Raw genomic sequence first — 56,722 nt, 5'->3', positions numbered from 1 at the left:
TGCTGACCGCCGTCCTCGTCGCCCTCGGTCTGGTGTTCTCCGGTTTCGCGGTCACCTCGGCGATGCGCGGCAACCTCATCTCGCGTACCGACGCCGGGCTGGACGACGCCGTCAACGGCTGGGCCCGGCCCCGCGATCTCTCCACCGACCACCGGACCGGCCCGCCCGGCCCCAAGCGCCCGCCGTCGCAGTACTACGTGTCCACGGAACTGCCGACCGGAATGACCCTGACGATCAGCGACTTCTCGTCGAGCCCGGACCTGAGTTCACTGCCCGACGGCGACGCGGCGCCGACGACCGTCGACTCCGCCGGCCCGGGGCCGCAGTGGAGGGTCATCAAGCGGCAGTCGGACTTCGGGTCCACGGTGGTGGCGATCCCGCTCACCGACGTCCAGGAGACGATGAACCGTCTCATCTGGCTGCAGGTGGGGATCGGCGCCGTCGTGGTGATCGTGATCGGCGTGCTCAGCTCGCTGCTCGTACGGTCGAGCCTGCGCCCGCTGCGCCGCGTGGAGGAGACCGCGCACGCGATCGCGGGAGGCGACCTGCACCGGCGAGTCGCCGAAGCCCCGGAGAACACCGAGGTGGGCAGTCTGGGCCGGTCGGTGAACGCCATGCTGACGCAGATCCAGGCGGCCTTCGCGGCGACTGCCCGATCCGAGCAGCAGGCCCGGCGGTCGGAGGAGAAGATGCGCCGGTTCGTCGCCGACGCATCGCATGAGCTGCGGACACCGCTCACGTCCATCAAGGGGTTCTCCGAGCTGCTCTCGATGGGCGCGGTGGACTCCGGCGACGCGGTCCGCCGGATCTCGTCGGAGGCCGACCGGATGAGCCTGCTCGTGGAGGACCTGCTGATCCTCGCGCGGCTCGACGCCCAGCGCCCGCTGAACCGCGGCGAGGTGGAGATCGTGCCGTTGGTGGCCGACGCCGTCGAGGGGGCGCGGGCCGGCGCGCCCGGATCGGACATCGCCTTCGACGTTCCGTCCGCCACCGGCGATCCGGTGGTGGTCGGCGACGTCGCCCGGCTGACACAGGTGGTGCGCAATCTGGTCGGGAACGCCGTCGCCCACGCGGGGCCGGACGCGCACATCCGGGTGGTCGTGGAATCGTCGCCGTCGGACGTGCGGGTCACGGTGGTCGACGACGGACCGGGAATGACATCCGAGGACGCCGAGCATGTCTTCGAGCGCTTCTACCGGGGCGATCACTCCCGCCACCGGGAGGTCCCGGGGGCCGGGAACGGACTCGGCCTCTCCATCGTGGCGGCGCTCGTCGACGCCCACGGCGGCCGGGTCGGGGTCGACACCGCACCGGGCGAGGGCGCGCGATTCTGGTTCATCCTGCCCCGGATCGACACCGCGGGATTCGCCGGCGCCGCCGGAACCGACGAGCCGGACCACCCGCCTGCGGAGGTCTGAGGCTCGTCCTACACTCGGGTCATGCCTTCGGTCTTCACGCACATCATCAACGGCGATCTGCCGGGCCGCTTCGTCTGGAAGGACGGCGTCTCGGTCGGCTTCATGACCATCGCGCCGGTCACTCCGGGACACGTGCTGGTGGTGCCGCGCAAGGAGATCGATCACTGGGAGCAGATCGACACGCCCACGTTCACGCATATGACCGACGTGTCGCAGAAGATCGGCCGAGCGGTCAAGGACGCCTTCGACGCCCCGCGGATGGGCATGCTGATCGCCGGTCTGGAAGTGCCGCACCTGCACATCCACGTGTTCCCGGCGCACTCGCTGGAGTCGTTCGATCTGACCAAGGCCGACCAGAATCCCTCGCCGGAGTCGCTCGACGACGCCGCCGAGCGGATTCGCGTCAGCCTGCGCGCGCTCGGCTACGGGGAGAACGTCCCGGACTGAGCCGTCGCGGCCGCGCCTCACGCGGTCTTGTGGACCACCAGCGGCAGGACGGCGGAGGCCCCGGACTCGCGCAGTGCCGCGGCGGCGAGGGTGACCGGCCAGCCGGACCCGGTCTCGTCGACCACCAGGAGCACCGCGCCCGACACAGCGGGCATGGGCCCGAGGTGGTCGCGCCAGTACGCGGCCTCGTCCGCGCCGGTGGCCTCTCGGCCGGGCCGCGGACCGGGCCGCACCGGGAGCGCGTCGCCGGTGCGGCGGCCCACCTCGCGCAGTCGTTGAGCGAGGGTAGCGGCCAGCGTGCCGCCCGTGAGGTCGAGCGAGTAGATCACGTCCGGCCGCACTCTCGACGACCGTCCCCACTGCGCGACCACGGTCACGGCGGCTTCGGCGAGCGCGCTCGACGCCTCCGAGTCGCCGGCCTTCGCGGCGTCGAGGACATCGCGCCACTGGGGTGCGTCGGCGAAGGCCAGCACCCGTCCCGGTTCGGCCATGGCGCCGGGCGGGATCCGGCCGCGGCTGCCGAAGGCGCCGCCCGGCCACATCTTGCGGGGTTCGAGGAGTTCGGCGTCGCGCCGCAGCACGGCTCCGACCTCGGCGACGATCCGGGTCTCCGGTGCCTCGGCGAGCCCGGGGGTGATCTCGCCCCGGCACACCGAGCAGCGCCCGCAGTCCTGGGAGCGAGGATCGTCGAGGGACTCGGTCAGCAGACGCATGAGGCACTTCTCGCCGCGGATGAACGAGCGCATGATGTCGGCCTCGCGACGCCGGACGGCGAGGACGCCCTCGTAGTGCTCGGCGTCGTACACCCAGGGCTTCCCGGTGACCGACCACCCCTCGCTCGATCGCTCGACCACTCCGTCGACCGCCAACTGTTTGCACATCAGTTCCACGCGGCCGCGGCGGATACCGGTCGCGGACTCCAGGCCCGGGACCGTCATCGGGCCGTCGGCGTCGCCCAGCGTCTGCAGCAGTCGTTCCATGCGCGCCGGGTCGGGGATCGTCGCGGTGGCGAAATGCTCCCAGATCGCGTCGTCGAGCCGGGAGGCGAGGAGCATCACCACCGCCTCGTCGAGCGCACGGCCGGCACGGCCCACCTGCTGGTAGTACGAGACCGGAGACGGCGGTGCTCCCACATGCACGACGAACCCCAGATCCGGTTTGTCGAAACCCATCCCGAGCGCCGACGTCGCGATGAGAGCTTTGACGCGGCCCGCGAGCAGATCGTCTTCGAGGCGATGCCTTTCCTCGGCGGGCAGTCCGCCGGTGTAGGCCGCGACCGCGAGTTCGTCCCCGTGGACGGCGCGGATCGCCCGGACAAGGCGATCGGCGTCCGCGACGGTGAGCACGTAGACGATTCCGGAACCGGGAAGCATCGGTAGTTCCTGTGCCACCCAGGCGTACCGCTGCAGTGGGTCGAGTCCATCGATCACGTTGAGATGCAATGACTTCCGTGCCAACGGGCCGCGCAGGACAAGCGTGGCGTCGCCGAGCTGCGCCGCGACGTCGTCGGTGACGCGGGCGTTGGCGGTGGCAGTGGTCGCCAGCACGGAGGTCTGCGGATTCAGCCGCTGAAGCACGTCCGACACGCGCCGGTAGTCGGGACGGAAGTCGTGTCCCCAGTCGGAGATGGCGTGGGCCTCGTCGATCACGACCAGGCCGAGCCGCCCGGCGAGAGCTTCGAGCACGCGGCGACCGAAACCCGGATTGGCGAGTCGTTCGGGCGACACGAGCAGTACGTCGAGCGAACCGTCGAGCAACGCGCCCTCGATGGCCGACCATTCGTCGATATTCGCCGAATTCACTGTGGCAGCACGCAGTCCGCCGCGCGTGGCCGCCGCCACCTGGTCGCGCATCAGCGACAGCAGTGGCGAGACGATGAGGGTCGGTCCGCCGCCGGCCGCACGGATGACGGCCGTGGCCGCCCAGTACACGGCGGACTTGCCCCAGCCGGTGGCCTGCACCACGAGCACGCGGGCGCCGGGCGCGGCCAGGGCTGCCACCGCAGTCTCCTGGTCCGCCCGCAGCCGGGCGTCGGGGCCGGCGAGCGAGGTGATGACCTGATCGGCGATCTCCCGCTGCGGGGGAGTGAGCTGCTGCGGTGGGGACGTGACCATGGCGCCCAATGTATCGCCGCTCCCGGACTGTAACGACTCCGTCATCCACAGGAATCTCCCAGCAGTGGCCCAGGGCCGCGGGAGCGAACCGCACGATTCTCGTAGCCATGACAGAAGTTCTGAGCCGGGCATCGACCGAGGGCGAGTCGGTGCCCGACCGACCGGTCCTCGATGTGGTGATGCCGGTCTACAACGAAGAAGACGATCTGGAGCAGTCGGTTCGCCGGCTGCACCGCCATCTGGCCGACAGCGTGCCGTATCCGGCGCGGATCACCGTGGCCGACAATGCGAGTACGGACTCGACCCTCGCGATCGCGCTGAGGCTGCAGGCGGAGATCCCGGGCGTTCGCGTGGTCCACCTCGACTTGAAGGGGCGGGGGCGGGCGCTCAACCACGTCTGGCGCGACAATGACGCTCAGATCGTCGCGTACTGCGACGTCGATCTCTCCACCGACCTCAATGCGCTGATGCCGCTCATCGCCCCCTTGATCTCGGGGCACTCCGACATCGCGATCGGCACTCGGCTGTCGCACTCGTCCCGGGTGATCCGGGGCGCCAAGCGGGAGTTCATCTCGCGCTCGTACAACCTGATCCTGCGCACCGCGATGGGCGCCCGCTTCTCCGACGCGCAGTGCGGCTTCAAGGCGATGCGCACCGATGTGGCCCGCGGACTGCTGCCGTACGTCGAGGACACCGGATGGTTCTTCGACACCGAACTGCTGGTTCTCGCCGAACGCGTCGGTCTGCGAATCGCGGAGGTTCCGGTGGATTGGATCGACGATCCCGACAGTTCAGTCGACATCGTCGCCACCGCGATCGCCGATCTGCGCGGGTGCGCACGCGTCGGCTGGGCGCTCGCCACCGGTCGGATCCCGGTGGCCGAACTGCGCAAGACACTCGGACGGGATCGATTGCCGGGGCCGGTGATCGACGGTGTGCCGCACGGAATGGTCGGTCAGCTGGCCCGGTTCTGCGCCGTCGGCCTGGTGTCGACGGTGGCGTTCGCGCTTCTGTATCTCCTGTTGCGGCCGGCCGGTGCACAGGCCGCCAACTTCCTGGCGCTGGCGATCACCGCGGTGCTGAACACCGCGGCCAACCGCCGCTTCACCTTCGGCGTCCGCGGGCGCCAGGACCGGGCGCGGCACCACCTGTTCGGGTGGGGTGTGTTCCTCTTCGGCTGGGCGGTGACGGCGGGTTCGCTCTTCGCGTTGCACCGCTGGAACCCGGATGCCGGCCGCGCACTGGAACTGGCCGTCCTGGTCGCCTCCAACCTCGTCGCCACCGCGACACGTTTCGTCGGGCTGCGGTGGGTGTTCCGCCGGCGCCCCTCCGTCGCGGCGCCGGCCGAGCAGACCTCTATCGAACGGAGTGCCGCATGACTGCGACCGTCCTCGATCGGCCGCAACCGGCCGAACCCCTGCCCGATGATCCCGACCGGACGCGCAGTGCGCTGTGGCGCCGGCTGTCGCTGGCGGCGCTGCTGGTGGGGACCACCGTCCTCTACCTGTGGAATCTCTCGATCAACGGTTGGGCGAACTCCTTCTACACGGCTGCGATCCAGGCGGGTTCGCAGTCGTGGAAGGCGTGGTTCTTCGGGTCGTCCGACATGGCGAACTCGATCACCGTCGACAAGCCGCCCGCATCCCTGTGGATCCCCGCGCTGTCGGTGCGAGTCTTCGGCCTCAACTCGTGGTCGGTGCTGGTCCCCGAGGTGCTGATGGGTGTCGGGTCGGTGGCGCTGCTGTACTTCATCACCCGCCGCTACTTCGGCCACTGGGCCGGCATCGGTGCGGGCGCCGTGTTGGCGCTGACCCCAGTGGCCGCGATGATGTTCAGGTTCGACAACCCCGAGGCCCTGCTTATCCTGCTCATGATCGCGGCGTGCGGCGCGGTGCTGCGCGCGATGGAGCCCGGCGCGAAGAGCGTGTGGTGGATGGTCGCGGCAGGCACGGCGGTCGGATTCGGTTTCCTCACCAAGCAGCTGGAGGTGATGCTGATCGTTCCGGCGATGGCCGTGACCTACCTGGCGTTCGGTCCCGGACGGTGGCTGCGTCGCATCGGGCATCTGTTCGCCTCACTGGGTGCGCTGATCGTGAGTGCCGGCTGGTGGGTCCTGGCCGTGGAGCTCTGGCCGGCGTCGAGCCGTCCGTACATCGGCGGTTCGCAGAACAACTCGATCCTCGAGCTGACGTTCGGCTACAACGGTCTCGGCCGGCTCGACGGGAACGAGAAGGGCAGCGTGGGCGGTGGCGGACGCGCTCGCGAGATGAGCGGCGCGGCAGCCGAGATGTTCGGCCAGGGCGGTCCGGGGGGTCCCGGCGCCGGCGGCCCGGGCGGCGGCATGTGGGGCTCCACCGGCTGGCTCCGGATGTTCGAGCCGGCGCAGGGCGGTCAGATCGCCTGGCTGATCCCGTCGTCCCTGATTCTGGGAGTGGCGGCGCTGGTTCTGATCGGGCGGGCCTCACGTACCGATCTGCGGCGTGCCTACTTGAGCGTCTTCGGACTGTGGATGCTGATCATGGTCGGCGTCTTCAGCTTCATGGCGGGCATCTTCCACAGCTATTACACGGCGGCCATCGCTCCCGCTCTGGCGGCGGTGATCGCGGTGTCGGCGGTCGTGTGCTGGCGCGAACGGGCCGCGTTGTGGGTTCGGCTGGTGCTGGCCGCCGCGACGTGGACCGCGGCGATCTGGGGATTCGTGCTGCTGAACCGCTCGGCCGATTTCGTCCCGTGGCTGCGGTTCGTCGTCCTCGTCGTGGGGATCGTCGCGGGAGCGCTGATGCTGGGGGCTCAGCGTGGCGTGCTCGCCGCGGTCGCAGCGTCGCTCGCGGTTCTCGCCGGCCTGGCGGGTCCGCTCGCCTACACGGTCGACACGGTGACCACGGCTAAGCAGGGCTCGATCATCAGCGCCGGTCCCCAGGTCGAAGGCGAATTCGGGCCGGGGGGCGGGCACGGTCGGCACGGCCGGTTCAACGGCGCGTTCGGGCCACCGGGAGCGGGCCGGACGCAGGCCGGTGCACGTGGCGGATTCCCCGGCATGGGCGGTGCGCCGGGCATGGGCGCCCCGGGCCAGGCGGGCGGAGGTCCCGGAGCCTCACCGGCGGGCGGCCTGCTGAACGGATCCACGCCGTCTGACGAGATGGTCGCGGTCCTGCGGAACGACGCCGATCGGTACACGTGGGTCGCGGCGGCCATCGGTTCCAACGAGGCCTCCGGCTATCAGATCGCCAGCGGATACTCGGTGATGCCGATCGGCGGGTTCAACGGGACCGACCCGTCGCCGACCCTGGACCAGTTCAAGCAGTACGTCGCCGACGGCAGGATTCACTACTTCATCTCGGGCGGCCGGGGTGATCGCGGGGGTGAGGGCTTCGGCGGAATGCCCGGCATGGGGGAGAGCGGGACGTCGTCGGAGATCAGTTCGTGGGTCAAGGAGCACTTCACCGCCACGACGGTCGACGGTGTGACTCTCTACGACCTCACGTCGCCGAAGAACTGACCGATGGTGCTCCGGGGACGCCGCGTCGCCGGAGCACCGTCGTTCTTCTCGCCCGGGTGGGACGATGGTTGTGTGTCGTCCACCAGACGCCTCTCGCAGGATCACCTGCGCACGATGCTGGCCGTGTACCGGTCGGGGTCGTTTCATGCGGCCGCTCGGCACCTGGGGGTCTCGGCACCGACGGTCGCCAACCACATCCACCTGGTCGAGGACCATTTCGGCGTCCGGATGTTCGAGCGGAGCGCCGACGGCACGGTGCCGACGGTCGCGGCTCACGAGATCGCCGCACAGATCGCGACGCATCTCGACGAGATCGACCGCCTGATCGCCGGTGATCTGCGTCGGTCTCCGACCGGCGGTCTCATGGTCTCGCTGGGCGGACCGTGCGAGTTCGTCACCGAGCAGTTGCTTCCGGCGCTCGCCGGCGACACTGTGCGTCTGCCGCGAATCGCCTTCGAATTCGGTGATTCGCGGCGGATGCTTGCCGAACTCGACGCCGGGCGGCTCGACCTCGCGGTGGTCTCCGGGATCCGGCCGACCGGAGCCGGAGTCCGGGCGTGGCCGGTGGCCCGGGAGCGGTTCTGGCTGGTCGCGGCACCGGGACTGACCGACGGGACCGAGCCGCCCGCCGAACTGGATGCGGCCGGTCTGATCGCTTACGACGATCACCTCCCGCTGCTGCGGCGGTATTGGAACACGGTGTTCGGAGTCGATCCGCGGTTCGATCCGACGATCGTCCTGCCCGATCTGGTGGCGATGAAGGCCGCGGCGCTCGCCGGGCTCGGCGTCACCGTCCTGCCGAGCTATCTGGTTCACGAGGAGGTCCGGAGCGGGGCCCTGGTGCGACTGGACCGCCGTCGGGACCCGCCGAGCAGCACGGTGTTCCTCGCCGCGGGCGAACCCGCGCTCGCGGCTCGCCCACCACTGCTCCGGTTCGCCGAACTCCTGGTGGATCGGATCACCGGGTACCAGGAGAACGTGACGCAGTAGCGCGATCGGCGGATGCGGGGGCGACCGCGCGCGGCGCGCAGTCGCTCCGCCGGTTCCTTGGCCCCCGATGCGGTGGGCTCTACGGTGTTCGACGTGAGCGTGTCGACCACCATCCGGCGCATGTCCGGACGCGATCCGGCCGAGGACGGCCGGGCCGCCAGCGATCTGGAGGTCTTCTACGACCTCGTCTTCGTCGTCGCCTTCTCGATCGCGGGCGCCCAATTGGCGGAGTACCTCGCCGAGGGGCACTACCGTGCGGCCGTGATCGGCTACGCCATCGCCACCTTCGCCGCGGTGTGGGCCTGGATCAACTTCGCCTGGTTCTCCTCCGCCTTCGACACCGACGACTGGGTGTACCGGCTGCTGACACTGGTGCAGATGGTCGGCGTGGCGATCATCGCGATCGGGTTGCCGCCGGTGTTCGCGTCGATCGACGCGAACCGCCACGTCGACCTCGCGGTGGTGGTGATCGGCTACATCGTGATGCGCGCCGGAATGATCGTGCAGTGGCTGCGGGCGGCCGTACAGGCTCCCGAATACCGCGCCACGTGTCTGACGTACGCGCTGATGACGACCGTCGCGCAGGTGGGCTGGGTGGCGGTCGCCGCGGTCTCGATGACGCTCGGGCCCACGCTCATCGCGATCGCGGTGTGCATGGTGGCCGAACTGCTGGGGCCCGCGATCGCCGAGACGCGGTTCCGGGCCACTCCCTGGCACCCCGGGCACATCGTCGAACGGTATTCGACGCTGGTGGTGATCACCCTCGGCGAAGGTGTGGTCGGGACGGTCGCGGTGTTGCAGGCGGTCATCGGACGAACCGGCTGGAGCACGGAGACCGCGGTGCTGGGCCTGACAGCGATGGGCGTCACGTTCGCCATGTGGTGGCTGTACTTCCAACTCGAGGTGGGGCGCCCGCTGGCGGCGCGGCCGGGAATGGCCTTCGTTTTCGGCTACGGCAGCATGCCGATCGTCATCGGCTGCGCGGCCGTCGGCGCCGGCCTGCACGTGGTGGCGATGTGGCTGGAGGGCGAGGCCGAGATCTCCCAAGCTGCGGTCTACGGTGCCGTCGCGGTGCCGTTGGCGGTGTTCTGCCTGGGTACGATCGTCATGTTCTATCTGCTGGCCGGCGCCGACCGGCTGCTGATCCCGCTGTTCCTCGCGGCGTCGGTGCCGCTCATCGCCGGCGGGGTGCTGGCCGTGTCCGGCGTGGGGCTGCTCGCCTGCGTGGTGGTGGGGTGCCTGACTCCGGTCCTGCCGTTGCTGTTGGTGGAGGCGTCGGCTCGCCGACGCTGATCCACCCGGTCGACGGCATCGCGCCCCCGTCGCCGGGCGGTGGCATCGCCGTCGGGCCGGACCCACTACCCTGAACGGCGTGCGCGTACTCGTGATCGGCTCGGGCGGCCGCGAACATGCCCTTCTCCTCGGACTCGACCGCGATCCGTCGGTGACGCAGTTGCATGCGGCGCCCGGCAACGCCGGTACGGCCGCGCTGGCCACCAACCACTCCGTCGACGTCGCGTCGGCCGACGCCGTCGTGGCACTGGCTCGGGAGATCGACGCGGATCTGGTGGTGATCGGCCCCGAGGTCCCGTTGGTCCTCGGGGTGGCCGATGCCCTGCGCGAAGCAGGCTTCGACACCTTCGGTCCGAGTGCCGCGGCCGCGCAGATCGAGGGGTCCAAGGCCTTCGCCAAGGACGTGATGGCCGCGGCGGGCGTGCGCACCGCCCGAGCGGAGATCGTCGACAACCCCGCCGACCTGGATGCCGCGCTGGACCGCTTCGGTCCCACCTGGGTGGTGAAGGACGACGGTCTGGCCGCAGGCAAGGGCGTCGTGGTGACCTCCGACCGCGATGCGGCGCGTGCCCACGCGGCCGACTGCCTCGAACACGGACATCCGGTGCTGCTCGAGAGTTTCCTCGACGGTCCCGAGGTGTCGCTGTTCTGCCTGGTGGACGGTGAGACGGTGGTCCCGCTGCTGCCCGCGCAGGATCACAAGCGCGTCGGCGACGGCGACGCCGGACCCAACACCGGCGGAATGGGCGCGTACACGCCGCTTCCGTGGCTGCCGCAGTCGATGGTCGATCGGATCGTCGACGAGGTGTGCGAACCCGTCGCCGCGGAACTGGCCCGGAGGGGCACGCCGTTCTCCGGTCTGCTGTACGCCGGCCTGGCGATCGGCTCCGACGGGCCCGCAGTGGTCGAGTTCAACTGCCGCTTCGGCGACCCCGAGACACAGGCGGTGCTCGAACTGCTCGAATCGCCGCTGGGCGAGGCGCTGGCCGCGACTGCTCGCGGTACGCTCGCCGATCTGCCGCCGCTGCGGTGGCATGACGGTGCGGCCGTGGTGGTGGTCCTCGCGGCGGAGAACTACCCGGGCCGCCCCCGGACCGGCGACGCGATCACCGGCGCCACAGCCGAAGGCGTACTGCATGCGGGAACAGCGGTCTCCGCCGACGGCCGGATCGTCTCCTCCGGGGGGCGTGTGCTGTCGGTGGTCGGCCGCGGCGCCGATCTGGCGTCCGCGCGGGCGCAGGCCTACGAGCGGCTGGCCGGAGTGCGGCTGCCGGGCGCGCATTTCCGGACCGACATCGGCAAGGCCGCCGAAGACGGACTCATCTCCATCTGATCGCGCGCGTCCTCCGCCCGAATGACGCGGGGTCACGCCGCTTCGCATGCCGTCGATCTATCCCGTGAGGTCGGGAGATTCGAGGGAGGCGACGATGAGGATCAGTCAATCGGTGCGAGGGGTGACCGCGGTGGCGGCGCTCGGTCTGGCATTGACCGCATGCACCACCGCCGGCACGGCGACCGACGCGGCACGCTCTGCGACCACCGCGGAGTCGACGGTGCCGAGCCAGTCGCGACACGGTTCCGACCCGAAGCCGGATGCACAGCAGCCGACCGCACAGCAGCAGGAGACGGTCGACGAACCCGGTGTGCAGCCGCCGGCGGCGCCCGACCGGGACGTCCGGAGCACGCCCGTCGCCCAGACCACATCGGTCGCCGATACCGATTCCGATACCGACGCCGGCCGGCCGGGCAGTGGTCACGGGCTGTGCTTCGACCTGAACTCGGCGCTCGCCCGGGATGCGATCGCGACGCTGGGACCGGACTCGAACGGCGGATCGTGGGTGCCGCGGGGTGCCAGCGAGCACCCGCTGGCGCACGGCTGCGGACTGGACTGGATGCTCGTGGACGGCAGCGGATTCAACGACGCCACCTACACCTCGAGGGTTCTGCTGTTCGCCGGCGGCCAGTATCTGGGGACCGTGGAGCCGCACGAGTACTCGTACACCTCGGTCGCCGGCGACACCCTGAACTCGGTCACCGTCCGGTACCGGTGGCTGCGCGACGACGATCCGTTCTGCTGCCCGCAGGGCGGTCCGACCGATGTGACCGCGACACTGTCCGGCGGGGCAGTGGTTCGAAGCGGCCAGTTCCCGCCCTCGGTCTGACGCCGGGGCCGCTCGTCGATCTCGATCAGCGCGCGAGATTGCGGCCGAGGAACTCCACCTGATCGGGCAGCACCGACCGCCAGAACCGGTTGGTGTGTCCGCCGGGCGTGGTGGAGAAGGCGGCGGGAGGATGCAGGTCTGCGGCCCATTGCCGGGTGTAGGTGTAGAACTGGTCGGCCATGCCGATCGAGATCATCAGCGGGATCTTGCTGAACGCGTGTTGCTGCCCGAACAACGAATTGGCCTGGTAGTCGGCGTAGGAATCGAACGCCCGGGGCGGGAAGTTCGCGGGGTCGGCCCACATCGCCGGGGAACTCACGGCGATCGCCGCGACCCGCGGTGCGCCGATGAGAGCGCCGAGTCGGAGCGCGCCGTATCCGCCCATCGACCAGCCGTAGAGACCGATGCGGTCGGTCCGGAGGTTCAGCCGCTGGTCGCCGTCCAGCATCGGAATGAACTCGTCGACGATCATCGCGGCGCCGTCGGTGCCGTCGGTGCGAGCGTGGAAATAGTTGCGTGCCACGTCGACGCTCGCCACCGCGAACGGCGGGTTCCCCGCGTCCACGTACTGCTGAACCACGCCCTGGATGTTGAGCGCCTTGCTGAAGATGCTGCGCTCGTCGGTGTTCAGCGCGTGGGCCACGACGACCACCGGGAGTTCGCCGGTCACACCGTTGGGGCGGCTCACCGCCCACCGGGTGTCGCGGCCGGCCATCTTCGTCGAGACGAAGCTGCCGGTCAGTACGGGCGGATCGTTCGGGATCTCCGGGGGATCGGTCTGCACTGGAAGTCGGTCGTCGCCGCCGACGTTCGCGGCATCGCGAGGGACCAGCGGATCGGAAGTGCTGCAGGCCGCGACCCCGCCGAGCGCGGCCAGCCCGGCGACCCCGGTCAGCAGCGAACGCCGGGACAGCGCACGCCGCGACGTCGCCGAATCGTCGGCGACAGTCGCGGCGGATTGGCGGGAGGGATCGCGCAAGACCATGTCGGGAAGCGAGTCTACCGCGTGGGGCGACTCGGTTCCGACGACGAACGAGCGGTCCCTCCCAGCCCTCGGCGCTCGGACGCGGGCCGGCTCAGTGAGCGGCCGACCGCGGATCGGGGCAGGTGCAGCGGCGGTCGGCGGGGACCGGGCCCATCACGTCGGCGACGTGTTCACCACAGCCGTCCCAAGTGATCTTTCCGCACTTACCGCAGGTGACGGGGAAACACATGTCGAGTCCTTTCAGGGGGTGTCTGCTGATCGTTGACTACTGCTCGTTCAGGCGCCGGCCGACAGCGATTCGACGGCGGCGGTGAGCCTGGCGGTCGCCTCGTCCGCAACGTCGGCGAGGCCGGGGTTGTCGACCACGGTCACCATCAGTTGCGGGTTCATCGCCTCGACGATGCTGCGTCCCGGATCGTCGGTGTCGGCGCGGACGACGACGTTACAGGGCAGGAGGAGCCCGATCTGCCGCTCGGCGGTCACCGCTCGGTGGGCGAGGGGAGGGTTGCACGCGCCGAGGATCACGTAATCCTCCATCTCCGCGCCGATCTTCGTCTTGAGGGTGGCCGCCATGTCGATCTCGGTGAGGACGCCGAAGCCCTGGGCGGACAACGCTTCGCGCGTTCGGGCGACGGCCTCGTCGAGCGGGGCGTCGACGGTGGTGGAGATGGCGAGTTTCATGTCTTCCTCCGGGGTTCGGTCGGTGCGGTCGGGGCAGGGCGGGTAGTTCAGGCGAGGGTGAGGAAGAGCTTCTCGAGGGTCTCCATGTCGGGAGCGTCGTCGTTCTGGTCGCTCAGGCACTCGCGCAGGTTGGTGGCGATGATCTTGAAACCGGCGCGGTCGAGGGCGCGGGAAACCGCTGCGAGTTGCGTGACGATGTCCTTGCAGTCGCGCCCGTCCTCGATCATCGCGATCACGCCGCCCAACTGTCCCTGCGCGCGGCGCAGCCGGTTCAGTACGGCCGTGGTCGACTCGTCGTCACTGCGCATGCTGTTCTCCTGGAGTCCGGTTGAGTACCGTCTCCAGCATACCCCGAGGGGTATCTGTCGTGCACTGTCGTTTTCCGGGGGCGCCCGTCCGGGCACTACACTGCGTAGACGTGGGTAAACCTGCCATCAGCAATGTCCTGGCCAACCGTTACGCGTCTGCGGACCTCGCCGAGATCTGGTCGCCGCGCAACAAGATCGTTCTCGAGCGCCGCCTCTGGATCGCCGTGATGAAGGCGCAGCGCGACCTCGGGATCGACGTCCCCGCCGAGGCGATCGCCGACTACGAACGAGTGGTCGGCGACGTCGACCTCGATTCGATCGCCGACCGCGAGCGGGTGACCCGCCATGACGTGAAGGCGCGGATCGAGGAGTTCAACGCGCTCGCCGGTCACGAGCAGATCCACAAGGGCATGACCAGCCGCGACCTCACCGAGAACGTGGAGCAGCTGCAGGTGCTCGTCTCGCTGCGCCACGTCCGCGACCACGCCGTCGCCACCCTCGCGCGCATCACCGAGCGGGCCGCGCAGTACTCGTCGATCGTGATGGCCGGCCGCAGCCACAACGTCGCCGCGCAGGCCACCACCCTCGGCAAGCGGTTCGCCAGTGCCGCGGACGAGCTGATGACCGCGCTGACCCGCCTGGACGAGCTGATCGCGCGGTACCCGCTGCGCGGAATCAAGGGCCCGATGGGTACCAGCCAGGACATGCTTGATCTGCTCGACGGCGACGCCGCCAAGCTCGCCCGTCTCGAAGGGGAGGTGGCCCGGCATCTCGGCTTCGCGAACGCCTTCACCTCGGTGGGCCAGGTGTACCCGCGTTCGCTCGACTACGACGTCGTCTCCGCGCTCGTGCAACTGGCGGCCGGGCCGTCGTCGCTGGCCACCACCATCCGCTTGATGGCCGGCCACGAACTGGTCACCGAGGGCTTCCAGCCCGGCCAGGTGGGCAGTTCGGCGATGCCGCACAAGATGAACACCCGCAGTTGCGAGCGCGTCAACGGTCTCACGGTGATCCTCCGCGGCTACGCGTCCATGACCGGCGAACTCGCGGGCAACCAGTGGAATGAGGGCGACGTCTTCTGCTCGGTGGTCCGCCGTGTGGCGCTGCCGGACGCCTTCTTCGCGATCGACGGGCTGATGGAGACCTTCCTGACGGTCCTCGCGGAGTTCGGCGCGTACCCCGAGGTGATCGCCAACGAATTGGACCGGTACCTGCCGTTCCTCGCGACCACCAAGGTGCTGATGGCGTCGGTGCGCGCGGGCGTCGGCCGCGAGACGGCGCACGAGGCGATCAAGGAGAACGCCGTCGCCGTGGCACTCGCCATGCGCGAGGAGGGCCGCGAACCGGATCTCCTCGACCGGCTGGCCGCCGACGACCGGATCCCCCTCGACCGCGCGGCACTCGACGAGCTCATCGCCGACAAGTCCGCCTTTGTCGGTGCCGCGGAGGCACAGGTCGCCCAGGTGATCGCGAACGCCGCGGCCTGGATCGACGCGAACCCCGCCGCCGCGGCGTACACGCCCGCCCCGATTCTCTAGGAGCCCCGCATGCGTCCCACCCTCGCCGACTACCGGCACATCGCGTCGGGCAAGGTCCGTGACATCTACCAGATCGACGACGCCACGCTGCTGCTGGTCACCTCCGATCGCATCTCGGCGTACGACTTCATCCTCGACACCCCGATCCCGGACAAGGGCCGGATTCTCACGGCGGCCAGCTTCTTCTGGTTCGAGCACCTCGGGGTGCCGAACCATCTCGACGGCGGTCCCGCCGACGAACGCATCCCGGCCGAACTCGTCGGCCGGTCGATGGTCGTCAAGAAGCTGCCGATGGTGCAGGTGGAGTGCGTTGCTCGCGGCTATCTGACCGGTTCGGGCCTGGCCGACTATCAGGCCACCGGCGCCGTCTGCGGCGTGCGGCTGCCCGCCGGGCTCGGTGAGGCCGACAAGCTCCCGGAACCGATCTTCACCCCGGCCACCAAGGCGGCCGTGGGTGACCACGACGAGAACGTCAGCTTCGACCAGGTGGCCGAGACGGTCGGCGCCGACCTGGCGGAACGGCTGCGCGACGCGACCCTCGACATCTACGGCCGCGGATCCCAGCTGGCCGCTGAGCGCGGAATCATCCTCGCGGACACCAAGTTCGAGTTCGGACAGGCGGCCGACGGCTCACTGGTCCTCGCCGACGAGGTGCTGACCCCCGATTCCTCCCGCTACTGGGACGCCGCGACCTACGCGCCGGGCAGGGTGCAGCCGAGCTTCGACAAGCAGATCGTCCGCAACTGGCTCACCGGACCGGATTCGGGTTGGGACCGCACGGGCGAACAGCGGCCGCCGGCCCTGCCCGCCGACGTCGTCGAGCGGACTCGGGCGCGGTACATCGAGGCGTACGAACGGATCTCGCAGCAGAGTTTCGCCGATTGGCCGGACGCCCAGCATGGCTGATCGGGCGGCCCCGCCGGTCGCGAAGAAGGTTCCGACGCAGCGCGTCCACCACGGTGACGTCGTCGTCGACGATTACGAGTGGATGCGCGACAAGGAGGACCCGGAGGTCATCGCCTACCTGGAAGCCCAGAACGCGTTCGTCGAGCAGGAGACCGCGCACCTGGCGCAGCTCAGGCGCGACATCTTCGGCGAGATCAAGTCGCGCGTCCAGGAGACCGACATGAGCGTGCCGACGCGCAGCGGACGCTTCTGGTACTTCACCCGGACCACCGAAGGACAGCAGTACGCCGTCAGCTGCCGCTGCCCGATCGCCTCGCCCGACGACTGGACGCCGCCCGAGGTGACTCCGGGCGTCGCGCTGCCCGGCGAGGAGATCGTCTTCGACGCCAACGCCGAGGCGAGGGGTCACGACTTCTTCAGCCTGGGCGCCACGTCCGTGAGCCACGACGGCGACTGGCTCGCCTACAGCACCGACGTCAAGGGCGACGAACGCTACACCCTCCGCATCAGGAATCTGGTGACCGGGGAACTCCTCCCGGACACGATCGCCGGCATCGCGGCCGGCGCCACCTGGTCGCGCGATGCGAGGTACGTCTTCTACTCCACGGTCGACGACGCCTGGCGTCCCGACACCGTCTGGCGCCACGAGGTGGGATCGGCGGAGCCGGACGTGCAGGTGTTCCACGAACCCGATGAGCGCTACTGGGTGGGCATCGGCACCACGCAGAGCGAGGACTACCTCGTGCTGAGCGTGGGCTCCAAGGTGACGTCCGAGGCGCTGGTCCTGAGTGCGGACGATCCGACGGGCGAGTTCGTGTCCGTGGCGGGGCGTACCGACGGAGTCGACTACTCGGTCGAGCACGCGCGGATCGCGGGCCAGGACTGGTTCGTCATCGTCCACAACGGCGAGCGCGACGGCGTCAAGGCGATCGACTTCGCGGTCGACCTCGTTCCCGTGGGAGACTTCGGCGCGCGCCGGGAACTGATCCCGCACCGTCCCGGCCGCCGTATCGAGGACGTCGACTGCTTCCGCGACTACCTCGTGCTGTCGTACCGGGCGGACGCGCTGCCGCGACTGGCCATCGCCGACCTGCGGCGGGTGGACGGCATCCCGGCGCCCGACGACTTCGTCGAGGTGACCTTCCCCCAGGAACTGCGTTCGGCAGGGCTCGGCGCCAACGCCGAGTGGGACACCCCCCGGTTGCGGATCGTGTACACCAGCTACGTGGATCCGGCCGAGGTGTTCGACCTCGACGTCGCCACCGGTGAACGGACACTGCTGCGGAGGCAGCCGGTGCTCGGCGGGTACGACCCCGACGACTACACCGCGGTCCGGGAGTGGGCGGTGGCAGGCGACGGCACCCGTGTGCCGGTCTCGCTGGTGTTCCGCCGCGACCTCGACCGCTCCGCGCCCGCGCCGATGCTGCTGTACGGCTACGGCTCCTACGAGACCTGCCTGGACCCCGGTTTCTCGGTGGCACGGCTGTCGATGCTCGACCGTGGAATGGTCATGGCCTTCGCGCACGTGCGGGGAGGCGGCGAAATGGGACGGCTCTGGTACGAGAACGGCAAGACGCTCTCCAAGAAGAACACCTTCACCGACTTCATCGACGTCGCCCGGCACCTCATCGACACGGGCTGGACCTCGCCGGACCACCTGGTGGCAGAGGGCGGCAGTGCCGGCGGTCTGCTCGTCGGTGCCGTGGTGAACCTGGCTCCCGAACTGTTCAACGGAGTACTCGCCGCGGTGCCCTTCGTGGACGCTCTCACCTCGATCCTCGATCCGTCGCTCCCGCTGACGGTGATCGAGTGGGACGAGTGGGGCGATCCGCTCCACGATCCCGAGGTGTACGCGTACATGAAGTCGTACTCGCCGTACGAGAACGTCGCGCCGCGGCCGTATCCGGCGATCCTCGCCGAGAACTCTCTGCACGACACCCGCGTCCTCTTCGTCGAGGCCGCGAAGTGGGTGGCGCGATTGCAGGAGTGCACCACGTCGGAGAACCCGGTGCTGCTCAAGACCGAGATGACCGCCGGCCACGGCGGCGTCTCCGGCCGGTACAAGCAGTGGGAGGAGACCGCCTTCGAACTGGCCTGGATCCTCCAGCAGTCGGGGGCGCCGGCCGGTCGAGGCTGACACCGGCCTGCAGGGTCCGCAGACGAGTGACGCCCCCGGTCTCCCGGGGGCGTCACTGTCGGTCGGCTGATCGCGATCAGTGGAGCGCGACCGGCACCGGCTGCTCCTCGGTGTCGGCGGCGACCATCTTCTTGCGGGGCAGGAAGAAGGCGGGGATCAGAGTCAGGGCCACCAGCGCCGTCGCCACGATGAACGTGTTGCCGTACGTGGACGCGATGTCGGAGATCACGTTCTGGCCTGCCGCGCCGACCGCGGCGGGATCCCGCACATCGACGCCGTTCTCGATCATCGCGTTCATCGTCTTGGTCTGGTCGCCTCCGGCCTGCATGATCGCCCGCGACAGCGGGGCGAGCATGGTGGTGAAGATGACCGTGATGACGGCGGTGCCGATGGACGACGAGGTCTGCTGAATCGCGTTCATCAGAGTGGAGCCGTCGGCGATCTCCGAACCCCGCAGGGTGGCCAGCGACGCCGACATGATCGGCATCATCGTCATGCCCATGCCGAGGCCCTGGACGAACAGCGCGAGGCACAGGAACCAGTACGAGGTGTCGGTGCCCAGCGTGATGAACGCTGCCACGCCGACGGCGATGAGGACCAGGCCCGCGAGGACGAACTTGCCGGGACCGATCTTGTCGGTCATCTTGCCCGCGATCGGCATCGTCAGCATCGCGCCCAGGCCCTGCGGCGCCAGGAGCAGGCCCGCCATCAGCGTCGACTCTCCTCGCACCACGATGAAGTACTGCGGGTACAGCAGCGACGCGCCGAAGAAGGCGATCGCGAACAGCGACATCGTGATCACCGATACGCGCAGGGTGGAGTTGCGGAACAGGCGCAGGTCCAGCAGCGGGTTGGTGGTGCGGAAGGCGTGCCAGACGAAGGCGATGATCAGAATCGCGCCGACGATCATCGGGCCGTACACGCGCGGCGTGCCGAAGGTCCGCTCCTCGGCGCTCGAGGAGACGCCGAACAGGAACAACGCCAGACCGGGCGAGAGCATGAGAAGGCCGGGGAAGTCGATCTTCTTGCCGGGCTCGGCGCCGCCGCCGGGCAGCGCGAAGAAGGCGTACACGAGGGCGATGACACCGATCGGGACGTTGATCAGGAACACCCAGTGCCACGAGGCGATCTCGATCAGCCATCCGCCGAGGATCGGGCCCATGATGGGGCCGAGCAGCATCGGGATGCCGAGAACTGCCATCACCGAGCCGACGCGCTCGGGCCCGGCCGCGCGGGTCATGATCATCATGCCGATCGGCATGAGCAGACCGCCGCCGAAGCCCTGGAGCACGCGGAACGCGACGAGCGAGCCGATGTTCCAGGCCATCGCGCACAGGACCGAGCCGATCAGGAACAGGATGAGCGAGGCCATGTAGACGCGTTTGGTGCCGAAACGCGATGCGGCCCAGCTGGCGGTCGGGATCACCGCGGCCAGCGCCAGGGTGTAACCGGTCATCGACCACGCGGCACCGGCCGAGGTGGTGTCGAACTCGGACATGAAGGTGGGCTGAGCGACGGCGACGACGGTCACGTCGAGGATCGACATGATCGCGCCGAGCACCACCACGCCGGCGACGATGAAGACGTCACGTCCCAGCTTGTCGCTCGCGGTCCCCGGTGGGGATGAGGTCATGAGGTTCTCTTTCTAGGTTCGTGAAGAGTCGGCGAAGGATGGGGTGGGAGGAAGCGCATCCAGTGCGCTCGACAGCGCCGAGGCGAGGTCGCCGCGGACGTCACTGGGAATCTCGGCGACGAGGTCGGCGAGGTCGTCGTCCCGCATCCGGAACTGAGTCGCGATCATCTCGCGCCCGTGATCGGAGAGGGACAGGCGCTTCACCCGGCGATCGCACTCGTCCTCCCTGCGGGTGACGAGATCGAGCACCACCAGCCGGTCGGCCCCGCGGCCGGCCGCGGCGAGCGACAGGCCGACGGCGTCGGCGAGTTCGTTCACCGACAGGTCGTGATCGCAGCGGGACAGGACCATCAGCATCCGGAGCTGCGAGAGGGTCATGTCGGTGGCCGCCACGCGGTCGACGGTGTTGCAGGAGGCGCGTGCCGCGACCCGCTCGAGAAATGCCACAAGAGCTCGGGTGCAGGCCTCGACGGAAGTATCGGATTCGGACACCTCGAAGAACTTACGCTGGCGCAACTATTGCTGCAACGCAATGAGTGGTGAGTTGCCTCACCGGTGTTTAGGCTGTGGGACATGGGTCACTCCAACATCAAAGACATCCCCGTCCGTGCCCTCGACGGCAGCGATTTCAGCCTCGCCGGCCTGCCCGGCCCGCTGCTCGTGGTGAACGTCGCCTCCAAGTGCGGTCTCACTCCGCAGTACACGGCGCTCGAACAGTTGCAGAAGGACTACGGTCCCCGCGGGCTCACCGTGGTCGGCGTCCCGTGCAATCAGTTCATGGGTCAGGAGCCCGGCAGTGCCGACGAGATCGCGACCTTCTGTTCCACCACGTACGGCGTCACTTTCCCGCTGCTGGAGAAGACCGACGTGAACGGCGCCGATCGGCATCCGCTGTACGCCGCGCTGACCCAGACACCCGACGCGGACGGCGAATCCGGCGACATCCAATGGAACTTCGAGAAGTTCCTCGTCGACGCCGACGGCACGGTGCTGCGCCGCTTCCGTCCGCGCACCGAACCGGACTCCCCGGAAGTGATCGGGGCCATCGAGGCGGCGCTCAGCGACGCCTCTTGAGCCAGGTAGAGTAGGCGCGTAACCGTTCTGCCCGCGTGGGTGGGACATTCGAGACCATCGGTGTGAGGAGCAGTGCCCGAATGGCGCGTGTAGTGGTCGATGTGATGCCCAAGGCCGAGATCCTGGACCCGCAGGGCCAGGCCATCGTCGGAGCGCTGGGGCGCCTCGGATTCGCGGGCGTGGCAGACGTCCGTCAGGGCAAGAGGTTCGAGCTGGAGGTGGACGGCACCGTCGACGACGCCGCCCTCGAGCGGATCGCCGAAGAGCTCCTGACCAACACGGTCATCGAGAACTTCAACGTCACCCGCGTCGCGGAGTAGCGGCCACATGACTGCTCGCATCGGAGTCATCACCTTCCCCGGCACCCTCGACGACGTCGATGCCGCTCGCGCGGTCGACGCGGCCGGCGGCGAGGCCGTGAGCCTGTGGCACGGCGACGCCGACCTCAAGGGGGTCGACGCCGTCGTCGTTCCCGGCGGCTTCTCGTACGGCGACTACCTGCGCTGCGGGGCCATCGCCAAGTTCGCCCCGGTGATGGGCGAAGTGGTGGAGGCCGCTCAGCGCGGCATGCCGGTCCTGGGGATCTGCAACGGTTTCCAGATCCTCTGCGAGGCCGGGCTCCTGCCGGGAGCGCTCACCCGCAACGAGGGACTGCACTTCATCTGCCGGGACCAGTGGCTCCGTGTGGAGTCGAACACCACGGCGTGGACCTCGCGCTACGAGGTCGGCGCTGAGATCCTCATTCCCCTGAAGTCGGGCGAGGGACGCTACGTCGCCTCCCAGCGCCAACTCGAAGAACTCAAGGGTGAGGGCCGGATCGCGTTCACGTATGCCGGCGACAACCCGAACGGTTCGAGCCTGGACATCGCGGGCATCGCGAGCGCCGACGGTCGCGTGGTGGGTCTCATGCCGCACCCGGAGCACGCCATCGAGGCGCTCACCGGCCCCAGCGACGACGGTCTCGGTCTCTTCTACTCGGCACTGGACGCGGTGCTCGCGGCCGTCTGATGACGGTCGACACGACTGCGACGGCGGCGGGGCTCGGTGACTTCATCGACGCCTCGCCGTCGCCTTTTCACGTCTGCGCGACCGTCGCCGCGACCCTGGACGCCGCTGGGTATCAGCGGCTGTCGGAGACCGATTCCTGGGCCGGACCGGACGGAGCCGCGTCGAATCCCGCCTCGGGCAGGCACTACGTGGTCCGCGGCGGCTCGATCATCGCCTGGGATGCCTCGGCCGCCGCTGACGACCCGCGCTTCCGGATCGTGGGCGGCCACACCGACAGCCCCAACCTGCGCGTCAAGCAGAATCCCGATCGCGTCAGCGCGGGTCTGGCGACCGTCGCGCTGGAACCGTACGGCGGCGCCTGGCTGAACTCGTGGCTCGACCGCGACCTCGGTCTGTCGGGCCGGCTGGCCTACGACGCCGGCGGAACGGTGGCCTTCGAGCTGGTCCGGATCGACGAGCCCATCCTGCGCATCCCTCAGTTGGCGATCCATCTGTCGGAGGACCGCAAGGGCGTGAGCCTGGACCCGCAGCGGCATGTCGACGCGATCCGCGGCGTCGGAGAGGCGCAGCCACTGCTGGCCTTCGTCGCGGACCGTGCCGGGCTCGACGCCGACGCGGTGCTCGGCTGGGAGTTGATGACGCACGACGTCGCGCCGTCGCGGATCGTCGGTGCGGCGGGGGATCTCCTGAGCGCGCCGCGACTGGACAATCAGGGCACCTGCTACGCCGGACTGCGCGCACTGCTCGACGCGGGATCGGGCGAGGGGTCGGGTGCGATCTCGATGCTGGCGCTGTTCGACCACGAAGAGGTCGGCTCGGGGTCGGAGCGCGGGGCGTCGTCGGACTTCCTCGTGACGGTGTGCGAACGGATCGTCGCCGCGTCCGGAGGTGATCGCGACGACTTCCTCCGCACGATGGCCGCCAGCGTCTGCGTGTCGGGCGACATGGCGCACGCGACGCATCCCAACTACCCCGATCGCCACGAACCGTCGCACCGCATCGCGGTCAACGGCGGTCCGGTGCTCAAGGTGAATCAGAATCTGCGGTACGCCTCCGACGCCATCGGCGAGGCCGAGTTCGCGCTGGCGTGCCGAGACGCCGGCGTGCCGCTGCAGCGATACATCCATCGCGCGGACCTCCCGTGCGGTTCGACGATCGGGCCGCTCACCGCCACACGTACGGGGCTGCTGACCGTCGACGTCGGCGCACCTCAGCTCGCGATGCACAGCTGCCGCGAGTTGATGGGAGCCGACGACGTTCCGATGTATTCGGCGGCGTTGGCGGCCTTCCTGCGTCGGTAGCCGCCCGGGGCTCAGTTCAGTGCGGCCTCGATGACCTCGGTGAACGGTGTGCCGGGTCGGCCTCGGAGGTCGGCCAGATCCGTCGAATCGGAGTCGAGGGCGCCCTTGCCCGCCCCGGTGTCGGAATCGGCGAGGACGGCGGCGAATCCGGCCGGAACGCCGGCCGATTCCAGCGCCGCGGCGTATTCGGCCTCCGGGAGATCCCGGTAGGTCACCGGGCGACCGGAGACCGCCGCGAACGTCGCCGCGATGTCGGCGTACGTGAGGTGCTCGGCGCCGGCGAGTTCGTACACCGCGCCCGCCGGAGCGTTGATCAGCGCCGCGGCAGCGGCGTCGGCGTAGTCGGCACGCGCCGCGGGTGCGACCACACCGTCTCCGGCGCTGCCCGCGAAGACTCCCGACTCGACGGCGGGCGCCAGCGAGCGCGCATAGTTCTCCGTGTACCAGCCGTTGCGCAGCAGCACCGTGTCAATACCGCTCGCCGCGAGGAGCTTCTCGGTCTCGCGGTGTTCGTCGGCCAGGACGAGCGGTGACGAATCGGCGCGCAGGATGCTCGTGTAAGCGATCAGGCCGACCCCGGCGTGCGTGGCCGCTTCGATCACGTTGGTGTGTTGCGGCAGGCGTCGACCCACCTCCGAACCGGACACCAGCAGCAGCTTGTCGACGCCCGCCAGCGCGGTGCGCAGGGCCGGCGGATCGGCGTAGTCGGCGACGCGCACGGTGACGCCCGCAGCCGCCAGGCCGCTCGCCTTCGTCTCGTCGCGGACCACGGCGACGATGTCGGAGGCCGTGACGCCTCGCTCGATCAAGGAGTGGACGGCGGCGGAGCCGAGTCCGCCGGTCGCGCCGGTCACTGCGTACCTGGTCATGGGGAGTCCTCTCGTGGTCGGCGTAATGATGACGCCGATGAATTTGCGCTGTCAATTCATCATGCACTTACTAATAGTAATGTGCAATGGTGATGGTAAGCACATAGCGTCCAGGAGGGTAGAATGGCCGCATGAACGACGCGCAGCCCACGGAGAACATCGTCGACCCGTCTCTCGAGGCCGACGTCTTCTCGCGGAACTGCTCCTCGCGCGAGATCCTCCAGAACGTCACCAGCAGGTGGGGCCTGCTCGCACTGGTGGCGCTGCTCGACGGCGAGCTCCGGTTCAACGCGCTCCGCAGGCGGGTGGACGGCGTCAGCGAACGAATGCTGTCGGTGACCCTGCAATCGCTCGAGCGAGACGGCTACGTGCGGCGGGAGATGCTGCAAGCCATTCCGCCGCGGGTGGAGTACTCGCTCACCGAGGCGGGCACGCAGGTGGCGCAGCGGCTCTCCGGGTTGATCGAACTCGTGGAGGCCCAGGTGGACGAGGTCGCCGGGGCGCGTGCCGCCTACGACGGGCGCTGAATCCGCGTCGATGTCAGTTCGGTCGCAAGGCGGTGAGTGTCGCGCCCTCGCTCAGCACGATGTAGCCGTCGACGTCACGGGCCGATCCCAGCACAGTCCGGTTCCAGAGCTGCGCGCCCGAGTCGATGTCGTAGGCCGTCAACTGGTTGGGGTTCGCGAACACGGCCACATCGTCGGAGGCGCCCACGCAGGAGGAGGCGTCGATGGCGGCGTCGGGATCATCGAGCGCCGGGGGCGGCATCGCGCCGCGCCGCGCACCGTCGGCGAGGTCGAAGAACACGCGTGAGCGATCCTTGCGCGCCACTGACAGCACTCGGCCGCACGGCCGGGCGTTCGCCTTCGACAGTTCGGGATCTCCGATCTGCCAGAGCCCGTCGCCGGTCGCCGGATCGACGATCTCGTAGTGCCCGGCGGCGTCGAGAGACGACCCCTCGCCGGCGGGGGCGATCACCGGGAGCGTCGACGGTCCGCGGAGCACACGCATGCGCCGCGCCGTTCCGACGGCCTCGTCGCTGACGCCGGCCTCGGTGAAGGGATGGAACGAGACCGACTCGGCGCCGTACGCCGTGTCGGTCACCGCGATGCCGGATTCGAAGACGTCCACCGTGCACTGGGTGCAGGAGATCCGGTCGGTACCGTCGGCGGGGTCGATGACGTGATGTGCGTCGTCGGAGGTGTCGACGATGAGAGCGCCGTGCGCCTTGCGGACCTCGGCGGCGCCGGCGAAGGTGCGGCTCCACGCGGTGGCGCCGTCCGGTGATCGCAGACTGACCTGGTAGCCGCTCTGATTGACGTGCACGAAGTCGGGACCCAGGCCGAGAACCGCGGCGGTGTCGTCGCCGTCGGCGGTGCGGGTGAGGGATCCGTCGTGTTGATCGACGAGGTAGAACCCGTTCTCCGGCCCGTCGATGCGCAACCGAACGGCGCAGCCGATCTGACGGCGGTCGTTGATCGAGCAGTCGCCGAAACCCGCGTCGACCGGGGAGTTCCACTGCGGCTCGCCCGACCGTGCGTCGATGAGCATGAACTCGTGCTTGATGCCGACCGGGTACGAGATCAGCCAGCGGTGGCCGTCGGTGGCCGCGACCGTCGCCGGCCCGCTCATCCCCGGCAGCGTGCCGTCGTCGAGCGTCCACGCCGCGTCGGGTTCGGCGGAGTACGAGCGCAGCACGCCTTCGATGGAGGCGTCCGGTGCGGATTCCGGGGTACCGGACAGGACCACCCCGGCGGTGACGACCAGCGCCGCGGCGCCGAGGGCTGCGACCGCCGCCATGCCTCCGGGCAGGTGTGACAGGCGGCCCGCGAACGAGGAGCGCGAGGACATGCAAGACAGTCAATCACGGGCTCCGGCCGGGTGGTCGGAGCACCGTTCGCTCAGGGCGTATCGGGCCGGGAACATCCCCCTTGAGCGTTGCGTTGTCAACCACAGAACCCCGTCGCAGTACACAGCCGAGGACTGAGGACAGATGTAACTGCCTCGTCGCCTCCCGGGACCACTACAGTGGAGGCAGGGCTGGTCGCCGGAGTACGTCACACTTTCGTGACAGCGGCCGGGGCGCAAGCAATAGAGGGAGAACAATGTTCGAACGGTTCACCGACCGCGCACGCCGGGTTGTCGTCCTGGCGCAGGAAGAAGCGCGGATGCTCAACCACAACTACATCGGTACCGAGCACATCCTCCTGGGACTCATCCACGAGGGTGAAGGCGTCGCGGCGAAGGCGCTCGAGTCGCTCGGCATCTCGTTGGAGGCGGTTCGCAGCCAGGTCGAGGAGATCATCGGCCAGGGCCAGCAGGCGCCGTCGGGTCACATCCCGTTCACTCCGCGCGCCAAGAAGGTGCTGGAGCTGAGTCTGCGCGAGGCCTTGCAGCTCGGTCACAACTACATCGGCACCGAGCACATCCTGCTGGGTCTCATCCGCGAGGGCGAAGGCGTCGCCGCGCAGGTGCTGGTGAAACTGGGCGCCGACCTGAACAAGGTCCGCCAGCAGGTGATCCAGCTCCTCTCGGGCTACCAGGGCAAGGAGCCGGCCGAGGCGGGTACCGGCGCGCGGTCGTCGGAGTCGGGCACACCGTCGACCTCGCTGGTCCTCGATCAGTTCGGCCGCAATCTCACGACCGCCGCGAGCGAGGGCAAGCTCGATCCGGTGATCGGCCGTGAGAAGGAGATCGAGCGGGTCATGCAGGTCCTCTCGCGCCGCACCAAGAACAACCCGGTGCTCATCGGTGAGCCCGGCGTCGGCAAGACCGCCGTGGTCGAGGGGCTGGCGCAGGCGATCGTCAACGGCAACGTCCCGGAGACGCTCAAGGACAAGCAGCTCTACACGCTCGACCTCGGGTCGCTGGTCGCGGGCAGCCGCTACCGCGGCGATTTCGAGGAGCGCTTGAAGAAGGTGCTGAAGGAGATCAACACCCGCGGCGACATCATCCTGTTCATCGACGAGTTGCATCAGCTCGTCGGCGCGGGCGCAGCCGAGGGCGCGATCGACGCCGCCAGCATCCTGAAGCCGAAGCTGGCGCGCGGCGAACTGCAGACCATCGGTGCCACCACTCTGGACGAGTACCGCAAGTACATCGAGAAGGACGCCGCGCTCGAGCGCCGCTTCCAGCCGGTGCAGGTCGGCGAGCCGTCGGTGGAGCACACCATCGAGATCCTCAAGGGTCTGCGCGACCGCTACGAGCAGCACCACAAGGTGTCGATCACCGACGGTGCCCTCGCGGCTGCGGCCACCCTCGCCGATCGGTACATCAACGACCGCTTCCTGCCGGACAAGGCCATCGACCTCATCGACGAGGCCGGCGCGCGGATGCGCATCCGCCGGATGACCGCTCCGCCGGACCTGCGCGAGTTCGACGACCGCATCGCCGAAGCGCGCAAGGAGAAGGAATCGGCGATCGACGCCCAGGACTTCGAGAAGGCGGCGAGCCTCCGCGACAAGGAGAAGCAACTGGTCGCCGAGCGCGCCGAGCGCGAGAAGCAGTGGCGGGCGGGCGACCTCGACGTGGTCGCCGAGGTCAACGACGAGGAGATCGCCGAGGTCCTCGGCAACTGGACCGGTATCCCGGTGTTCAAGCTCACCGAGGAGGAGACCACTCGTCTGCTCCGCATGGAGGACGAGCTGCACAAGCGGATCATCGGCCAGGAGGACGCCGTGGCGGCGGTCTCGCGTGCGATCCGCCGTACTCGTGCCGGACTCAAGGATCCGAAGCGTCCGTCGGGCTCGTTCATCTTCGCCGGACCGTCGGGTGTCGGTAAGACCGAGCTGTCGAAGGCGCTCGCGAACTTCCTGTTCGGTGAGGACGACGCACTCATCCAGATCGACATGGGTGAGTTCCACGACCGCTTCACCGCGTCGCGACTGTTCGGAGCCCCTCCCGGCTACGTCGGTTACGACGAGGGCGGCCAGCTCACCGAGAAGGTGCGCCGCAAGCCGTTCTCGGTGGTCCTGTTCGACGAGATCGAGAAGGCCCACCCGGAGATCTACAACACGCTGTTGCAGGTGCTGGAGGACGGTCGCCTCACCGACGGTCAGGGCCGGACCGTGGACTTCAAGAACACGGTGCTGATCTTCACGTCCAACCTGGGCACGTCCGATATCTCCAAGGCTGTCGGCATGGGCTTCAGCAAGGACGACGGCCGCGGTTCCAACTACGACCGGATGAAGCAGAAGGTCAACGACGAGCTCAAGAAGCACTTCCGGCCTGAGTTCCTCAACCGCATCGACGACATCATCGTCTTCCACCAGCTGACGCAGGACGAGATCATCAAGATGGTCGACCTGATGATCGGCCGCGTGGAGGCGCAGTTGAAGAACAAGGACATGGATCTGGAGCTGACGGAGAAGGCCAAGAACCTCCTGGCCAAGCGCGGATTCGACCCGGTGCTGGGTGCGCGGCCGCTGCGCCGCACCATTCAGCGCGAGATCGAGGACCAGCTGTCGGAGAAGATCCTCTTCGAGGAGATCAAGGCCGGCCAGATCGTCGTCATCGACGTCGAGGGCTGGGACGGAGAGGGAACGGGCGAGGACGCCACGTTCACCTTCACCGGATCCGACCGCCCGCGGGCGATCCCGGATGCCCCGGCGGAACTGACCGAGGCAGCCGACGGCGAGGCGGGCTGACAACCGTCTGATACAGAATTTCGGCTCCCGCACGGGTCTCACAGACCGGTGCGGGAGCCGAAATTCTTGCGTCCGCGGCCTTACGATGATGCGAAAGCCGCGACATCAGTCGCAGACATCAGGGGAGCTCATGACTTTCGGACAGCAGCCGTTCCAACCTCCGCAGCCGCCGCCCGCACAACCCGCCTCACCGGTGGCCGCGTTGCTGGCACCGACGGCGCCGCCGTCGTCGACTCGGACGATCGTGGGTGCTGTCGCCGCTGTCGGGGCTCTCGTTCTCATTGTCTGCAGCTTCTTGGCGTGGGTCTCGGGGTCCGCTAAGAGCGAGCAGAGCCTCGGTACGGCGAGGATCGCCGTGGGAATGGACTTCACGGTGACCGGCATGGGCTCCGGTGACGCGTCGTTGTACGTCATCGAAGCGCCCGACATCGCCCGCGCCGCGATGGAGAACCAGATCTCGGCGCAAGAGGACTCGTTCTCCTCCGATGCCGATGAGAAGGCGAAGAAACCGGGTATCTGGATGATCGTCTTCGGAGTCATCGTCGCGGTGGGCGCGGTGCTGCTGCTGATCGGGCGCTACTCCGGCATCGGCGCGCTGGTGGCCGCGGTGGGCGGTCTCGCGGCCACGATCGCGGGCATCGTGTTCGTCGCCGACCCGACGGGCGCGGTCGGGATGAAGACGAGCAGCGAGATGCCGCCCGGCGCCGAACTCGGCGCTGCGTACGGGTTGTGGCTCGTGCTCGCGGGCGCATTGGTGACGTTGGCGGCGGGGGCCGCTGCGGTGCTGCTCACGATCCGTCCGGGCCTGTTCGGCGGTAAGCCCGCCGCAGGCGCTGCAGGTCCGGCACAGTCTTTCGGTCAGCCCCAGTACGGGCAGCCCCAGCAGCCCGGACCCCAGCAGCCGGGACCGGGGCACTACGGGCAGCCGCAGCAGGGCTACGGACAGGCTCCGGGTGGATTCCCGCCGCCGCAGCCCGGCCCGTACCCGCCGGTGCAGCCGCCACAGCCGGGCGCGTATCCGCAGCAGCCGCCGCAGACACCGCCGCACGGACAGGGTGGCGTACCGCCGCAGCAGTAGAGCCCGGACGTCTGATGACGAACCGGGGGTGGGATTGCTTACACGGAACGGCGACAACCGGATCCGATTAGGGAATTCCACAGCTGAATATGTGAAACTCTCCTCCATGCGCTCTTCGGTCAATCGTCCCGCGGCGGTCGCCGCTGTGGTCGTCGCGGTCGTGGTGACCGCGGTGGTCGGATTCGCCCTGTCGAACTCCCGGGGAGCGGCCGGCCCGAGCTCGGCATCGGTGGTCGGAACGGCAGGTCGTACCGCGCCGCCCGTCAACTACGTCGCGATGGGCAGTTCCTTCGCGGCGGGCCCGGGTGAGGGTCCGGTGGTCGATCGGCGTTGCCTCCGCACCGGCGACAACTATCCGCACCAGGTGGCCGCACGGCTCGGTATGCGCCTGATCGACGTGACGTGCTCGGGTTCCACCGCGGCGGAACTGGTCACCGGACCGGTGCGTAAGCACGGCAAGATCCGTCCGCAGGTGGAGGCCGTCGATCACAACACCCGTCTGGTCACCATCACGACGGGTGGCAACGACATCGACTTCGTCGGCCGCATCATCGCTCAGGCCTGCAATAACATGCGTGCGCTCGGACTGGCTCACTGCGGGTCGGGCCGGATGCCTCCGCCGCCGCCCGGCCCGGCCGACTTCGGCCGTCTCGAGCAGTCGCTGGTGAACGCGGTGGAAGCGGTGCAGGCGCGCTCTCCGCTGGCCCGCGTGGTGCTCGTCGACTACACGCCGGTGGTGGCGATCGATGCACCGCCCTGCCAACTGTTGCCGTTGCTGCCGTGGGAGGTGGAGCAGGACGCCCAGATCGCCGCTGAGATGTCCGCGGTGAATCAGCGGGTCGCCGACCGTACCGGCGCCCAGCACGTCACCACCGCCTCGCTCGCGCCCCTGCATTCGGCGTGCGCGGCCGAGCCGTGGATCCGCGGCTACGGCAACAAGATGGTGTTTCATCCGAATGCCGCGGGAAAGACCGGCATCGCCGATCTCGTGGCCGCGGCCGTGCGTTGACTCGCGATGACCACGATGTGGGCGCACCCAGCGTGAACGCCCGGGGGAAGCGGGAACTGCCCGTTCAGTGAAGAACGTTCAGCGAAGAAGGACCCCGGCTCGCCGAGCCGGGGTCCTTCTCGATGCAGTGGATCAGGCCGTCAGGGACGTGCGGGCTTCGCGTCGTGCGCCGCGTTGCTCTGCTTGACGCCCACGACGATCGCGGAGAGCAGCAGCAGCGCGCTGGTCGCCGTGATCAGGACGCCGAGTTCGGTGTTCACCGACTCGTACACGCCGAACCCGATCGCTCCGCCCACCACTGCGACGAACGACGACCGGCCCCAGCGCTGGATGCGCCAGTCGATCCGTTCGCGTCCGGTGGTGATGAGGCTGATCGGACTGCGGCGGAGTACCTCGACGAGGTAGACGGTGCCGAGAACGGTGACGAGGTAGGTCAGCAGGAGATTGATCCACAGCGGGGCGTCGAGGTGCTCGCGTGAGCTGACCAGGACGGTCGAGAGCACGATGACGTGCGCCAGATAGATGCCGAACGACCGGTCCGCGGCGGTTCGCATGAACCTGTCGGCGATCGAGCCCGAGCTCCGCCTGTCCTGCCAGATGGTTCCGCAGACGTACAGGATCACGATGATCGCGACGAAGGCGAACGCGTTGTGCACCATGAAGACGTTGGTGGCACGGAACATCTCTTCGCCCTGGTCGACGTTGTAGACGAAGTACACCAGGGTCACGATGATCGTCACGAGGGCGACGAGCACCAACGGCCGGCGGAAGCGCCTCATGAAGCCGCTGAAGGCCTCGTAGTGATACGCGGCCAGGCAGCCCGCGAGGATGAAGAACTGATACGGGAACAGCGTGACGCCGAGGTAGCGCCAGATCAGGCCGGGCACACCGCTCTCGAAGAAGGAGAGCGGCGGACGCACCATGTGGAACAGCAGCCAGATGTGGAACGTCAGGCTGGCCGCGAGCAGGTACCGGTGGTATCCCCAGGTCCGCTTCAGAACCCACAGGACCGCCGGGAACACCAGATAGATCTGCATGCTCACGGACAGGAAGTACAGGTGGTAGGCGGCGTTGCCGGTGATCAGGTCGTACGCGAGACTCTTGAGTGCGAGGCGCTCGGAGGCGCCGTCGGTGAAGATGCCGCGGATCGCGTCCCAGCCGCCCTGCTGGTAGTGGCGATTGGTCCAGTAGAACAGCGACCACACCACGAAGGGCAGGCCGATCAGCTTGTAGCGTCTGCGCCAGAAGGTCGGTGCGTGCAGTTCGCGGTTGCGGTACTGGTAGGTGAGGACGAAGCCGGTGAGCGCGAAGAAGCAGTAGCGCGTGTACCGCAGGAGCAGACCCAGACCCTGGGCCGCCATCGCCGTCGCGGGGGCGAGCCCCAGGATGACGTGGTCGAGGATGACGCCGCCGAAGGTGAAGAGACGGACGAAGTCGATCTGGTAGAGATGCCCGTCTTTCTTCTTCTTGACGGGGGCCGGCACCTCAGCGGTGTCCGCGGGCTGCGGTGTCTGCGTGTCCGTCGGCGCCGAAGGCTCCTCGATTGCGTCGGGCCGACGCTCGGGCGCGTCGTCGATCTTCGGTTGGGCGTTTACCACCTGGCTACCCTGTCTTGTCGTTCATTCACCTGGCTCTGGTGCTGCTGCTGTGGCGAGGGTACTAGCCCAGGCTGGGTAAACACACATCAGCAACGGCGTCGATGTCCGTTCGGTCACGTTCGCCGGGCCCGTCCCTGGGGATTTGCAACGTTCTGATTCCGAAACGTCCGCCCAGGGTTTCGGTATGTCGGCCATGACGGGATACTCTGTGACAGAAGTGATTGGTGGGGCAAAAGGGGTTTGCAGTGCGACGATTCAGTTCACGAGCCGCGGTGGTCGCGGGAGTCTGCGCTCTCTTCTTGACGGGCGCCGGGGTGGCCTCGGCCGATCCGGCGACGTCCGCACCGAAGGAACCCGCCACGGCTCAGCTTCCCGCGCGTGTCGTGTCGCTGACGAACGTGGCACCCCAGGAGTCACTCCTGGAGGTGTACTCCGCCGCGATGGGGCGGACTATCTCGCTCAACGTGCTCCGGCCCGAGGACGATGCCCCGGCGCCGGTCCTGTATCTGCTCAACGGTGCGGGAGGCGGCGAGGACAGCGCCACCTGGCGCGCCAACACCGACTACAAGAAGTTCTTCGCCGATAAGCGGGTCAATGTCGTGACGCCGGTGGGCGGGGCCTTCTCGTACTACACGGACTGGCAGCGCGACGATCCCGTGCTGGGCCGGAACAAGTGGCAGACCTTCCTCACGGAGGAACTGCCGCCGCTGGTCGACAAGGCCTTGAACACCAGCGGTGCGAACGCGATCGCGGGCATCTCCATGTCGGGGACCTCGGTGTTCAACCTCGCGATCGCGGCGCCCAAGCTGTACCGGTCGGTGGCCGCGTACAGCGGATGCGCACGGACCAGCGATCCGCTGGGCCAGGCGTACATCCGCACCGTCATCGGCGACCGCGGCCGCGGTGACATCACCAACATGTGGGGACCGCTCGACGGGCCGGGATGGCGGGCCAACGACCCCTACCTGCACGCGGCGGCACTGCGCGGTGTGAAGGTTTACATGACCTCCGGCAGCGGGCTGCCGGGCCGGTACGACACCCTGGATGCGAGACTGATCAAGGGGGACCCGGCGGTTCTGGTGGATCAAGTGGTGATGGGCGGCGTCATCGAGGCCGCGGTCCGCAGCTGCACCGTGCAGATGGAGCAGGCGCTCAAGACGGCCGGCGTCGACACCGAGGTGATCTCGCGGCCGCTGGGCACCCACTCCTGGGAGTACTGGCAGCAGGATCTGCACACCACGTGGCCGATGATCGCCAAGGATCTGGGAACGGCCTGATCGGCACGAGTGTGTGACGCGGTGTCAGTCGCGGTCGAGTAGCAATCGGACGGTCAGTTCCATCCGGTTGGTGACGTCGGTGGCCGATGCGCGCCGGGTCAGCCACTGCACCAGATTCGACATCCACACGTCCGAGATGACGCGGGCGATCGCGAGATCCTGGGCGGTCGGCTCGGCCGCCGGGTCCGCGTCGTCGATCATCGCGCCTGCGAGCAGTCGGTCGATGATGGTGGCGACTCGGTTGACCTCGCTGGTGGCCGAGGCGTCGGCGAACATGAAGGCCCGCGTCATCGCTTCGGTGAGCAGCGGATCCTTCTGCATCGCGAACGTGATCATGTCGAGGACGAAGCGCAGTCGCTCCACGGCGGTGTCACCCTGCAGGACGCTGCGGTCGGCGCGCGACTCCACCTTCTCGAGTTCGCGGGCGAGTGCGGTCACCAGCAGGTGCACCTTGGACGGGAAATAGCGGTACAGCGTGCCGACGGCCACGTCGGCCTTGTCGGCGACGGCTCGCATCTGGACGGCGTCGTATCCACCCTTCGATGCGAGCGCCAGGGTGGCGTCGAGGATGCGCCTGCGTCGTTCACGCTGTGCGGCGGATCCGACCTCGGCACCGGACAGTTGAGCGGGGGCTGGAGGCGGTGCCGGCATATCGGTCTCGGTCTTCGTCGTTCCCGCGCCAGCCATAGGTTTCCGTCTCCTCCGTTACGTCACGTCCATCGGCCGCCAGTTGGCAGCCGCCCTCCGATGGTGTACACCCAATGGATATTAGAACAGGTTCTAATTGACGTTACCAACAGAATCTCGGAGGAGGTCTCGGTGACAATCGCCACGTCAGCGGACCAAAGGGTTGTAAGTGACAGTATCGCTGCTTGGGCTCAGGCGCGCGATGTTCGCTCCGCGGTGCGGGGCGATCTCGACCACTCGGCGGACTCCTGGCGTCCGCTGTGGACGCAGATCGCGGACCTCGGGCTGTTCGCCGCCGGTGTTCCGGAGAGTGCGGGAGGTGCAGGCGGCAGCGTCGAGGACGTCGCCGTGATGTTCTCCGCCTGCGGTTCGGAGCTGGTTCCCGGTCCGCTTGCGCCGACGATGGCCGCCGGATACGTGCTGGCCACGCAGGGTGCGGAACTCGCCGACGAGGTGATGGCCGGACAGCGCCCGGTGGTGGTGCCCGCCACCGCGGTCGCCGAGTCCGCGGGCTTCGGCGTGGTCGACGGCTCAGTGGACCTCGGTCTGATCCCCGCGTACGTGTCCGACGCACTCGTCGCCGCACCGCTGACATTCGACGGCGGCACCGTGCGGTGGCGCCTCATCGATCCGGCATCGTGCCGCATGGAGACCGACGCGGTCGCCGGGCCCCTGGACGGCACGGCGGTCCCGGTGCGGGTGCGGGTGTCGGAGCTCTCGGAGGAGGAGACGCTCGCGCTGGACGACGGTGAGCTGTTCGTGGCCCTCCTGCACGTCGGCGTGATCGCCTATCAGGCCGGGGTCGCCGCGCACGTCCTGGACCTGGCGGTCGACTATGCGAAGGTCCGCACCCAATTCGGTGCGGTGATCGGGTCGTTTCAGGCGATCAAGCAGATCTGCGCGGACATGCTCTGCCGGAGCGAGCAGCTCGCCGCCGCCGCATGGGACCTCGCTCGCGCGCTCGACGACGCGCGGACCGGTACCGGTGATCAGGGTCGTGACCAGGTGGAACTGAGCAGGCTGGCGGCCGCGGTGCTGACCGCGGATCTCTCGCCCGCCAACGCGAAGGACGCCATTCAGGTCCTCGGCGGCATCGGCTTCACCTTCGAGCACGACGCGCACCTGTATCTGCGTTCCGCGCTCGCCGCGCGCATGCAGCTCGCCGCCGGGGAGCCCCAGCGCGCGGCGTTGGCCGAGCTCGGCCGTGCCGGCGGCCGCCGAGAGTTCTCGCTCGACCTCGCCGACGCCGAGGCCCGCAGGCCCGCGATCGCGGCCACCGCCGAGGCGATCGCGGCGGTACCGGAGTCGGAGCGACGCGCCGAGCTCGCTCGCACCGGATTCCTCGCCCCGCACTGGCCGGAGCCCTACGGATTGTCGGCCGATCCGGCGTTGCAGCTGCTCATCGACGCGGAGCTCGACCGGGTCGGCGTGGTCCGCCCCGACCTGGTGATCGCCGGATGGGCGCTGCCGACCATCCTGGAGCACGGCACCGACGAGCAGCGCGAGAAGTTCGTCTCGCCCACCCTCGCGGGCGAGATCCGCTGGTGCCAGCTGTTCAGCGAACCCGAGGCGGGCAGCGATCTCGCATCACTGCGCACGCGCGCGGTCCGCACCGACGGCGGCTGGCTGCTGACCGGACAGAAGATCTGGACGTCGGAGGCGCACATGTCGCAGTGGGCGGTGTGCCTGGCGCGGACCGATCCGGACGTGGCCAAGCACAAGGGCATCACGTATTTCCTGGTCGACATGTCGGCACCGGGCATCGACATCCGTCCGCTGCGGGAGCTGACCGGCCGGGCGATGTTCAACGAGGTCTTCCTCGACAACGTTTTCGTGCCCGATTCCATGGTGGTCGGCGACGTCGGCAACGGCTGGCGCCTGGCGCGCACCACCCTCGCCAACGAGCGTGTCGCCATGGGCGGGTCCGGGCTGGGCAAGGAGGTGGATGCGCTGCTCCGGCAACTCGACAGCAGCGGCGTCGAACTGACCGGGGCCCAGACGCTCGAACTGGGCCGGATCATCGCCGACGCCCACATCGGACGGGTGCTCGACGCGCGGTCGGTGGCTCAGCGGCTCAGTGGCACCGACCCGGGCGCCACGTCGAGTGTCCGGAAACTGATCGGTGTGGTGCACCGGCAGTCGGTGCCCGAGTTCGCCACCGATCTGCTGGGGTGCGAGGGGCTGGGCGCCACCGCCGCCACTGACCTGCTGCTGCTGAATCGCTGCCTCTCGATCGCCGGTGGAACCACCCAGATCCTGAAGAACGCAGCGGCTGAACGGATTCTAGGTCTACCCCGCGGCTGAGCGGGAAACGCGTCGACAACGGCACGAAAATCGCAGGGCATCGGCAAGATGTGACACCGGTCTCTGGGTCTCTGATAAACTAGAACAAGTTCTAATACTGCTGGAGGAGGAGCCGGGTGGATTTCACCCTGGAGCCCACCGCTGCTGCGGTCCGCGACGTCGCCGACGAGGTGATGCGCCGACTGCAGCCGGACTGGGAGAGCAAGTTCACCGAAGGAGCCGGCGGCTTCGATGCCGCCGCATGGGAGGCGCTCACCGGAGCCGGAGTCACCGTGCTTCCGCTGCCCGAGTCGCTCGGAGGCGACGGGCTGGCGATCGATTCGCTGGTGCCGCTGCTGACCCGCGCGGGTCACGACGCCGTCGTGGCTCCGCTGATCGGGACCCTGGTCTCCGGACTGGTGCTGGCTCGGTCGTCCTCGGCGGCCGAGCACGCTCGCGCCATCGCCGAGGGCGGCTGGCACGCCGTCGCGATCGGCGAACGGGGTCGCGCACTGGGTGAGGCCCCGACGGTCACGCTCACCGACACCGTCGACGGGGCCCGGCTCGACGGCGTCAAGACCGGCGTGCTCGCGGCCGAAGGCGCATCGGCGCTGCTGGTGGTGGCCGACAGAGGCGTCGCCGTGGTGACGCCCGACGCCGCCGGCGTCGAGATCAGCCGAACCACCGCGTCGTCGGGCTGGGGCGAGTACACGGTCGTGTTCGACGGTGTCGCCGTGCCGCACTCGCACGTCGTCGCCGACGATCCCCGCCCGGCCGTCGACGCGTACCGGGCGCTGTTCGCCGCGTACGTCGACGGACTGGTGGCCGGCGCGGTCAAGCGGACCGCCGAGCACGTCTCGACCCGCCACCAGTTCGGCAAGCCGATCGCCGGATTCCAGGCCGTCGGCCAGCAGTTGGCGGACGTCTATGTGATCTCCCGGACCATGAATCTGGTCGCCACGGCGGCGGCGTGGGACATCGCGAACGGAGTCGATCCCGAGCAGGATCTCGCCACGGCGATGTATTGGATCGCCGCCGAACTGCCGGCCACTCTGCGCACCATGACGCACCTGCACGGCGGCGTCGGCGTGGACGTGACCTACCCGCTGCACCGCTACTTCTCACTGGTCAAGGACGCCGCTCGTCTGGCGGGCGGCGCACACGCCACGCTCGACAAGCTGGCCGACGAGACCGTTCCCGCCGGACAGGAGGCGCTCGCATGTTCGTAGCGTTCACCGACGAGCAGATCGCCTTGCGCGACGAATTGCGCGCCTACTTCGCCGGCCTCATCAGCCCGGACGAGGAGCGCACGATGCGCACCGAGCGGCACGGTCCGAGCTACCGCAACGTCATCTCCCGCATGGGCGCCGACGGCTGGCTCGGTGTCGGCTGGCCGAAGGAGTTCGGCGGCAAGGGCTTCGGCGAGATCGAACAGCAGATCTTCACCAATGAGGCGGTGCGGGCCGACGTTCCGCTGCCGTCGGTGACTCTGCAGACTGTCGGCCCCACCCTGCAGCGTTACGGGACTCAGGAGCAGAAGGACTTCTTCCTGCCGAAGATCCTCGCCGGCGAGGTGCACTTCGCGATCGGCTACACCGAACCCGACGCCGGTACCGACCTCGCCTCGCTGACCACGCGGGCCGTCGTCGATCCGGCCACCGGCGACTACATCGTGAACGGTCAGAAGATCTTCACCACCGGCGGCCACGACGCCGATTACATCTGGCTCGCCTGCCGCACCGATGCCGAGGTGCCGAAGCACAAGGGCATCTCGATCCTCATCGTCGACACGAAGGATCCCGGGTTCACCTGGACGCCGATCATCACCGCCGACGGTGCGCACCATGTCAACGCCACCTACTACAACGACGTCCGCGTGCCCGCGAGCATGCGCGTCGGGGAGGAGGGCGACGGCTGGAAGCTGATCACCACCCAGCTCAATCATGAGCGCGTCATGCTCGGGCCGTCGGGGCGCATCGGCGGGCTGGAGGACCGGCTGCGCGCGTGGGCCCGGTCCGCCCAGTACGAGGGCGCCCCGGTGATCGAGCAGGAGCAGGTGCGACGGCTCCTCGCGCAGATCGGCGCATACGAGCGGCTCAACGAGCTGCTGAACTGGCAGGTCGCGTCGAACGGAGAGATCTCCATGGCGGATGCCGCGGCGACGAAGGTCTTCTCCACCGAGCGGCTTCAGACGATCTACCGGCTGATCGACGACGTCGTCGGACGCTTCGGCGACTTCACCGAACCGGTCACGTCGGAGTTCGCCGAATGGCTCGACATGCAGGCGAAGCGCAACGTCGTCATCACCTTCGGCGGCGGTGTCAACGAGGTGATGCGCGACATGATCGGCACGGCCGGCCTCGGCCTGCCGCGGACGAAGCGATAGGGGGGCGGGATGACGATCACCCGAGAGGCGATCACCGGGCAGTCGACGCCTGAGCAGATCCGTGCCGCGGCGGCTGAGATCGCCGCCCGGGGCGCCAGCGCTCCCCGGACCGGCCGGGACCCGATCAACCAGCCGATGGTGAACAACTGGCTGGAGGCGATGGGCGACGAGAACCCCATCTACGTCGACGACACCGCAGCGCGCGCCGCCGGTCATCCCGGCGTCGTGGCGCCCCCGGCGATGGCGCAGGTGTGGACGATGCGCGGGCTGCACGGTGTCCGTACCGGCGACGATCCGCTGGGTCTGGCGACTGAACTCTTCGACGCGGCCGGTTACACCTCGGTGGTCGCCACCAACTGCGACACGGTGTACCACCGGTACACCCGTCCGGGTGAGGAGGTGACGATCACCTCGGAACTGACCGAGGTGGTGGGGCCGAAGCAGACCGCGCTCGGGGAGGGCTGGTTCTTCACCACGCGCAACACCTGGCGTGTGGGCGAGGAGACCGTCGCCGAGATGGACTTCCGGATCCTCAAGTTCCGTCCCGCCGCACCGGTGTCGGAGACACCGCGGGAGCAGACCGCCGACTTCGCCGGTCTTGATCCCACCAAGCTCATTCGACCGTCGGCCTCGCGCGACACCCGCTTCTTCTGGGACGGCGTGGCCGCCCACGAACTGCGCATTCAGAAGGTGCAGGACGGCTCGCTTCGGCATCCGCCGATTCCCGCGGTCTGGACCGAACGCGGCGCCGACGGCGAGTACCCCGACACCGACTACGTGGTCGCGGCCGGGACCGGCACCGTGTACAGCTACGTCGTCCACCACGCGCCGCGGGTCCCGGGACGGGAACTGCCCTTCGTGGTGGCGCTCGTGGAGCTCGACGAGGGCGTCCGCATGCTGGGACAGCTGCGCGGCGTCGATCCGGACGCGGTGCGGATCGGAATGCCCGTCGAGGTGGAGTTCCTCGATTTCCCGGGAGACGACGACTCCGGCGGCGAGCCGTGGTCGCTCTATGCATGGCGAGCGAAGGAGACGGCGAAGTGACCGTGCAGACCATCCAGGTGGGCCAGACGCTGCCCCCGCTGGTGATCGACGCGTCGCCGACATTCGTCGTGGCATCGGCGATCGCCACCCGCGACTATCAGGACGTCCATCACGATCGAGACCTGGCCCAGCAGAAGGGCTCGAAGGACATCTTCGTGAACATCCTGACCGACACCGGTCTGGTGGAGCGCTTCGTGACCGACTGGGCGGGTCCGCGGGCGCGGATCGGCGCCATCGAACTCAAGCTCGGGGTGCCCTGGTACGCCTACGACACGCTCACCTTCACCGGTGAGGTGACGCAGGTGGACGACGTCGCCGTCACTGTCGCGGTGACCGGCACCAATTCTCTTGGCAAGCACGTGATCTCCAAGGTCACCTTCACCCGCGAGGAGGCGTGATGACGGACCGGACGCTCTCCGGCAAGGCCGCGATCGCCGGGATCGGCGCCACCGACTTCTCGAAGAACTCGGGCCGCAGCGAACTCCGGCTGGCCGCGGAGTGCGTGAACGCGGCCCTGGCCGACGCCGGCCTGTGCGCCACCGACGTCGACGGCCTGGTGACCTTCACGATGGACACCAATATGGAGATCGCGGTGGCGCGGGCGACGGGCATCCCCGAACTCAAGTACTTTTCCCGCATCCACTACGGCGGCGGCGCCGCGGCGTCGACGGTGCAGCAGGCGGCGATGGCGGTCGCCACCGGCGTATGCGACGTGGTGGTCGCCTATCGCGCCTTCAACGAGCGGTCGGGCAACCGATTCGGCCAGGTCAACGCGGCTGTCGCCAACCAGGAGAATTCGTCGGGCACCGACAACGCCTTCTCGTACCCGCACGGACTCTCGACGCCCGCGGCGTTCGTCGCGATGGTCGCGCAGCGGTACATGTACGAGTACGGGGCCACGAGCGAGGACTTCGGGCGCATCGCGGTGGTGGACCGCAAGCACGCGGCGACCAATCCGAACGCCTTCTTCTACGGCAAGCCGATCACCCTCGAAGACCATCAGGCCTCGCGCTACATCGCCGAGCCGCTGCATCTGCTCGACTGCTGCCAGGAGTCCGACGGCGGCGTCGCCATCGTCGTCGTGTCGCCCGAGCGTGCGAAGGACCTCAAGCAGAAGCCGGTGACGATCGCCGGTGCCGCATCGGGCAGCGGTACCGACCAGTTCATCATGACCAGCTACTACCGGGACGCGCTGCCCGAGCTGGCGGAGATGGGACTGGTCGGGCGGCAATTGTTCGCGCAGTCCGGACTCACGACGTCCGACATCGACATGGCGGTGCTGTACGACCACTTCACGCCCTACACGCTCATTCAACTCGAGGAACTGGGTTTCTGCGGACGCGGCGAGGCGAAGGACTTCGTCTCACAGCCCGGTGCACTCGAAGTGGGCGGTGTGCTGCCGCTCAACACACACGGCGGCCAGCTGGGCGAGGCGTACATCCACGGTATGAACGGCATCGCCGAAGGGGTCCGTCAGCTGCGCGGTACCTCCGTCAACCAGGTCGACGGCGCCGAGCACGTCCTCGTCACCGCGGGCACCGGCGTGCCCACCTCGGGCCTGATCCTGTCCGCCTGACCCCGACCCCGTCGGTTCCCTCCCAAGGAGATCAACAAAGATGAAGTTCAACCTCGCAGACGTCTTCGAGACCGTCGTCGACGCTGTTCCCGAGCGCGTGGTCCTCACCTGGGAGGGCCACGACTACACGTACGCCGATCTCGACAGGCTCGCCAATCAGGTGGCGCATCACTTCGCCGCGCACGGGGTCGGCAAGGACGACAACGTCGCGCTGTTCCTGAAGAACAGCGTCGAGCACGTCACCTCGCTGATCGGCCTCATCAAAGTCCGTGCGGTGCCGGTGAACGTGAACTACCGCTACACCGACTCCGAGCTGGAGTACATCTTCGACAACTCCGACTCGGCCGCCATCGTCGTGGAGCTTCCCGAACATCAGCGCAGCGTCGCGAACCTGATGGCTTCGCTGCCCGAACTGCGTACCGTCTTCGTGATCGGAGAGGCGGTGGACGAGCTGACCGCCGCGGCGGCCGCCCTCGACGGCCGCACCGTCGAGATCGTCGATTTCAACGGCTACATCGCCCGGTCCACCGAGCGCGACTTCGAGAAGCGGACCGGTGAGGAGCTGTACCTGATCTACACGGGCGGCACCACGGGTTATCCGAAGGGCGTCATGTGGCAGCATGACGACTTCTTCCGCAAGCCGATCTCCGGCGGCAACCCCTACGGACCGCCGCGCGCGGATCTCGCGGAGCTGGCCAAGGAGGTCCAGAACTTCCCGTCGCTGTCGTTCCTGATCGCCGCGCCGCTCATGCACGGAGCCGCCTCGTACTCGCTGTTCACGTTCATTTCGCTGGGCGGGCGTCTGATCCTGGAGCGCGACTTCGACGCCGCCAAGATCGTTCGCAACATCGGCAGGGACAAGACGCAGATGATTCTGATCGTCGGCGATGCGATGGGCATGCCCTTGGCCGACGAGATGGAGAAGCAGAAGGACACCGCCGACTTCTCGACCCTGTTCTCGATCACCTCGGGCGGCGCGCTGTGGAGTCAGAGCGTCCGGGAACGGATGCTCGCGGTGAAGCCGGATCTGATGCTGCGTGACAATTTCGGCGCCTCGGAGTCGGGCAACGACGGCGAGATCAAGATGGACGAGAACGGCAACCTCATGGTGCCGCCGACCGACCGGATGATGGTGGTGGACGAGAAGTTCAACAAGATCACCACTCCCAACGAGGTCGGTCACATCGCCCGCATCGGCAACATCCCGATGGGGTACTACAAGGATCCGGAGAAGACCGCGCGGACCTTCCCGACGCTGGCCGACGGCACACGCATCTCGGTGCTCGGCGACATGGGGTACCTGCGCGAGGACGGCAGCATCGTCTTCCTCGGCCGTGGCAGCCAGTGCATCAACACCGGCGGTGAGAAGGTCTACGCCGAAGAGGTCGAAGGCGCTCTGCACGCGCATCCGGCCGTGGCCGACGCCCTCGTGGTGCCTGCACCGGATCCCAAGTACGGCCAGCGCGTCGCCGCAGTCGTGTCGCTGAACGAGGGCTTCGACGAGCCGTCTCTCGAGGAGATCCAGGAGCACTGCCGCCAGACGCTGGCCGGCTACAAGGTTCCGCGCACGGTGGTCTTCGTCGACGAGGTGAAGCGGACGCCGGCCGGCAAGGCCGACTACAAGTGGGCCAAGGCCACCGCCGCTGAAGAAGGCGCGGCCGTCTAGCTCTTTTCGTCGGTCAGCGGACCCTCATGCCTCGTCCTCGATGCGGTGTGAGGGTCCGCTGACGTGAGGCCTGTCGGGCGATACTGTTCAAGACGACCGCTCGATGCACCCACCCACGACCGAACGGACTGTTCATGCGACTTCGATACCTCGTCATCGCCCCGCTGGTCGCGGGCGCGGTCTTCCTCTCCGCGTGCAGCGGCGATGACAGCAGCAACAGCAGTTCCAACGAGTCGACGTCGGAGGCGCGGACCAGCGTCTATCTCCAGGTGGTGAAATCGTCGGGGTCGTCGTACAAGGACGACGACGCGGCCGTCGCGGCAGGCAAGAAGGCGTGTTCGGAACTGGCGTCGGGCAAGTCGATGATGGAGGTCATCGATTCGATGAACACCGAGGCGGGAGGCAAGGGGCAGGCCGCCGCGGTGGTCGGCGCAGCCATTCCCGCGTTCTGCCCGGATCAGAAGGACAAGATTCTGCCGAGTCAGCTGCGACCCAGCAGCTAGTTCCTCGCGGCGTCTCGGATCGTTAGGGTCGGAGGATGCGATTCTTCAACCGGCAGTCGGAGTCTGCGGCAGCCCAAGCGGACGTGGTCGGACCGTTCCAGTTCCGGATCGAGGACATGTTCACCGTCACGGGCAAGGGACGGCTGTTCACCGGGACCGTGGAGTCCGGGACGGTGGTGACCGGTGCGGCGGCCTCGCTGGTGATCGGCGACAGCGTCGTGTTGGTGCAGGTGGCTCGGGTGAAGACTCGGCGTCGCCGTGCGCCGGCCGTTCTGGAGGAGGGGACGGCCGGCGCGATCGGGCTCGACGGACTGCGGATGGATCAGCTTCCCACCAAACCGTACGGCGGTCAGGTGATCGTCGACATCGATGCGCTCAAGGGCGGCGTGATCCGATCGAGGCTGGCCTCGGACGTCCCGCCCGCCGGGGACGTCGCTGACGGTCAGTGAAACCGGGGGAGCGTTCGGGGTAGGCGGATCGGCGATCGGACGGCGAACTGTCTTTCATGTCGCCCACATCTACGACTCACAGGTCATCGTTCCCTTCGTAGGGAAGCGCCGCATCCCTACGATCCTCCGATATGTCCGTCTTGACCAGGAGTAGTCGCCCAGGAGGAATTACGCCTGGGTAGAATTGGTAGCCTTGCGTCGATGTGAGCAACTGCGAATCGTCCACGCCTTCGACCAGCCATATGTCGACAGGGCGCGTTTACGCGGGCCACGAGCCATCTCGGTGAGGGCATCGTCTCCATCGATCACTATGGAAGTGAAGGCGTAGTCAACGTTTCGTGAGGATCCACGCGCGATCTGCCGGCCAGATTATTGCACGCCGCGTCGAGAACCTCTGCGCAGCACGCTCGACGTCGGCGCGGTTTCTCCGGCGTCGATAACGTCTCGTTCACCGGCTCCACTCAAGAGGGCAAGGCCACAGCCAGTAGCCGAGTTCTCGCTCCCAAGCGGACAAGTCCGTACTCGAATCGGACTACGCTCCAAGTAGACAGTTGCCGAGGGGAGTAGCCAATGGCTTCTGAGTGGGCTCGAGATGAAGTGATTCACGATACCGAAGTGGCTGAATGGGTTGATTCGCTGCTCTTTCAGCCATACTCGGGCACTGTCGGATCACTTGTCCCCGGCGGATACGAGAGGTATCTTCGTGTGTTGCACCCAGCGGAAAGGGTCGTCAACGGTGCTCTGATCGGGAACTATCGATGGTCCGACGTTGCGCGAGTCAATGGCAAGGTAGCTCATGCCGAGATGCAATGGTCAAAGATTTCGCAGGGTGAATTCGAACCCCGCGGGGGATGGTGGAATGAAGGCCCTCATCGAACTAACTCTCTTCGGCCGATGGTGACCGACGAGATCGCACATCATCTGGGGCGCGGACTGAACACCCGTTGTGTATTTGCCTTCTGGGAAGGAAATACGGCGTTTCAAGAGATTTCGTCGATGTGTCCGACCGTCCGGATCGGTGCATTCAACTACTACCTCACCATGGGGGATGTGGGCCGTGCGTCAGAGGTACTTGAAGGGATCCGTCCGAACATGTGGTGGGCCGTCGACCGAAGTTGGTTCGTATGCTCGAACGTCGAGCTGGACTCGACGTATATCGGCGCAGATTCGGCTCGTGCTGAGGAGATTGTTCTCAGCCGTTCTCTTGAGTCCTGGCCCACCCTGCGAAGCCATCGAATCACGATAGACGGCGATCGGTTCAACTGAATGCACCAACGACGGGCTGATTACCCGCGGCATACCTGGTTCGCTCGTACCCGAGGTCCCGGGATCGCTTGGGCATGGCTGTTTGCACTCTTGCTGGCTACTCTTACCGCTGTATTCGCGGCAGCAGAGCCCCTGATGCAAGTCACCGACTGTGAGGTATGGAACGCGAGCGATCCCGATTGCAAGGGAAGCGTTCTCGATTTCTACGGCGGCTACTTCCTTGTCAGGGCCTCTGTGCCGCCATTGGCATGCGTGTTGGCGCTGGGGATCCGAACGCCCGCGTTCTCCGTCATCGCCTGCCTCGTCATCGGGTCCAGCATTCTCATTGCTTCATTCATGCTCTACTTCCTCCCAGTCCTTCTCGTTGTCGCGTGCCTCGCCGGGTATCAGGTGGTCGTGTCTCATTGAGGATCGAGTCTCACTCCGGCAGATCGTCCCGCTGCCTCAGGGTCCCGTCCCCGGGCAGTTCCACGACGGTGTCGAGGCCGAGCCTGTTCAGGAACGGGTAGTCGTGGCTGGCGACGATCAGGGCACCGCGGTAAGCATTGAGAGCGACGGCGAGCTGGTCGACGCTCGTCGTGTCCAGATTGTTGGTCGGCTCGTCGAGAACGAGCACCTGGTGCGGAGGATCGGCGAAGAGCAGCTTCGCCAAGCAGACGCGGAACCGTTCGCCGCCCGAGAGCGTCGACACCGGCCGGTCGACGGTGTCGCCACGCAGGAGGAGCCGCGCCAGGTGATTCCGGATCTGGCCGGTGGCGGTGCCGGGTGCGGCGGCTTGGAGGTTCGCGAGTGCGCCGGCACTCTCGTCGAGACCGTCGAGCCGCTGGGGGAGGACGCCGACACGGTCGGTGAACAGGCGTCCGCCGGGGCGGCCGGCAGTGGGTTCGGCGCCGCTGATCATGTGCCCGAGCAGCGTCGACTTGCCCGACCCGTTCGGTCCGACGATGGCCAGGCGTTCGGGTCCCTGGACGAACACCGACCGCTCGCCGGCGGTGAGTTCGGCGATGCGCCTGCTTCGCGGGACCGCCGGGTCGGGAAGGTCGAGACTGATGCGGTCGTCGTCGCGAACCCGGGCGTCGGCCGCGTCGAGTGCGGCCTGCGCGACCCGGACCTTCTGGTCGAGTACCGAGCGCATGGCACCGGCCGATCCCTGCGCGCTGTCGGCGAGCATGCCCGCGACGATCCTCGGGACGCCGCCGTCGCGCTGGGCCTTCTTCGCCGTCCGCTCACGCCTGGCCAGCTTGGTCTCAGCCTCCGCCCGCTGCCGCTTCTCCGTCTTCAACACCTGTTGCGCCGCTCGGGCGGCCTGTACTGCGGCAGCCTGCTCCTGGTCAGCGTGAGCCTTCCACGCACTGTAGGGACCGCCGAAGGTCTCCAGCACGCCGTCGTGCAGTTCGGCGGTCGCATCCATGTGTTCGAGGAGTTCGAGGTCATGGCTCACCACGATCAGTGCACCCGGCCAGTCGTCGATCATCTCAGCGAGGCGAGCGCGCGTCGGGCGGTCGAGGTTGTTCGTGGGCTCATCGAGCAGAGTGATGGCCGTGCGGTGCATCCGCAGACCGGCCACCGCTATCAGCATCGCCTCCCCGCCGGACAGTTCCGCGACCGAACGGTCGACGTCGGCGGCGGAGAATCCGAGACGATCGAGCGATTCGGCCGCGCGCGCTTCGACGTCCCAGTCATCACCGATCGTCTCGAAGTGGCGCGCATCCGCGTCGCCGGACTCGATCGCTCGCAGCGCTTCGAGTACGTCGGCGATGCCGAGGAGTTCGGCGACGGTGGAGTCGCCGGTCAGCGTGAGGGTCTGCGGCAGGTAACCGACGTCGCCGGCGGTCTCGATCCGGCCGGACGACGGCGTGAGCCTCCCGGCGATGAGCCGGAGCAGGGTGGATTTGCCGGAGCCGTTGCGGCCGACGAGACCGGTCCGGCCGGCGCCGAACGAGCCGTCGACGCCCGACAGCGCGACGCTGCCGTCGGGCCAGGAGAACGAGAGCGAGACGATCGTGACGGACGATTCAGGCGTGGTGGATGTGTGAGGCATGGTGGAGCTCGATTCACGAGAGTCGCCGCGCGAGGTGATGCGCCGGCGAGGCGGATGAGGACACACTGGTGCCGGAGAACCGGCTTCAGGCCCTGTCGACCTCGATCTCGCAATCCACGACGGTGAGGCTACTCGTGTCGGGTGCTCGGCGCATCCGAGATTCAGCGGGTGCCGGGAGGCTGGAGCGCCGGGTACCAGATGTCGGTGAGGACGTCGGCGGCTCGGTCCGGCGCGAACTCGATGGTTCGCTGGACGGTGGAGCGTGTGAAGTACCGCTCCAGTTGGGTCACGAGCAGTTCGATGCGGAAGCGGGCCTCTTCCCGGCGGTCGTCCGGCCACCGCGACAGGTAGTCGGGCATCGCATCGGTCAACGCGGTGATCGACGCGCGGCCCACGCTCCGGAACTCGGGATCGGCGGAGAGGGCCTCGTCCCAGGCCGGGAGGATGTCGCGATTGGCGTCGAACCACTCGAGGGCCCGTTCGATCCACGCGGTGAACGCCGCTCGTGAACCGTCGCGGAGGACGGCGTCCAGGTCGCCGTACACCGACGCTGCGCGCTGCTGCATGGTCTCGGCGCTGATCCTCGCCAGGATGTCCGTCTTGTTGGTGAAGTGCAGGTAGAACGTGGCACGACTGCATCCGACCGCTCGGGTGATGTCGTCGACGGTCACGTCGGCGTAGCCGTTCTCGGTGAACAGACCGCGCGCGGCCTCGAGCAGGGCCAGCCGGGTTCGGCGTTTCTGTTCGTCCCGCAGATTGGGCCGCTGCGCCCCGACCGTGTCCTCCCGCATGAAGACCATGATGCTCGCCGCTCATCTCGATTGACAATGTGACCACTGACTAGACACGTGTCAGTGAGATCCCTACGGTGGGTCTGTGACGGTCGACACGTACGGCCGCTGACGAGAGGACAGAGCATGACACGCGATCGCGTCGCCATCATCGGTGCCGGCTGCTCCGGCTTCACCACGGCCAAGCGACTCAAGGACGAAGGCATCGAGTACGACTGTTTCGAGATGTCGGACGACGTCGGAGGCAACTGGTACTACGACAACCCGAACGGAATGTCGGCCTGCTACCAGTCGCTCCACATCGACACGTCCACCAGCCGGCTGGAGTTCGACGATTACCCGGCGCCGCGCGACTGGCCGCATTTTCCGCACCACACGCTGATGCACCGGTACTTCCGCGACTACGTCGACCACTTCGGGCTGCGCGAGACCATCACGTTCAACACGGCGGTGGAGAAGGCCGACCGTGAACCGGGCGGCGGCTGGACGCTGACCCTGAGCACCGGGGAGCGCCGCGAGTACGGTGCCCTGGTGGTCGCCAACGGTCACCACTGGAATCCGTTCGTCCCGGAGTACCCCGGCAGCTTCGACGGGCAGATCATCCACAGCCACGACTACCGCAGCCCTTTCGCTCCGATCGACATGCACGGTCAGCGCGTGATGGTGGTCGGGATGGGCAACTCGGCGCTCGACATCGCCTCCGAACTCTCCAACCGCTCCGTCGCCGAACACGTCTGGGTCTCGGCGCGGCGTGGCGTATGGGTGCTGTCGAAGTACCGCGGCGGCAAGCCCGCCGACAAGATGATGATGCCGCCGTGGATGCCGAAGAAGCTGGGTCTGGCGATCGCGCGACGGTCGATCAAGAAGTCGATCGGCAGGATGCAGGACTACGGTCTGCCCGAGCCCGATCACGAACCGCTGTCGGCGCACCCCTCGGTGAGCATCGACTTCCTGGCCAAGTCCGGTTCCGGTGACCTGACCTGCGTACCTGCGATCGAGCGTCTCGACGGTGACGCCGTGATCCTGACCGACGGCCGCCGGGTGACGGTCGACGTGATCGTGATGGCGACCGGCTATCGCATGGCGTTCCCGTTCTTCGACGATCCCGCGCTGATGCCCGATGCGCAGCATCGTTTCCCGTTGTTCAAGCGGATCGTTCATCCGGACGTCGACGATCTGTACTACGCCGGCCTGGCGCAGTCGTCTCCCACGATCGTCAATCTGGCCGAGCAGCAGAGCAAACTGATCGCCGATCATCTTCTGGGCCGGTATGCGTTGCCGTCCCGCGCCGAGATGCGGAAGGCGATCGTCGACGACGAGCGTCGTCACCTGGGGCAGTACTACAACGCGCCGCGCCACACGATTCAGGTCGATTTCGCGCGGTACAAAGTGGATCTGCTGGCCGAACTCGCGGCCGGGCGAGAACGCGCCAAGCACCCGGTGGCCGCAGCACGATGACGGTCTCGGGAACGTGCGTGTCCGCATTCGAGCCGGTGCGGGATCTGTTCGCCGCCAAGCTCGAGTCGGGCGATGAGGTGGGTGCCTGCCTCGCTGTGGTGTCCGGTGACGACATGGTCGTGGATCTCTGGGGCGGCACGGCCGACGTGCCCTCGGGACGTGTGTGGGAACGCGACACCCTCGCGAACACGTACTCGCTGACCAAGACGATGACGGCGCTCGCGGTCCTGCTGCTCGCTGATCGCGGGGAGGTGGATCTCGATGCGCCGGTCGCCCGCTACTGGCCGGAGTTCGGGGCGGCGGGCAAGCAGAACGTCCTGGTCCGGCAGGTGCTGGGACATACGAGCGGCGTCGCCGGCTGGGATGCGAACATCAGCCTGAGCGACATCTACTCGCACGAGGAGGCGGCGGCACTGCTGGCCGCGCAGGAGCCCTGGTGGACGCCCGGCGCGGGTTCGGGTTACCACGTGCTCACCTTCGGGACCCTGCTCGGGGAGGTGGTCCGGCGTGTCACCGGCTCGAGCCTCGGACGGTTCTTCGCCGAGGAACTCGCCGGTCCGCTCGGCGCCGACTACCGCATCGGAGTGACGGACGAGGCGCCGGAGCGGTTCGCCTCGATGGTCGCTCCGTCATCCGCGGCGGCGGACTACTCGTCGATTCCGCCCGACAGCCTGATCTGCCGAACGCTCCTGAACCCGGCGTTCGCGCCGTCGATCGTCACCGACCCCGATTTCCTCGCGGCCGAGATCGGAGCGGCGAACGGCCAGGGGAACGCCCGGTCGGTGGCTCGGCTCGCGTCGCTCGTCTCCGGAGGCGGTGCCGTCGGCGGGCGAGCGGCGCTGTCGCGCACCACTCTCGAGCGGATCTTCGACGTCCAGGCGGACGGCGTCGACAGAGTCCTCGGTGTACCGGTGCGTTTCGGTCTCGGCTGGGCGCTTCCGGGTGCGGTGATGCCAGGCGTCCCGGAGGGACGGGTCTGCTGGTGGACCGGGTTCGGCGGTTCGGTGGTGGTCGCCGATCTCGACCGCGACCTCGCCGTGGCCTACGTGATGAACAAGATGTCGCCGGAACTCGTCGGCGCTGCGAAGCCCAACGAGTATCTGGCGGCGGTGTACGACTGCGTCGGTCGCGGTCGGTGATCTCCGGTCACCTGGCTTCGGCGGCCACCGCAGCCGCGTTCACCTTGGTCAGAACGGCGTGGAGTTCGCCGAGCAGTTCCAGGTCTCCGCCCAGGGCGTCGACCACCTGCGGCGGGATCTCGAGTGCCTGCTCGCGCAGTGCCACACCGGCCTCGGTGAGATGGATCTCCACCTTGCGTTCGTCGTCGTCGCTGCGTCGTCGTTCGATGACGCCGTCGGCTTCGAGTCGCTTGAGCAGCGGGGACAGGGTCGCCGAGTCGAGCTGCAGTAACCGGCCGATCTCGTTGACCGGCAGCGGTGCGTGCTGCCACAGCGCCAGCATCACCAGGTACTGGGGGTGGGTGAGACCGAGCGGCTCCAGCAGCCGTCGATACACCCGGAGCACCGATCGGTTGGCGAGGGCGAGCGCGAAGCAGACCTGCCGTTCCAGCAGGAGGGGATTACCGGGGATGTGGGCCATGACACGAGTCTACGACTATTTCATAGGGCGCTATTGAATCGCGTGATAGATAGTGCAATATTGAGTAGTGCACGATCTAACAACGGAGGTTTTCAGGATGAGCGGTCGCCCGAATCCGATTCAATGGGTTGTCTACGCCTACGGGGGCACGCTCCCCGAGTCGAAGCGCGAGTGGGTGCGCAACGACCTCACCGGCCGGACCGCGACCCTCCGTCACCTGATCCGTTCGCAGTTCTGCTTTCTGCCGCTCTACCTCGTCATGTTCTTCGCGTTCGGCGGCGAGATGTGGATCCGCGGCCTGATGGTTTTGCTGGCGGTGCTGCTCGCGCTGATCTTCTCCGCGTCGTACATGGATCAGAACCGGGTTCTCCGCATGCGTAAGCACGGGCTCGGCAACTCCCCGCTGACCCAGCGACAGCAGGCGCGAGCCGATCTGGAGAAGGAGCGCTACGAGGCCGTCTACGCCGACCGCCGTGGCTGATCCGCTCAGGACGTGGTCAGCACGCCGTTCGCGACGGTGAACCAGCCGTCCGGTGAGGTGCACGTGATCGCGTCGCCGGGGAGCGCGGTGCACGAGAGGTCGCCGAAGGTCAGCCGGTGTCCGGCCGTCAGCGCGGGGGCCGGGGTCGGCCCGCCTTCGGTGATCGTCGGTTCGGTTCCCTGCGCGGTCAACGTGATCGCGTTCGGTGGCCCGTCGAATGCGCCGATGCGGATACTCGGCGCGTCCTCGGGGTAAGGGGCGGCGCAGGTGATGCGCTGCGGCAGGCCGGACCCCGCCGGCTGCAGTACGCATTCGCGAAGGGGATCTCGCGCATCGCTCCATCGGTAGCTTCCCGGTTGCCCGGAAACGGCGTAGGGGGCCGTGTCGACGGTGGTGGCCGACGAGGTGGTCTCGCCGGTGAGCGGGATCGACGTGACGATGACGGTGGAGGTGCGCGTCGGCGGCGGTGCGATGGCCGAGATGCCGCTCAGCGAACTGGTCGGTGCGGACTCGTCGCCCGGTGTGCATGACGACAGCGCCGCTGCCGTCAGGAGTGCCAGTGCGGTGATCGTGAACGCTCGCGCGTCGGCCGTGAAGGTGCACTTCATCCGTGCCCCCTGAAGGTCGGTGCCCCTGCGATGCCCGTCAGATTACCCGCAGGAGCAGGTCGATTCGGACGATCCTCTCCGTCATGTCATCGGCCGGACGTCACTCGCCGTCCGTGAGCGGCTTCTCGTACGCCGACCGCACCGAGGATCCCGTCACCGCGGCGACCTGGTTCGGCACCGTGGCACGCAGGGCGCGGTCGCGCACCGATTGCGGCAGAACGCCGGAGATCGCGACCAGGGCTCCGACGGTCCGCGGCACCCATACCTGGAAGCGCCTGGTCTCGATCGCCGACACCACCGCGGCCGCGACGTCGTCCGGACTCAGCCGCTTCACCGATCCCGAGGAGGTCCCGGCCGCCAACTCGGTGTCGACCACGGTCGGCATCACCGCGGTGATCGCGACGCCGGTGCCGCGCAGTTCCTCCCGTACGCCGGTGAGGTAGCCGAGAACCCCGTGTTTGGTTGCGGCATAAGAGGATTCGCCCGGCGGAGCGAGACGCGACGCCGCTGAAGCCACCGTGACGATGTGGCCGCGTCCGCGGTGCCGCATCTCCGGCGCGGCCAGGCGCACACCGCGGATCACTCCCAGCAGGTTCACGGCCACCATCCGCTCGGCGGCGACCGCGGGTTCGGTGTCGAAGGGGCCGACCCACATCACGCCCGCGTTGTTGACGAGCACGTCGATCGGACCGAGGTCGGCTGCCGCATCGGCCAGGAAGGCGGCGAACGAGTCGTCGTCGGTGACGTCCAGGCGGTAGCCGCGGGCGGTTCCGCCGAGTCTGTCCGCCGCACGGTGAGCCGCGTCGGCGTCGAGGTCGCCGATCGCCACGCGAGCGCCGAGGGCCGTCAACCGGTCGGCGATCGCGAAGCCGATACCCCGCGCGGCGCCGGTGATCGCCACGGTGGTGCCTGCGATCTGAACGGGTCGGTGCCGGCGGAACGAGAAGCGCATGAGTCCAGTCTGCCCCTCGGCGACCGTCGAAGCGAGAGGCCCCGGCGGACGGAGGTGCTCAGTCGTCGAGGCGGGGTTCGGGTGCGAGGACCGCGCGAGGAGCGAACCAGCCGAGGAAGGCCGCGCCCGCGAGCAGGATCGAACCGAGCACCAGACAGGCGGACTGCAGCGGAGGCAGGAACGCCGCATACGCGCCCTCGGTGATCTTCTCGGCGAGCGAAGACGCCTGCGGTGGCAGGTGACCGGCCACCTCCACGGCACCCGCCAGCGAGCCGCGCACCCCGTCGGCGGCGCGTTCGGCGGCGTCCGGGTCGATCGTCGCCAGCTGGTCGTGGACGTCCTGCGCGGTGCCGGTGATGCGTCTGTCGTACCCGGCCGCCAGGATGCTGCCCGCCAGGGCGATACCGATCGCCGCACCGAGTTCGCGGGCGGTGTCGTTGACAGCCGATCCGACGCCTTGGTTCTCCAACGGGGTATTGGACATGATCGCGGTGGTGGACGGGGCCGTCGCCAGCCCGATACCGACAGCGCACACGCCGAGCATCACGCCCAGCTTCCAGTACACGTCGGCGTCGACGATCCCGAGCGCGAGCACGCCGGCCGCGGCGATCGCGATGCCGGTGGCGAGGACTGCGCGCAGCGAGTAGCGGACCGCCACGAGGTTCCCGATCATGGCGAAGACGCCGACGCCGACCACCATCGGGAACAGCGCGACCGCCGACTTGAGTGCCGAGTAGCCGAACACCAGCTGCAACTGCAGGAGCAGCAGATAGAAGACGCCGAAGGAGGCGAGGAACTGCAGCGCCACCGACAGTGAACCGGCGGCGAAAGCGCGGTTGCGAAACAGGTTCACGTCGAGCAGAGGCGAGGATCTGCGCAGTTCGATCACGATGAACGCGGCGATCATCGCCGCGCCACCGATCAGGCAGATCAGGATGAGCGGGTTCGTCCATCCCCGATGCGGCGCCTCGAGCAGGCCGTAGACGACGGCGGCGATCGCGGTCATCGACGTCAGCGAGCCGATGTAGTCGAACCGTCCCGGGGCGTCGTCCTTCGAACTGCCGATCGTGACGGTGAGCAGGAGGGTGGCCACCGACGACGCCGCGAACGTGATGAAGACCGAATGCCATCCGAAGAAGTTGAGCAGAACCCCGGTGACGAAGAAGCCCATTATCGCGCCGGCCCCGGCCACGCCGGCCCAGATGCTGATCGCGAGCGCGCGCTTCTCACGGGGGACACCGGCCGTGATGAGCGACAGTGTGGCCGGCATGATCATCGCGGCGCCGACTCCGGCGACCACGCGGGTGAGGATGAGCTGGGTGGGGGTGTCCACCCAGACCGCGGCCAGTGAGCCGATTCCGAAGACCACCAGACCGATCATCAGAACCGGCTTGCGTCCGATCCGGTCGCCGATCGCACCCGCGGGCAGCAGCAGCGCGGCCAGTACCAAGGTGTAGCCGTCGATGATCCACGTCATCTGCGCGGTGGTGGCGCCGGTGGCGCGGGCGATGTCGGGCAGCGCGGTGTTGAGCGCGGCCATCGCCGCCACCACCAGGCTCACCGCCAGACAGGCGACGAGGATCAGCCACGCCGTCGCGAAGGTCATCGAATCGTTGCTGGTTCTTTGCCCGACACGCACAGTCTGTTCATCGCCTTCTTTTGTAACTTGTGACACATTGGTCACACGGACAACAGATCACGATCTCGAGGGAGAGTTGATCACCATGGCTTCCAACCAGCTGACGTCCGGCGTCACCGAGATCCGGCAGGGCCGAATCCACATCTGGCGTCTGCTCGCGATGGTCGCGGTTCTCGCCGCGATCCTCACCGTCCTGCTCCTGATAGTCGCAAGCGCGGCTTGATCGTCTTCACGATCAAGCCGCGCTCGCGTCGTCACTGAACTAGCCCGCGTACTTCTCGACGACCGCGCCCACCGGGTACAGAGCGTCGATGACGTGGCCCTTGGCCTTGCCACGGACGCTCTTGTACGCCTTGGCGAGGACCGACGGGGCGCTCTGCGCCTGTCCGTCGGTGACGGCGAGCAGCGCCTCGGCGGCCTGGTCGCCGTTGGCTGCCAGGTGGGCGCCGAAGGGCGTGCCCGCGGGCTTCGAATCCCACAGCGGCGAGAGCGCGCTCATGAAGTCGGGCAGCATCTTGTTCGTCGCCACCTGGACCACGCCCGGCTTGAACTTCTGAGCCGCCGAGTACGCGGTCTTGATCGCCGCGCCCGACAGGCCGGACTGCTTCTTCACCTCCGCGTCGATGACGTCGGCGAAGTCGGAAGCCATGGCTTCGCGGTTGGCGTCGAGCAGGGGCAGGAGCGAGGCGGTCATGCAGAGCCTTTCGGTCAGGATTCGATGAACACGACGTTGCTCAGGGCCGGTGCGTCGTCGCGGTCGACGACGGTGGTGGCCACGAGCAGTCGGTCGCCATCTTCCCAGGCGCGGACTCGGAGCGTCTCGCCGGGGAACACAACTCCGGCGAAGCTCACACCGTAATCGGCCACGGCCGAGACGTCGCCGCCGAAGACCTCGTCGACCACGGCCCGGCAGACGCTGCCGTACGTGCACAGCCCGTGCAGGATCGGCCGCGGGAAGCCGGCCTCGGACGCGAATTCCGGATCGCTGTGCAGGGGGTTTCGATCACCGCACAGTCGGTAGAGGAGCGCCTGGTTCGGCTGGGTCGGCACCAGGATCTCGCGGTCGGCGGCGCGGTCGGGGAGATCCACCCGGGTCGACGAGCCGCGCTCGCCGCCGAATCCGCCCTCGCCCTTGGCGAAGATCGACGATCGTGCCGTCCAGAGCGGCTCGCCGTTCTCGTCGCGAGTGACCGATTCCTGGATGACGACCGCGGCCGAGCCCTTGTCCTGCACCTCGGCGATGCGCGTGCGGGTGGTCGCGGTGCCGGTCGCGGGCAGCGGCCGGTGCACCCGCACCTGCTGGGCGCCATGAACCACCTTCG

54 protein-coding genes (2 of these 54 cut by a window edge) are annotated in these 56,722 nt (G+C 68.1%); 35 read left to right on the top strand and 19 right to left on the bottom strand.

Annotated features, from left to right (window positions below):
• Together Y710_RS01495 and Y710_RS01490 are read left to right on the top strand one after the other, a co-directional pair.
• A protein-coding gene (locus tag Y710_RS01495; RefSeq protein WP_082084040.1) for a sensor histidine kinase crosses the window boundary here: on the top strand, nt 1-1,418 show its 3' portion. Its footprint begins 121 nt before the window's first position; the window shows 1,418 of its 1,539 coding nt (coding positions 122-1,539); its start codon lies off the left edge, out of view; it ends in the stop codon at nt 1,416-1,418.
• 21 nt (nt 1,419-1,439) lie between these two features.
• On the top strand, nt 1,440-1,865 hold the full coding sequence (locus Y710_RS01490; protein WP_006897324.1) for an HIT family protein: 426 nt from the start codon (nt 1,440-1,442) through the stop codon (nt 1,863-1,865).
• Between the two features lie 17 nt (nt 1,866-1,882).
• On the opposite strand, the gene Y710_RS01485 is transcribed toward Y710_RS01490, so the two are convergent.
• A complete protein-coding gene (locus Y710_RS01485; RefSeq protein ID WP_062366019.1) occupies nt 1,883-3,979 on the bottom strand; it encodes a RecQ family ATP-dependent DNA helicase in 2,097 nt (698 codons plus the stop codon).
• Between the two features lie 107 nt (nt 3,980-4,086).
• Between Y710_RS01485 and Y710_RS01480 the strand changes: the two genes are divergently transcribed.
• From Y710_RS01480 to Y710_RS01455, 6 genes are all read left to right on the top strand, one after another.
• Nucleotides 4,087-5,358, top strand: a complete 1,272-nt coding sequence (locus Y710_RS01480) for a bifunctional glycosyltransferase family 2/GtrA family protein (protein ID WP_006897322.1) — start codon at nt 4,087-4,089, stop codon at nt 5,356-5,358.
• Entirely contained in the window at nt 5,355-7,478 is a 2,124-nt protein-coding gene (locus tag Y710_RS01475; RefSeq protein WP_062366018.1) for an ArnT family glycosyltransferase, read from the top strand. The genes Y710_RS01480 and Y710_RS01475 overlap by 4 nt, the downstream gene beginning before the upstream one ends.
• A 72-nt stretch (nt 7,479-7,550) precedes the next feature.
• A complete protein-coding gene (locus tag Y710_RS01470; protein ID WP_169317722.1) occupies nt 7,551-8,468 on the top strand; it encodes a LysR family transcriptional regulator in 918 nt (305 codons plus the stop codon).
• A gap of 93 nt (nt 8,469-8,561) precedes the next feature.
• Nucleotides 8,562-9,761 (top strand): low temperature requirement protein A, encoded by a 1,200-nt coding sequence (locus Y710_RS01465; protein ID WP_308128695.1) that lies wholly within the window; start codon nt 8,562-8,564, stop codon nt 9,759-9,761.
• Between the two features lie 79 nt (nt 9,762-9,840).
• Nucleotides 9,841-11,094 (top strand): phosphoribosylamine--glycine ligase, encoded by a 1,254-nt coding sequence (purD, locus tag Y710_RS01460; RefSeq protein WP_197462894.1) that lies wholly within the window; start codon nt 9,841-9,843, stop codon nt 11,092-11,094.
• Between the two features lie 94 nt (nt 11,095-11,188).
• The gene (locus Y710_RS01455) at nt 11,189-11,923 is read left to right on the top strand and encodes an LppP/LprE family lipoprotein (RefSeq protein ID WP_045537849.1); all 735 of its coding nucleotides are present in this window, start codon (nt 11,189-11,191) and stop codon (nt 11,921-11,923) included.
• A gap of 25 nt (nt 11,924-11,948) precedes the next feature.
• Here the strand turns inward: Y710_RS01455 and Y710_RS01450 are convergent, their stop codons facing one another.
• The 4 genes from Y710_RS01450 to Y710_RS01440 all read right to left on the bottom strand — a co-directional run bounded on the left by Y710_RS01450 (nt 11,949) and on the right by Y710_RS01440 (nt 13,897).
• Nucleotides 11,949-12,908, bottom strand: coding sequence for an alpha/beta hydrolase (locus Y710_RS01450; protein ID WP_006897316.1), 960 nt, complete (start codon nt 12,906-12,908; stop codon nt 11,949-11,951).
• A 91-nt stretch (nt 12,909-12,999) separates the two neighbouring features.
• Nucleotides 13,000-13,137, bottom strand: coding sequence for a hypothetical protein (locus Y710_RS18870; RefSeq protein WP_006897315.1), 138 nt, complete (start codon nt 13,135-13,137; stop codon nt 13,000-13,002).
• Between the two features lie 47 nt (nt 13,138-13,184).
• Entirely contained in the window at nt 13,185-13,589 is a 405-nt protein-coding gene (locus Y710_RS01445) for a DUF302 domain-containing protein (RefSeq protein WP_006897314.1), read from the bottom strand.
• 47 nt (nt 13,590-13,636) lie between these two features.
• The gene (locus Y710_RS01440; RefSeq protein WP_006897313.1) at nt 13,637-13,897 is read right to left on the bottom strand and encodes a metal-sensitive transcriptional regulator; all 261 of its coding nucleotides are present in this window, start codon (nt 13,895-13,897) and stop codon (nt 13,637-13,639) included.
• 110 nt (nt 13,898-14,007) lie between these two features.
• On the opposite strand from Y710_RS01440, the gene purB reads away from it, so the two are divergent.
• Genes purB through Y710_RS01425 form a run of 3 tightly spaced genes read left to right on the top strand, consistent with a single transcriptional unit; the run spans nt 14,008 to nt 18,478 of the window.
• The gene (purB, locus tag Y710_RS01435; RefSeq protein ID WP_006897312.1) at nt 14,008-15,435 is read left to right on the top strand and encodes an adenylosuccinate lyase; all 1,428 of its coding nucleotides are present in this window, start codon (nt 14,008-14,010) and stop codon (nt 15,433-15,435) included.
• Between the two features lie 9 nt (nt 15,436-15,444).
• Nucleotides 15,445-16,341 (top strand): phosphoribosylaminoimidazolesuccinocarboxamide synthase, encoded by an 897-nt coding sequence (locus Y710_RS01430; protein WP_006897311.1) that lies wholly within the window; start codon nt 15,445-15,447, stop codon nt 16,339-16,341.
• Nucleotides 16,334-18,478 (top strand): S9 family peptidase, encoded by a 2,145-nt coding sequence (locus Y710_RS01425; RefSeq protein WP_006897310.1) that lies wholly within the window; start codon nt 16,334-16,336, stop codon nt 18,476-18,478. Before Y710_RS01430 ends, Y710_RS01425 begins: the two co-directional genes overlap by 8 nt.
• A gap of 76 nt (nt 18,479-18,554) precedes the next feature.
• Here Y710_RS01425 and Y710_RS01420 read toward each other — a convergent pair whose 3' ends face one another.
• Together Y710_RS01420 and Y710_RS01415 are read right to left on the bottom strand one after the other, a co-directional pair.
• Nucleotides 18,555-20,111: a DHA2 family efflux MFS transporter permease subunit gene (locus tag Y710_RS01420; protein ID WP_006897309.1), complete on the bottom strand. Its 1,557-nt coding sequence runs from the start codon at nt 20,109-20,111 to the stop codon at nt 18,555-18,557.
• Nucleotides 20,112-20,123: 12 nt separating this feature from the next.
• The gene (locus tag Y710_RS01415) at nt 20,124-20,558 is read right to left on the bottom strand and encodes a MarR family winged helix-turn-helix transcriptional regulator (protein WP_231875647.1); all 435 of its coding nucleotides are present in this window, start codon (nt 20,556-20,558) and stop codon (nt 20,124-20,126) included.
• A 126-nt stretch (nt 20,559-20,684) separates the two neighbouring features.
• On the opposite strand from Y710_RS01415, the gene Y710_RS01410 reads away from it, so the two are divergent.
• The 4 genes from Y710_RS01410 (at nt 20,685) to Y710_RS01395 (ending at nt 23,494) form a co-directional block, all read left to right on the top strand.
• Nucleotides 20,685-21,185, top strand: coding sequence for a glutathione peroxidase (locus Y710_RS01410; protein WP_062366016.1), 501 nt, complete (start codon nt 20,685-20,687; stop codon nt 21,183-21,185).
• Between the two features lie 80 nt (nt 21,186-21,265).
• Nucleotides 21,266-21,505, top strand: coding sequence for a phosphoribosylformylglycinamidine synthase subunit PurS (purS, locus tag Y710_RS01405; RefSeq protein ID WP_006897306.1), 240 nt, complete (start codon nt 21,266-21,268; stop codon nt 21,503-21,505).
• A 7-nt stretch (nt 21,506-21,512) separates the two neighbouring features.
• The gene (purQ, locus tag Y710_RS01400; RefSeq protein WP_006897305.1) at nt 21,513-22,193 is read left to right on the top strand and encodes a phosphoribosylformylglycinamidine synthase subunit PurQ; all 681 of its coding nucleotides are present in this window, start codon (nt 21,513-21,515) and stop codon (nt 22,191-22,193) included.
• Nucleotides 22,193-23,494: a M18 family aminopeptidase gene (locus Y710_RS01395; protein ID WP_062366015.1), complete on the top strand. Its 1,302-nt coding sequence runs from the start codon at nt 22,193-22,195 to the stop codon at nt 23,492-23,494. The genes purQ and Y710_RS01395 overlap by 1 nt, the downstream gene beginning before the upstream one ends.
• Nucleotides 23,495-23,505: 11 nt before the next feature.
• Here the strand turns inward: Y710_RS01395 and Y710_RS01390 are convergent, their stop codons facing one another.
• Complete coding sequence (locus Y710_RS01390) at nt 23,506-24,363, bottom strand: SDR family oxidoreductase (RefSeq protein WP_006897303.1); 858 nt, start codon at nt 24,361-24,363, stop codon at nt 23,506-23,508.
• Between the two features lie 131 nt (nt 24,364-24,494).
• On the opposite strand from Y710_RS01390, the gene Y710_RS01385 reads away from it, so the two are divergent.
• On the top strand, nt 24,495-24,890 hold the full coding sequence (locus Y710_RS01385) for a winged helix-turn-helix transcriptional regulator (protein ID WP_006897302.1): 396 nt from the start codon (nt 24,495-24,497) through the stop codon (nt 24,888-24,890).
• Nucleotides 24,891-24,903: 13 nt separating this feature from the next.
• Here Y710_RS01385 and Y710_RS01380 read toward each other — a convergent pair whose 3' ends face one another.
• The gene (locus Y710_RS01380; protein ID WP_006897301.1) at nt 24,904-26,214 is read right to left on the bottom strand and encodes a PQQ-binding-like beta-propeller repeat protein; all 1,311 of its coding nucleotides are present in this window, start codon (nt 26,212-26,214) and stop codon (nt 24,904-24,906) included.
• Nucleotides 26,215-26,468: 254 nt separating this feature from the next.
• Between Y710_RS01380 and Y710_RS01375 the strand changes: the two genes are divergently transcribed.
• The 3 genes from Y710_RS01375 (at nt 26,469) to Y710_RS01365 (ending at nt 31,096) form a co-directional block, all read left to right on the top strand.
• Nucleotides 26,469-29,009, top strand: coding sequence for an ATP-dependent Clp protease ATP-binding subunit (locus Y710_RS01375; RefSeq protein ID WP_006897300.1), 2,541 nt, complete (start codon nt 26,469-26,471; stop codon nt 29,007-29,009).
• A gap of 130 nt (nt 29,010-29,139) precedes the next feature.
• The gene (locus Y710_RS01370) at nt 29,140-30,087 is read left to right on the top strand and encodes a hypothetical protein (protein WP_231875646.1); all 948 of its coding nucleotides are present in this window, start codon (nt 29,140-29,142) and stop codon (nt 30,085-30,087) included.
• 106 nt (nt 30,088-30,193) lie between these two features.
• Nucleotides 30,194-31,096 carry an SGNH/GDSL hydrolase family protein gene (locus tag Y710_RS01365; RefSeq protein ID WP_062366126.1) on the top strand — a complete coding sequence of 301 codons (903 nt, stop codon included), beginning with the start codon at nt 30,194-30,196 and terminating at the stop codon, nt 31,094-31,096.
• Nucleotides 31,097-31,236: 140 nt separating this feature from the next.
• Here Y710_RS01365 and Y710_RS01360 read toward each other — a convergent pair whose 3' ends face one another.
• Nucleotides 31,237-32,694 (bottom strand): acyltransferase, encoded by a 1,458-nt coding sequence (locus Y710_RS01360; protein WP_082781236.1) that lies wholly within the window; start codon nt 32,692-32,694, stop codon nt 31,237-31,239.
• Nucleotides 32,695-33,008: 314 nt separating this feature from the next.
• Between Y710_RS01360 and Y710_RS01355 the strand changes: the two genes are divergently transcribed.
• A complete protein-coding gene (locus tag Y710_RS01355; RefSeq protein WP_231875654.1) occupies nt 33,009-33,971 on the top strand; it encodes an alpha/beta hydrolase in 963 nt (320 codons plus the stop codon).
• A gap of 24 nt (nt 33,972-33,995) precedes the next feature.
• On the opposite strand, the gene kstR is transcribed toward Y710_RS01355, so the two are convergent.
• Nucleotides 33,996-34,622 carry a cholesterol catabolism transcriptional regulator KstR gene (kstR, locus tag Y710_RS01350; RefSeq protein ID WP_085950754.1) on the bottom strand — a complete coding sequence of 209 codons (627 nt, stop codon included), beginning with the start codon at nt 34,620-34,622 and terminating at the stop codon, nt 33,996-33,998.
• A gap of 168 nt (nt 34,623-34,790) precedes the next feature.
• On the opposite strand from kstR, the gene Y710_RS01345 reads away from it, so the two are divergent.
• From Y710_RS01345 to Y710_RS19015, 11 genes are all read left to right on the top strand, one after another.
• A complete protein-coding gene (locus Y710_RS01345; RefSeq protein ID WP_062366011.1) occupies nt 34,791-36,962 on the top strand; it encodes an acyl-CoA dehydrogenase family protein in 2,172 nt (723 codons plus the stop codon).
• A gap of 116 nt (nt 36,963-37,078) precedes the next feature.
• Entirely contained in the window at nt 37,079-38,170 is a 1,092-nt protein-coding gene (locus tag Y710_RS01340; protein ID WP_006897293.1) for an acyl-CoA dehydrogenase family protein, read from the top strand.
• On the top strand, nt 38,161-39,327 hold the full coding sequence (locus Y710_RS01335) for an acyl-CoA dehydrogenase family protein (RefSeq protein WP_006897292.1): 1,167 nt from the start codon (nt 38,161-38,163) through the stop codon (nt 39,325-39,327). The genes Y710_RS01340 and Y710_RS01335 overlap by 10 nt, the downstream gene beginning before the upstream one ends.
• 9 nt (nt 39,328-39,336) lie before the next feature.
• On the top strand, nt 39,337-40,371 hold the full coding sequence (locus Y710_RS01330; protein ID WP_045537496.1) for a bifunctional MaoC family dehydratase N-terminal/OB-fold nucleic acid binding domain-containing protein: 1,035 nt from the start codon (nt 39,337-39,339) through the stop codon (nt 40,369-40,371).
• Nucleotides 40,372-40,373: 2 nt separating this feature from the next.
• Entirely contained in the window at nt 40,374-40,769 is a 396-nt protein-coding gene (locus Y710_RS01325; RefSeq protein ID WP_269430968.1) for a MaoC family dehydratase, read from the top strand.
• Complete coding sequence (locus Y710_RS01320; protein ID WP_045537492.1) at nt 40,769-41,947, top strand: lipid-transfer protein; 1,179 nt, start codon at nt 40,769-40,771, stop codon at nt 41,945-41,947. The genes Y710_RS01325 and Y710_RS01320 overlap by 1 nt, the downstream gene beginning before the upstream one ends.
• A 40-nt stretch (nt 41,948-41,987) precedes the next feature.
• Nucleotides 41,988-43,613 carry an AMP-binding protein gene (locus Y710_RS01315; RefSeq protein WP_045537490.1) on the top strand — a complete coding sequence of 542 codons (1,626 nt, stop codon included), beginning with the start codon at nt 41,988-41,990 and terminating at the stop codon, nt 43,611-43,613.
• 134 nt (nt 43,614-43,747) lie between these two features.
• Nucleotides 43,748-44,116, top strand: a complete 369-nt coding sequence (locus Y710_RS01310; RefSeq protein ID WP_045537488.1) for a DUF732 domain-containing protein — start codon at nt 43,748-43,750, stop codon at nt 44,114-44,116.
• Nucleotides 44,117-44,151: 35 nt separating this feature from the next.
• Entirely contained in the window at nt 44,152-44,565 is a 414-nt protein-coding gene (locus tag Y710_RS01305) for an elongation factor Tu (protein WP_231875645.1), read from the top strand.
• Nucleotides 44,566-45,135: 570 nt separating this feature from the next.
• Nucleotides 45,136-45,831 carry a hypothetical protein gene (locus Y710_RS01300; protein WP_062366009.1) on the top strand — a complete coding sequence of 232 codons (696 nt, stop codon included), beginning with the start codon at nt 45,136-45,138 and terminating at the stop codon, nt 45,829-45,831.
• Between the two features lie 135 nt (nt 45,832-45,966).
• Entirely contained in the window at nt 45,967-46,239 is a 273-nt protein-coding gene (locus Y710_RS19015; RefSeq protein WP_006897284.1) for a hypothetical protein, read from the top strand.
• Nucleotides 46,240-46,249: 10 nt separating this feature from the next.
• On the opposite strand, the gene Y710_RS01290 is transcribed toward Y710_RS19015, so the two are convergent.
• Nucleotides 46,250-47,872, bottom strand: coding sequence for an ABC-F family ATP-binding cassette domain-containing protein (locus tag Y710_RS01290; RefSeq protein WP_045537484.1), 1,623 nt, complete (start codon nt 47,870-47,872; stop codon nt 46,250-46,252).
• Nucleotides 47,873-48,033: 161 nt separating this feature from the next.
• Nucleotides 48,034-48,672 (bottom strand): TetR/AcrR family transcriptional regulator, encoded by a 639-nt coding sequence (locus tag Y710_RS01285; protein ID WP_006897282.1) that lies wholly within the window; start codon nt 48,670-48,672, stop codon nt 48,034-48,036.
• A gap of 117 nt (nt 48,673-48,789) precedes the next feature.
• Here Y710_RS01285 and Y710_RS01280 point away from each other — a divergent pair, with 117 nt between their 5' ends.
• Nucleotides 48,790-50,121 carry a flavin-containing monooxygenase gene (locus Y710_RS01280; RefSeq protein WP_045537482.1) on the top strand — a complete coding sequence of 444 codons (1,332 nt, stop codon included), beginning with the start codon at nt 48,790-48,792 and terminating at the stop codon, nt 50,119-50,121.
• Nucleotides 50,118-51,260: an EstA family serine hydrolase gene (locus Y710_RS01275; protein ID WP_045537480.1), complete on the top strand. Its 1,143-nt coding sequence runs from the start codon at nt 50,118-50,120 to the stop codon at nt 51,258-51,260. The genes Y710_RS01280 and Y710_RS01275 overlap by 4 nt, the downstream gene beginning before the upstream one ends.
• Before the next feature lie 7 nt (nt 51,261-51,267).
• On the opposite strand, the gene Y710_RS01270 is transcribed toward Y710_RS01275, so the two are convergent.
• Nucleotides 51,268-51,720: a MarR family winged helix-turn-helix transcriptional regulator gene (locus Y710_RS01270; RefSeq protein WP_045537479.1), complete on the bottom strand. Its 453-nt coding sequence runs from the start codon at nt 51,718-51,720 to the stop codon at nt 51,268-51,270.
• Nucleotides 51,721-51,817: 97 nt separating this feature from the next.
• Between Y710_RS01270 and Y710_RS01265 the strand changes: the two genes are divergently transcribed.
• Nucleotides 51,818-52,201 carry a DUF5313 family protein gene (locus tag Y710_RS01265; RefSeq protein WP_045537477.1) on the top strand — a complete coding sequence of 128 codons (384 nt, stop codon included), beginning with the start codon at nt 51,818-51,820 and terminating at the stop codon, nt 52,199-52,201.
• Nucleotides 52,202-52,206: 5 nt separating this feature from the next.
• Here Y710_RS01265 and Y710_RS01260 read toward each other — a convergent pair whose 3' ends face one another.
• The 3 genes from Y710_RS01260 to Y710_RS01250 form a co-directional block, all read right to left on the bottom strand.
• On the bottom strand, nt 52,207-52,809 hold the full coding sequence (locus Y710_RS01260; RefSeq protein WP_045537475.1) for a hypothetical protein: 603 nt from the start codon (nt 52,807-52,809) through the stop codon (nt 52,207-52,209).
• A 100-nt stretch (nt 52,810-52,909) separates the two neighbouring features.
• The gene (locus tag Y710_RS01255; protein ID WP_045537473.1) at nt 52,910-53,761 is read right to left on the bottom strand and encodes an SDR family oxidoreductase; all 852 of its coding nucleotides are present in this window, start codon (nt 53,759-53,761) and stop codon (nt 52,910-52,912) included.
• A gap of 58 nt (nt 53,762-53,819) precedes the next feature.
• A complete protein-coding gene (locus tag Y710_RS01250; RefSeq protein WP_045537471.1) occupies nt 53,820-55,367 on the bottom strand; it encodes an MFS transporter in 1,548 nt (515 codons plus the stop codon).
• A gap of 118 nt (nt 55,368-55,485) precedes the next feature.
• Here Y710_RS01250 and Y710_RS18640 point away from each other — a divergent pair, with 118 nt between their 5' ends.
• Complete coding sequence (locus Y710_RS18640; protein ID WP_156150444.1) at nt 55,486-55,623, top strand: hypothetical protein; 138 nt, start codon at nt 55,486-55,488, stop codon at nt 55,621-55,623.
• Nucleotides 55,624-55,662: 39 nt separating this feature from the next.
• On the opposite strand, the gene Y710_RS01245 is transcribed toward Y710_RS18640, so the two are convergent.
• Both Y710_RS01245 and Y710_RS01240 read right to left on the bottom strand, forming a co-directional pair.
• Complete coding sequence (locus tag Y710_RS01245) at nt 55,663-56,094, bottom strand: DUF6918 family protein (protein WP_045537469.1); 432 nt, start codon at nt 56,092-56,094, stop codon at nt 55,663-55,665.
• Nucleotides 56,095-56,108: 14 nt separating this feature from the next.
• Nucleotides 56,109-56,722, bottom strand: the 3' portion of a protein-coding gene (locus Y710_RS01240) for a MaoC/PaaZ C-terminal domain-containing protein (RefSeq protein ID WP_062366007.1). 247 nt of this gene lie beyond the right edge of the window; only the last 614 of its 861 coding nucleotides appear in the window; the start codon falls outside the window, past its right edge; it ends in the stop codon at nt 56,109-56,111.

Source organism: Gordonia sp. QH-12 (assembly GCF_001578675.1).
GTDB lineage: Bacteria > Actinomycetota > Actinomycetes > Mycobacteriales > Mycobacteriaceae > Gordonia > Gordonia sihwensis.
Note: the sequence above shows the minus strand (reverse complement) of the source record. Positions and strands in the feature narration are given on the sequence as shown.

Bases quoted from the DNA above. Each gene is read 5' to 3' on its own strand.
- Y710_RS01330 (WP_045537496.1), top strand. From the start codon at position 39,337: ATGACGATCACCCGAGAGGCGATCACCGGGCAGTCGACGCCTGAGCAG.
- Y710_RS01275 (WP_045537480.1), top strand. From the start codon at position 50,118: ATGACGGTCTCGGGAACGTGCGTGTCCGCATTCGAGCCGGTGCGGGAT.
- Y710_RS01450 (WP_006897316.1), bottom strand. From the start codon at position 12,908: ATGGTCTTGCGCGATCCCTCCCGCCAATCCGCCGCGACTGTCGCCGAC.
- Y710_RS01290 (WP_045537484.1), bottom strand. From the start codon at position 47,872: ATGCCTCACACATCCACCACGCCTGAATCGTCCGTCACGATCGTCTCG.
- Y710_RS01485 (WP_062366019.1), bottom strand. From the start codon at position 3,979: ATGGTCACGTCCCCACCGCAGCAGCTCACTCCCCCGCAGCGGGAGATC.
- Y710_RS01475 (WP_062366018.1), top strand. From the start codon at position 5,355: ATGACTGCGACCGTCCTCGATCGGCCGCAACCGGCCGAACCCCTGCCC.
- Y710_RS01285 (WP_006897282.1), bottom strand. From the start codon at position 48,672: ATGGTCTTCATGCGGGAGGACACGGTCGGGGCGCAGCGGCCCAATCTG.
- Y710_RS01255 (WP_045537473.1), bottom strand. From the start codon at position 53,761: ATGCGCTTCTCGTTCCGCCGGCACCGACCCGTTCAGATCGCAGGCACC.
- Y710_RS01320 (WP_045537492.1), top strand. From the start codon at position 40,769: ATGACGGACCGGACGCTCTCCGGCAAGGCCGCGATCGCCGGGATCGGC.
- Y710_RS01455 (WP_045537849.1), top strand. From the start codon at position 11,189: ATGAGGATCAGTCAATCGGTGCGAGGGGTGACCGCGGTGGCGGCGCTC.
- Y710_RS01305 (WP_231875645.1), top strand. From the start codon at position 44,152: ATGCGATTCTTCAACCGGCAGTCGGAGTCTGCGGCAGCCCAAGCGGAC.
- Y710_RS01430 (WP_006897311.1), top strand. From the start codon at position 15,445: ATGCGTCCCACCCTCGCCGACTACCGGCACATCGCGTCGGGCAAGGTC.
- Y710_RS01335 (WP_006897292.1), top strand. From the start codon at position 38,161: ATGTTCGTAGCGTTCACCGACGAGCAGATCGCCTTGCGCGACGAATTG.
- Y710_RS01365 (WP_062366126.1), top strand. From the start codon at position 30,194: ATGCGCTCTTCGGTCAATCGTCCCGCGGCGGTCGCCGCTGTGGTCGTC.
- Y710_RS01270 (WP_045537479.1), bottom strand. From the start codon at position 51,720: ATGGCCCACATCCCCGGTAATCCCCTCCTGCTGGAACGGCAGGTCTGC.
- Y710_RS01370 (WP_231875646.1), top strand. From the start codon at position 29,140: ATGACTTTCGGACAGCAGCCGTTCCAACCTCCGCAGCCGCCGCCCGCA.
- Y710_RS01245 (WP_045537469.1), bottom strand. From the start codon at position 56,094: ATGACCGCCTCGCTCCTGCCCCTGCTCGACGCCAACCGCGAAGCCATG.
- Y710_RS01280 (WP_045537482.1), top strand. From the start codon at position 48,790: ATGACACGCGATCGCGTCGCCATCATCGGTGCCGGCTGCTCCGGCTTC.
- Y710_RS01300 (WP_062366009.1), top strand. From the start codon at position 45,136: ATGGCTTCTGAGTGGGCTCGAGATGAAGTGATTCACGATACCGAAGTG.
- Y710_RS01315 (WP_045537490.1), top strand. From the start codon at position 41,988: ATGAAGTTCAACCTCGCAGACGTCTTCGAGACCGTCGTCGACGCTGTT.
- Y710_RS01265 (WP_045537477.1), top strand. From the start codon at position 51,818: ATGAGCGGTCGCCCGAATCCGATTCAATGGGTTGTCTACGCCTACGGG.
- Y710_RS01390 (WP_006897303.1), bottom strand. From the start codon at position 24,363: ATGACCAGGTACGCAGTGACCGGCGCGACCGGCGGACTCGGCTCCGCC.
- Y710_RS01250 (WP_045537471.1), bottom strand. From the start codon at position 55,367: ATGACCTTCGCGACGGCGTGGCTGATCCTCGTCGCCTGTCTGGCGGTG.
- Y710_RS01425 (WP_006897310.1), top strand. From the start codon at position 16,334: ATGGCTGATCGGGCGGCCCCGCCGGTCGCGAAGAAGGTTCCGACGCAG.
- purS (WP_006897306.1), top strand. From the start codon at position 21,266: ATGGCGCGTGTAGTGGTCGATGTGATGCCCAAGGCCGAGATCCTGGAC.
- Y710_RS01410 (WP_062366016.1), top strand. From the start codon at position 20,685: ATGGGTCACTCCAACATCAAAGACATCCCCGTCCGTGCCCTCGACGGC.
- Y710_RS01310 (WP_045537488.1), top strand. From the start codon at position 43,748: ATGCGACTTCGATACCTCGTCATCGCCCCGCTGGTCGCGGGCGCGGTC.
- Y710_RS18870 (WP_006897315.1), bottom strand. From the start codon at position 13,137: ATGTGTTTCCCCGTCACCTGCGGTAAGTGCGGAAAGATCACTTGGGAC.
- purQ (WP_006897305.1), top strand. From the start codon at position 21,513: ATGACTGCTCGCATCGGAGTCATCACCTTCCCCGGCACCCTCGACGAC.
- Y710_RS18640 (WP_156150444.1), top strand. From the start codon at position 55,486: ATGGCTTCCAACCAGCTGACGTCCGGCGTCACCGAGATCCGGCAGGGC.
- Y710_RS19015 (WP_006897284.1), top strand. From the start codon at position 45,967: ATGCAAGTCACCGACTGTGAGGTATGGAACGCGAGCGATCCCGATTGC.
- Y710_RS01440 (WP_006897313.1), bottom strand. From the start codon at position 13,897: ATGCGCAGTGACGACGAGTCGACCACGGCCGTACTGAACCGGCTGCGC.
- Y710_RS01420 (WP_006897309.1), bottom strand. From the start codon at position 20,111: ATGACCTCATCCCCACCGGGGACCGCGAGCGACAAGCTGGGACGTGAC.
- Y710_RS01395 (WP_062366015.1), top strand. From the start codon at position 22,193: ATGACGGTCGACACGACTGCGACGGCGGCGGGGCTCGGTGACTTCATC.
- Y710_RS01380 (WP_006897301.1), bottom strand. From the start codon at position 26,214: ATGTCCTCGCGCTCCTCGTTCGCGGGCCGCCTGTCACACCTGCCCGGA.
- Y710_RS01480 (WP_006897322.1), top strand. From the start codon at position 4,087: ATGACAGAAGTTCTGAGCCGGGCATCGACCGAGGGCGAGTCGGTGCCC.
- Y710_RS01445 (WP_006897314.1), bottom strand. From the start codon at position 13,589: ATGAAACTCGCCATCTCCACCACCGTCGACGCCCCGCTCGACGAGGCC.
- Y710_RS01260 (WP_045537475.1), bottom strand. From the start codon at position 52,809: ATGAAGTGCACCTTCACGGCCGACGCGCGAGCGTTCACGATCACCGCA.
- kstR (WP_085950754.1), bottom strand. From the start codon at position 34,622: ATGCCGGCACCGCCTCCAGCCCCCGCTCAACTGTCCGGTGCCGAGGTC.
- Y710_RS01375 (WP_006897300.1), top strand. From the start codon at position 26,469: ATGTTCGAACGGTTCACCGACCGCGCACGCCGGGTTGTCGTCCTGGCG.
- Y710_RS01490 (WP_006897324.1), top strand. From the start codon at position 1,440: ATGCCTTCGGTCTTCACGCACATCATCAACGGCGATCTGCCGGGCCGC.
- Y710_RS01385 (WP_006897302.1), top strand. From the start codon at position 24,495: ATGAACGACGCGCAGCCCACGGAGAACATCGTCGACCCGTCTCTCGAG.